Origin of the sequence: Streptomyces stoeckheimensis (assembly GCF_045822005.1) — a bacterium.
In the GTDB taxonomy this organism is placed as follows: Bacteria; Actinomycetota; Actinomycetes; order Streptomycetales; family Streptomycetaceae; genus Streptomyces; species Streptomyces stoeckheimensis.
Window position 1 is genome coordinate 8,879,516 of sequence record NZ_CP169550.1, and the last position, 57,671, is coordinate 8,937,186.

Sequence of the window (57,671 nt, forward strand, 5' to 3'; positions counted from 1 at the left end):
ATCTGCGTTGGAACGAGGTCGATCCCGCTCTACCGCTTCTCGGCGAGTTGGAGCAGCTCGGGTGCGTCGTCCTGACGTGACAGCGACGACTTCCTTGCTCCCTCGCTGCCTCGCGCCCCAGTGCGGCTGTTTCTCCCTACTCCCGCGGGAGTAATCCGCTCGCCCGGGCCACCCCCGGCAGTACCGGCGAATTCGGTCTCAGGCGCGACGATCCGGTCTTTGCCCGCCGGGAGTCTTGGAAGCACACAAGACACCCGGACCGGAGGGAGGCCCGAACATGGGGGCCGGACTTACACAGAGTCGGCGACGAGCATTGCCCTGGCTGGTGCTCGCGCTGTGGGTCGCCGTGCTCGCGGTCGCTGCGCCGTTCGCCGGGAAGCTCGCCGACGTCACGCGCGACGGCGTCACCGACTACCTGCCCGCGAACGCCAACTCCACCCAGGTGGCCAAGCTCCAGGAGCGGCTGCCCGGCGGCGAGAGCACCGAGCTCGTCCTCGTGTACCAGCGCGACGGGGCCCTCACGGCCACCGACCGAGCGACCGCCGAGCGGCAGATCGGGCAGATCGCCGCCGAGCACGAGCTGACCGACACCCCGAAGGGCGTGCCCTCCGAGGACGGCACGACGCTCATGTACCCGGTCAGCAGCAACGAACCCGGTGCCGACGAGGAACTGCGCAACGCGTTCGTCGACGACGTCCGCGAGACCGCCCGCTCCGCCGACGGCCTCACCGTCGAGGTCGGCGGCCCCGGCGCGGTCATCCGCGACTCCAAGAAGGTGTACGACTCCCTTGACGGCCCCCTGCTCTACACCACCGTCGCCGTCGTCGCCGTCCTGCTGATCCTCATCTACCGCAGTCCCGTGCTGTGGCTGATCCCGCTGATCGTGGCCGGCATCGCCGACTACCTGTCCATGGGCGTCGCCTACGGCCTCAACCAGGCCTTCGGTACCTCCATCTCGGGCGCGGGCACCGCCATCATGACCATCCTGGTCTTGGGTGCCGGCACCGACTACGCCCTGCTCATCGTCTCCCGCTACCGCGAGGAACTGCGCCGCATCGAGCATCCGTACGATGCCATGAAGGCCGCCCTGCGCGGCTGCGGGCCCGCCGTGATCGCCTCCTCCGGCACCGTCGCCGTCGGCCTGCTGTGTCTGCTCGCCGCAGACCTCAACTCCAACCGCGGCATGGGCCCCCTCGGCACCGTCGGCGTACTGTGCGCGCTGATCGCCATGCTCAGCCTGCTGCCCGCAATCCTGGTCCTGGTCGGCCGCCGCGTGTTCTGGCCGCTCATCCCGGCCTTCGGCAGCACCCCCAAGGAGCGCCGCTCGCTGTTCTCCGCGATGGGCAGCTCCGCCGGACGCCGCCCGGTGACCGTCCTCGTCGCCGGCGCCCTCGCACTGGGGGCGCTCGCCCTCGGCGCCCTGAACCTGCCCGGCGACCTCAAGCAGGAGGACGCCTTCGTCGACCGGCCGGAGTCCGTCTCCGCCATGGTGACCCTGGCCGACGCCTACCCGGACAGCTCCAGCCAGCCCATCACCGTCATGACTCCGGCCGACCGCGCCGCAGCCACCCTCGCGGCGGCCACCTCCACCGAGGGCGTCGCTTCCGCCCATGTCGGCCGGACGGGAGAGGGCTGGACCGAGGTGTCCGTGAACGCCTCCGCACTGCCGCAGACGGACGCCGAGACCCGCACGATCAAGAGCCTGCGCGACAAGCTGGACGGCTCCTTCGTCGGCGGACCCAGCGCCCAGCAGATCGACCTGGAGAAGACCAACGCCCGTGACCAGAAGGTCGTCGTACCGATCGTCCTCCTCGCCGTCCTGCTCATCCTGATCGGCTTGCTGCGCTCCCTGGTCGCCCCGCTGATGCTGGTCGCCGCCGTGGTCGCGGTCTGGGGTGCCTCCCTCGGCATCGGCGGGCTGGTGTTCGAGCCGCTGTTCGGCTTCCAGGGCACCGACCCCGCCCTCGGCCTGCTGTCCTTCGTGTTCCTGGTGGCACTCGGCGTCGACTACGGCATCTTCCTGATGCACCGCATGCGGGAGGAATCCCTGGGCGGCGCCGAACCGGCCGAGGCCGCGCTCACCGCCCTGCGCACCACCGGCGGTGTCATCGCCTCCGCGGGCCTCGTCCTCGCCGCCACGTTCGCGGTGCTGATGAACATGGGCCTCGTCTCGCTGGTCCAGCTCGGCTTCGTCATCGCGGTCGGCGTCCTCCTCGACACCTTCCTCGTGCGCACCTACCTCGTCACCAGCGCCAGCGTCGCCCTCGGCCGGAAGGTGTGGTGGCCCGGCCGCATGGCGAAGGCGCCGGAGCCCGAAGTCCTGCTCCGGGAGCCGGAGCGCGTCTGACACCTTTCCTACCCCGTGTGATGCCCGTGGGCGCCCCTCCGTTGCGAGAGGGGCGCCCATGTGACGGAGGATGAGCTCGTGCCCGAAGCAGAAAGCAAACCCCATCTCAGTGAGCGGATCATGGCGGTGATCAACCGCGACCCGCGCACCGCCCTGCACGCCACCCGCAAGGACGTCCTGCTCGCCCTGGCCGTCACGGCCCTAGCCGTGGTCATCGCCCTCACCACCGACCCGGCCCGGCGTCCGGACGCGCTGGGCTGGCTCCTGCTGCTCGCGGGACAGCTGCCGGTCGTGTGGCGGCGGCGCCACCCGCTGGCGGCGCTGGCCGCCGAAGGCGCACTGCTCCTGCCGTACCACGCCCTCGACAACAACCACACCGCCCCGCTCCCGGTCTCGGTCGTCGTGTTGTACAGCCTGGCCGTCACCTGTCGGCCCCTGTACACCCTGCTCACCACGAGCACGGCCTTGGCCGTGGCGCTGAGCGTCATGATGTTCGTCAACAGGAAGCAGGCCGCCGAGGCGCTGCGGATCTCCGGCTGGGTGCTCGCCGTGGTCTTCATCGGCATCGCCCTGCGCTTCTACCGGCAGTACGTCGCCGCCGTCGTCGAGCGTGCCGAACGCGCCGAACGCACGCGCGAGGAGGAGGTCCGCCGCCGGGTCGCCGAGGAACGGCTGCGCATAGCCCGAGACCTGCACGACCTGCTCGCGCACAGCATCACCTTGATCGGCGTGCAGACCTCCGTCGCCGCGCACATCCTGAACGCGGACCCCGAACGCCTGGACCGCCAGGCCGTGGCCAAGTCCCTCGACGACATAGCCGAGACCTGCCGCGCCGCCCGCGGCGAACTGCGCACCACCCTGGAGGTGCTGCGCGAGCACGGCGCCGGCGACGCCCGCGACCCCCTGCCCGACCTGCACGGGCTGGAAGGTCTGGTGGCGGCCGCCCGGGTCTCCGGGGCCGAGGTGGACCTGACGGTCACCACCGACGAGGTACCGCCCGCCGCCGTCGGCGCGGCCGCCTACCGGATCGTGCAGGAGGCCCTCACCAACGCCGTACGGCACGGGGGCCGGCAGGACCTCGGCATCCGGGTCGGTGTGCGCGCCGGGGACGGATCCTTGCGGGTCACCGTCACCGACGACGGGACCGGCACGGGCGGGGGCGCCCCCGGCTTCGGGCTCGTCGGCATGCGCGAGCGGGCGCGCAGTGTGGGCGGAACGCTGGACGCGGGGCCACTTCCAGGCAAGGGTTTCGAGGTCAGTGCCGTACTGCCGCTGGGAGGCAACCCGTGACGATCCGCGTTCTGCTCGCCGACGACCAGGCGCTCGTACGGGCCGCGTTCGCGATGCTCCTCGAGTCGTCCCAGGACATGACGGTCGTCGGACAGGCCGGCACTGGCCGGGAGGCCGTCGAACTGGCCCGCAAGGAACGCGCCGACCTGGTGGTCATGGACATCCGCATGCCCGACCTCGACGGCATCGAGGCCACCCGGCTGATCGCCGCGGACGAGGATCTGGCCGGGGTGAAGGTGCTCGTGCTCACCACCTACGACACCGACGAGAACATCGTCGAGGCCCTGCGCGCCGGGGCCTCCGGCTTCCTGGTCAAGGACACGCGCCCGGCCGAACTCCTCGAGGCGATCCGCACGGTGGCCGGCGGGGAGGCCCTCCTCTCGCCCGGACCGACCTCCCGGCTCATCGCCCGCTTCCTGCGCAGCCCCGCGGCGGCTCCGCCCGAGACCGGCCCCGAATGCCTCACCGACCGCGAGCGCGAGGTCCTCACCCTCGTCGCGTGCGGCCTCAACAACACCGAGATCGGTGAGGCCCTCGGCCTCAGCCCCCTGACCGCCAAGACCCACGTCAGCCGCATCATGGGCAAGCTGGGGGCCCGGGACAGGGCGCAACTGGTCATCGTGGCGTACGAGTCGGGGTTGGTCAGTCCAGGGGCGTGAACGGGAGCGTTGGGTGGCCCTGGCCCTGGCCCTGGCCCTAGCCCTAGCCCTCTAGCCCTGGCAGAGGCCGCGAGTGTGGTCGTACGTAGCGGTGGCCTGGGAGTAGCGCCACTGCGGGTCCAGCAGGTCGCTCTTCAGCTGTGCGGCCGCGGCCGGGCTCTCGATGACGTAGCCGAAGTCCTGCAGCCAGGAGGGGTAGAGGTTCTTGGAGCCGATGTAGAAGGCCGCGCCGTCGACCGAGACGAGCTTGTGGTGCTGGGCGTACGGCTTGCCGTCGGCCCAGGCCGGCCGATCGGAAGCCCGGAACGTGGCCAACTGGAGGTTCTCGCACAGGGCCGTCCGCGCCCGGGCGCCGTCACCGGTCAGCGCCGTCACCCGGCCGCGCAGGGCGTCGCTCACTTCGGAGAGCGACTTGATCTGCGAGTAGCCGCCGCTGCCGATCGTGCCGCGGTTCGCCGGATCGCTCACGACGATGCGGACCTTCACGCCCGAGACGAGCTTCGCGGCGAGGGCGTCGTAGAGGCGTACGTCGTAGCGGGGGAGTGGCGGGCAGGTGGCGTGCACGTCCTGCTGGGAGATCTCTATGTGCGAGTTCGCGCTGGAGACCAGGGCGCGCAGGGCGCTCTCTTCCGGGTTGACGGTGTCGTAGTCCCGGTCGGCGTTGGTGTAATCGTGCAGGCCGATCCCGCACTTGGTGTCGCCGGCGGTCGGCAGGACCGGGCGGAACGAGGAGGTGGGGTCGTTCTGGCGGATGCCCACGCCGAGTCCGCCGACGGCGAGCGCGGGCACGTCGCCCCCGCCCTGCGGCGAGGCGGGCCGGGGCAGGGAGGGCATGCAGTCCGCGCCGGGTGAAGCGGCGAACCAGACCGCGCTCCAACTCGCCTTGTTGCGGCAGGTCCAGTCCCACAGGGTGTCGAGGTAGCGGCCAGCCGAGCCCGCCGCGGGCCCGTTCAGTGCGAGGTCGACGTCGTTCACCGGGTGAGTGGTGTCCAGGTAGTCGTCCTTCCAGCTGTTGATGCCACCCGTGATGACCGAACTGCCGTCCACCACCACGAGCTTGGAGTGGTTCCAGGAGAAGGCGGTCTTCGACGTGGTCATCGAGGCCACGTTGAGGGTGATGCCGGCCGCGGCGGCAGGGCCCAGCCGCGCGAGCAGCTCGTCCCGGTAGGACGACGGGATCACCGTGGAGTGGTAGAGGGGTGCGGCGCCCACCAGGATGCGCACCTTCAGCCGGTTGCCCTTCTGCGTCGATTCCTTGAGGCCGGCGATGATCGCCTCCTGGTAGCCCCCGTTGGGGAAGGGCGCCAGCGTCGATATGTCCACCGTCTGCCGGGCGCCGGCGATGTCCTGGCGCATCTTCTCGAGAAGACGGCGCGATCCGGGCCGGTCGGCGCACGTGGCGTCGCCCCAGCAGCCGGGGGTCTGGAGCAGCCAGTCGGCACCCCCGGGCTCGGACGAGCCGAGCCGGTTGCCGGACGTACGTTCCCAGACCGAGCCCTCCAGACCGGGCGAGACCTGACGCAAGGCCTGCTCGACCGAGTCCAGGTGCGGCGTGGGCGTGTCCGCGGCGGATGCCGGGGCGGCGGCGGGGAGGGAAAGGGCGATGGCGAGGGCGGATGTGGAGACGAGGGACGTCGTCCGGGCGGTGCGTGCCAATGTGGTTCCTTGACCGAGGAGTGGGGCGGGGCGGCTCGAGCCGAAAGCATGTCCGGCCCGGCTGCGAGCATGATCAACTCGCGCAAGTTACCAGTTGGTACGCAGCGGTTCCCCAGCCTCGGGCGACTTCCGGCCACCCGGAGTCGGCTGTTTGCGGCTCGAGCCCGCACATGCTCTGGCGCATGTCGGAGGCCTGCCCAACACCCGGTCCAGCGCCTCCTTCCGTCCCTGCGGGGCCCGGTGACTACATGATCACCTACACGCTGAAGGCCGACGCCACCACCGCGGCGTGGAAGCTGCGTACCAGTGCGGTCTATCAGGTGTACACCTACGGAACGGGCAACCCGGAGAAGACCTCGGACTTCGCCGTCGCCAGGAAGACGCCGGTGAAGGCCGGCACCGGCTTCGAGAAGTACAACCCGCTGTTTTAGAAGGCCGGAGAGTCCGGCCCGATTTCGCGGACCGCTTTGCGGACAGCCGGAACGCCAGCGGGATGCCTTCCCGCTGGCGTCAGGGTGTGCTTCTGGCCTGGTCGAGAACTTCGACGCGCGCGACGTTCTCCCGGTCCTCGGTGTCCGTGCTCGCTTCTGCGGCGAACCAGGCGTCGAGGATCTCCCTGAGGAGCGGCTCGGAGGTCAGACGCAGGCTGAGCGCCAGCACATTGGCGTCGTTCCAGCGGCGCGCACCGTCCGCCGTGTACGCGTCCGTGCACAGTGCCGCGCGTACGCCGGGCACCTTGTTCGCGGCGATCGAGGCGCCCGTACCGGTCCAGCAGCACACGACGGCCTGGTCGGCGTTCCCGGCGGCGACCTCGCGCGCCGCCGCCTCGGAGCAGGCTGCCCACTGCGGATTGTCGCCGGGGCTCAGCGCCCCGTACGGCACTACGTCGTGACCGCGGTCGCGCAGTTGCCCGAGAAGTGCGCGAGCCACGGGTTCGTCCATGTCCGAGGAAACGGAGATCCGCATGCCCCGAGACTAACCGGCCGAGGTGCGGACGGTCGCCGCGAGCCGCGGAATGAGCGCGTTGGCGTTGGACGGCGCGGACGAGGGGATCCGAGTGCGAACGGGCGTTCCGTGGCGGGACGTGCCCGTCGAGTACGGGCCGTGGGGCCGGACCTAAGACTTGTTCCGCCGATGGCAGCGAAGCGGCACCTGGCACCGGATCTTCAGTCGGCTCCAGTTCCCTGGCCGATGCGAAGGGTGCGATCGCCCCGCATCGGGCCGGGCCGGCCGCGCGTCCGTCCCGATCGGGTGCGTGCTCACAAGGCGCACGCCTCCCTCAAGAACCGCACCTACCTGGGTCGCCGGGGGATCCGCTGCACCATCCCGGACGGTCCGCTATGAGGCGACCGCCCTCATGGCGGCCATCGGCGGATCGCTGTGACCTGCACACATCAAGCGCGTCCAAGCGAGCCCGCAGGCACGGATGTGCTCTCACTCCACGGCGGCATCGAGGAGAAGCTGTGCCAGTTCGCGCGGCTGGGAGAACATCGGCCAATGACCGGTGTCCATCCTGGCCAGCCGCCAGCGCTTGCTGTTCAGCAGCTCGGCCACATCGTCGTCGGGCTCGGCGTCGTCGGGCTCGGTCCCCGGCATCACGCACAGGACGTATGTCGCGGGAAGTTCACCGAGCGGCCCCGCCAGCACGGCGGGTTCGGTCAGCGTGGCACCTGGGTGCGGCGTCGAGCCACGCACGAGGCGTGCGATCTGCTCGTCGGTGAGACCTTCGCCGTCGTAGTGAGCAGCCGGCGCGAGCGGCCAGAACCCTCCGTTCTCGGCGATCGATGCCTCCACCGCCGCCCCGCCGTCCGGCCAGGCGGAGACGAACGACTCGCCGTCGGTCGGAACACTCGAGTCGACGAATACCACGCGGGCCAGTCGGTCACCGATCCGCTCCGCGGCCTGACCGACCGGGATGCCCGAGTAGCTGTGACCCACCAGGACCACGTCACGCAGACCCCGGAGTTCCACCTCGGCAACGATGTCCTGGACGTGAGTCGCTTGCCCCGCCGGTAAACCCTGCTTGTCAGCAAGTCCGGACAGGTTGAGTCGGGAGCGTTCTGCGGAGCGGTCAGGACCCAGGTGGCGAAGGCTTCGACGCCGTCCACGACGGCCTCGAAGCGCGGGGAGTGGAACAGGTCGAACGCGTGCTGTCCGCCGGACAGTTCGGCATGGACCACGGTGCTGTCCGAGACGGCACGCAGTCGGTCGACGAAGTGCCGGGCGCCTTCGACGGTTGCCGGCGCGTCTTTGGTGCCGTGTGCGATGAGGAACGGTGGCGCACCGGGGTTGAGGTACGCATACGGCTGGTACGGGGACGGCGCTGCGGCGAAGGGACGCAAAGCGCCGACTGATGGCGGCGGCAGCCGGCGAGAGCGGCGCACCGCAGCCCTCGCCGGAAGCAGAGAGTGATCATCACGTCGCTGTGCGTGGCAATGTCGCTCGGGATGCGTGACCGGGGGAGCATTCGACGGGGTTCAGCCCGTTGGGCCGGCGGCGGTGACGGTCTGGGGCTGGAGTATGTCCTCGCCGTAGAGGTCCTGCACCCAGCCGGTCTGGTAGACGGTGTCGAGGTAGCGCTCGCCGAGGTCGGGGGCGATGGCGACTGCGGTCACCGGCTGTTCCTGCTGGGCCAGCCATTGGGTGGCGCCCTTGACGACGGTGCCGGTCGAGCCGCCGAAGACGAACCCGTGGCGGGCCAGTTGGTGGCACGCGCGAATCGTCTCGGCTTCGTTGACGTGTACGACATCGTCGACGTACGAGGCGTCGAGGAGCGGTGGGCGGATGCTGGTGCCGAGGCCGGGGATCATCCGGCGTCCGGGCGCGTGTCCGAACGTGGCGGAGCCCTCTGGATCGATCGCGACGATGCGTACGGGGCGGTGCCAGGTGCGGAAGTAGCGGGCGCACCCCATGAGCGTCCCGGTGGTGCCGGCCCCGATGAAGAGGACATCGAGGTCGGGGAAGGCGCGGGCGATGGCCGGTGCGGTGGTCCGGTAGTGCGAGCTGTGGTTGTTCGGGTTGGTGTACTGGTTGAGCCATACGTAGCGGTCGTCGGAGGCGCACAGGGCGCGGACGCGGTCGATGCGGGCGCCGAGCAGTCCTCCGGTGGGGGAGGGCTCGGTGACGATCTGGACCTGGCTGCCGAGAGCCTCCAGGAGCAGTCGGGTCGCCAGGTTGCAGCGGGAGTCGGTCACGCATACGAACCGGTAGCCCTTGCTGGCTGCGATCATGCCCAGCGCCACGCCGAGGTTGCCGGAGGAGGATTCGACCAGAATGGAACCAGGAGTGAGCAGGCCGTCACGTTCGGCGGCCTCGACCATCGCGGTCGCGGCTTTGAGCTTGATGGACCCCGCGAAGTTGAATCCTTCACATTTGAGGAACAGCCGGTGCCCGGTGATGGCCTCGAGGTCGATGTAGAGGTCGTCCTGGTTGAATTCCTGGGGGGCGGAAATGACCGGCATGGTTACCTCCTCGCATGCGCTCACGGCGCCGTCGGGTGCCGCCGGCCCTTGTGGGGGCGGCTCGGGGAAGGTGTCGCCTGGTGCCACGTCTTCGGGACTCCTCCAGTACGCGGGCTGACCGCGGCTCTGTCATGCCACAGGATGTCGTGGCTTGACGTCGGCCGTGATCAGGCGTACGGGCCGGGTGGCGTGGTGGTGTGAATGCGCCCGGCATGCAGGAAAAGGCAAGGGCCGAAGACCGCCACCGCCGGTCGCTTACCGCTGCAGGTGCGTGGCGTCAAGTCACGACATTCAGCGGCATGACGGATATTTACCCCTCGGGCCTACTGGAGGGGCGGCATCGCGAGGCCGTTCTTGAGGGCCTGAGGCCTTTCGCGGACGGAAGAAGCGCATGCCCTCTTGGTGACAGCTGAGCGCTCGGGGCCTCGCGGCCTGAGGAGCGCCGACTCCCGCCACAGGTCGAGTGCGTGGCCGGCGGGTGCCGACCGCCGCGGTCCGCGGCGCCCGGAACATCGTCGAGGAGTGCACATGCTAGAAGAATCCACCGATGCCTGGACGACCGGCACATCCGGCAGCCCGGCGGCCGAGACCGCGCGGCTCCTTGCGGAGGTGCTCGCCGATGTCGTGGGTGTGGAGCAGGTGCCGGGCGACAGCAACTTCTTTGATGATCTTGGTGCTGATTCGCTGGTGATGGCCGGGTTCTGCGCCCGGGTCAGGAAGCGGGCCGACCTGCCGCCCGTATCGATGAAGGACGTCTACCGGCATCCCACAGCCAACGGCCTGGCCTCCGCGCTCACCCACGCCGCGCCCACGGCATCGACGCCCGTATCCGCTGGGCCCGTGACCACGGGACCGGCATCGGCTGCGCCCCTGCCTGCCCAGGCGTCCGTCCATCCAGCCGTCCCGGCATCAACACAGGCATCAACACAGGCGTCAACGTCGGAGACTTCCTCGGCGTCCCTGCCGGCGTCTCCTGCGACGCACAGAAGGGCGGCCCGGGCGGGCACAGGGCAGTACCTGCTGTGCGGAATGCTGCAGTTCCTGGTCTTCCTCGGCTATTCCTACCTCGCCGCCCTGGCCACGGTCCGAGGCTTCGAGTGGGTCGGCGCCGGCTCCGGTGTGCTCGATGTCTACATGCGATCCGTACTGGTGGGCAGCGCGGGCTTCGCCGGCCTGTGCGCGGTGCCGATCGTGGCGAAGTGGACCCTCATCGGTCGTTTCACGAGCCGCGAGATCCCCGTCTGGAGCCTCGGCTACGTACGCTGGTGGCTGGTCAAGACCTTGATCCGCACAAGTCCCGTCCGCCTGTTCGCCGGGTCGCCGTTGTACGCGGCGTATCTCAGGGCGCTGGGCGCGAAGATCGGGCGCGATGTCGCGATCTTCTCCACGCACGTCCCTGTCTGTACCGATCTGCTCGCGATCGGTGACGGAACGGTGGTCCGCAAGGACGCGTTGTTCTCCTGCTACCGGGCACACGACGGTCTCGTCCAGCCGGGTCCCGTCACCCTCGGCAGCAACGTCCACGTCAGTGAACAGACCGTCCTCGACATCAACACCTCGATGGGCGACCAGGCCCAGCTCGGGCACGCCTCCAGCCTGCACGCGGGTCAGACCGTTCCCCCAGGCGAGCGCTGGCACGGGTCACCGGCCGAGCCCACCGCCACGGACTTCCGTAGGGTCGGTGCCGTCGGCGGCTCCACAGCCAGGAAGCTCCGCTACACCGTCGGACAGCTCCTCGCCCTGATGCTGGTGTACCTGCCGCTGGCCGCCGGCTGCGTCACGGCGCTGCTGGCCCCCCTGTCACAGCTGAACGCAACGTCTCGGGACGGGTCTTCGACGTTCACCAGCGGGACGTTCTACCTGGGCGTGCTGGCCACATCCTTCGTCCTGTTCTTCGGATCCGCCCTCGCCGCGCTGGTCATCCAGGGCGTGGTACCGCGCCTGCTCAATCTGGCGCTCAAGCCGGACACGGTCTATCCGCTCTACGGCTTCCACTACGGTCTGCATCGGGCCATCGCGCGTCTGACCAACATGAAGTTCTTGACGGCGCTGTTCGGGGACAGCTCCGCGATCGTCCACTACCTGCGCTATCTCGGCTACGACCTGTTCCGTGTCACGCAGACCGGTTCGAACTTCGGCAGCGAAGTGAAGCACGACAACCCGTTCTTGACCTCGGTCGGCAGCAAGACGATGGTGGCCGACGGCCTGTCGGTCATCAACGCGGAGTTCTCCAACACGTCATTCAGGCTGTCCCGGGTCTCGATCGGAGCCCACAGTTTCCTCGGCAACCACATTGCCTACCCCTCGCAGGCCAGGACCGGTGACAACTGCCTGCTGGCCACGAAGGTGATGGTCCCGGTCGACGGAGAGGTACGGGAGAACGTGGGCCTGCTGGGCTCGCCCCCCTTCGCCATTCCGCGCACGGTGATGCGGGACACCCGGTTCCAGGACCTGGAGAGCGGTAGCGAGCTGCGTCGGCGCTTGGCCGCCAAGAACCGGCACAATGCCGTCACGGCGGGGCTGTTCCTGACGGCGCGGTGGATCCACGTCTTCGCCGTGGCCCTGGTCGCCCTGGGCGCCGCAGCCCTCTACCCCTCGCTGGGAGCGTCGGCGTTCGCGCTGGCCGGTGTCCTCACGCTGCTGTTCAGCGTCGTCTACTTCGCGCTGATCGAACGGGCCGTCACCGGATTCAAGGTGCAGCAGCCGCTGTACTGCTCGATCTACGATCCGTCGTTCTGGCGGCACGAGCGCTTCTGGAAGATGGCGTCGGTCGACTACGCGCAGGTCCTCAACGGGACTCCGTTCAAGAACGTCGTCTGGCGGTTGCTGGGTGCGCGGATCGGCAAGCGGGTCTTCGACGACGGCTGCTTCTTCCCGGAGCGGACCCTCGTCACCATCGGGGACGACTGCACGTTGAACGCGGGCACGGTGATCCAGTGCCACTCGCAGGAGGACGGCGCCTTCAAGTCCGACCGCACCACGATCGGCGACGGCTGCACCCTCGGTGTCGGCGCGTTCGTCCACTACGGCGTGACGTTGGCAGACCGTGTCCAGCTCGCCTCCGACTCCTTCCTCATGAAGGGAGAGCAGGTCCCACAAGGGGCCCGGTGGGCGGGAAACCCGGCCCGACAGCTGCCGGGCCACACCCCACCACCTGCAATGCCACCTGCAACGCTGCCGGAACAGCCGTCCGGCTCCGCGCCCTTGCAGCCCAACCCCCTCGGCGACGTCTGACACCCAAACCCCCATCGGAACCAGACAGGAGAGACCCCTCATGGAGCTGAACGCATCCACCAGGAGAGAGTTCTGGCACGGCGTCCTGGCCGCCGGCAGCGGCTTCGCGCCCCTTCCGCGCTGGAACCCGACGCCGGTCGCGGGCGTGGCCGAGTACGAGACGCGGGTCCCAGCCAGCCAAGCGACGGCATTGCGACGGCTGGCAGACGGCCTGGGGGTGTCGCTGGACTGTGTGCTGCTGACCGCCCACGCGAAGGTGCTGGCAGCGCTGAGCGGTGAACAGGAGATCAGCACCGGTTACGTCGCCGCCTCCGGTGGCCGACCCCTGCCCTGCAGACTGGCGACCGGCCCCGGCTCATGGCGGACCCTGCTGCGGCACACCCACCAGGCCATCGCGCACCTCCTGGCCGACCAGGACTTCCCCGTCGATGACCTCAGGAGCGAACTGGGCCTGACCGAAGCACCCTTCGAGACCGTACTCGACCCCACCGGCATCGGTGGCGACCTCCCTGAAGCAGAGGCTGACGCCAACTCGGCCCCGGACAGCAGCATTCTGGCCGCCGAGACGGCGCTGTGGACGGGCATCGCCCACCACGACGACGGACGGCTGACGCTGCGCCTGCGCTACCGCACCGACGTCCTGGACGCGGACTGCGCCGCCCGGATCGCCGGATACCACCTGACGGCGCTCGGCTTGATCGCCGCGGACCCGGATGCCGATCACACAGGTCAGAGCCTGATGTCGGCCGACGAGCTCCGCTTCCAGCTCCATGGCCTTGCCGGGCCGCGGCGGGATCTGCCCGAGCACCGAGTGCACGAGGTGTTCGAGCAGCGTGTACGGCAGCACCCGGACGCCGTCGCGGCCCAGCACGGCAACCGGAAGTGGACCTACCAGGAGCTGAACGCCCGTGCCAACCGGCTGGCCCGCGCCCTGCGGGCCCAAGGACTCCACCGTGAAGGGGTGGTTGCGGTGGCGATGGAGAGGAACCTGGACTGGCTGGCCGCCGCCCTGGCCGTCTTCAAAGCCGGCGGCGTGTACCTCCCCGTCGAGCCGCACCTGCCGCCCGAACGCATCAAAGCCATGCTGGCCCGTGCCGGATGCACGCTCGTGATCACAGAACCGGCCGCCACCGCCCTCCAGACGGCCGTAGCCTCCCAGCCCGCAGCGGTGCTGCTGTTCGCCGACACCGCCTACGGCCAGGAGCACGCCGGGACTGATCTCGGTATCCACGTCTCACCCGACCAGCTGGCCTACATCTACTTCACCTCCGGCTCGACGGGCGAGCCCAAGGGCGCGATGTGCGAACACCAGGGCATGCTCAACCACCTCTACGCCAAAATCGACGACCTCGACATCGGCGAAGGACAGGTGGTCGCCCAGACCGCGCCGCAGTGTTTCGACATCTCGCTGTGGCAGCTGCTCGCGCCCCTGCTGGCCGGCGGGCAGACCCTGCTGATCGAGCAGGAAACGATCCTCGACGCCGCACGGTTCGTCGACACCGTTGCCCGAGGCCAGGTCACCGTGCTGCAGGTCGTCCCCTCCTACCTCGACGTCGTCGTGTCCCATCTCGAGCAGCACCCCCGGACGCTGCCGCACCTGCGGTACGTGTCGGTCACCGGTGAAGCACTGAAGAAGGAGCTCGCCCAGCGCTGGTTCACCGCCCAGCCCCACATCAAACTCGTCAACGCCTACGGACTGACCGAGACCAGCGACGACACCAACCACGAGGTCATGGACCGTGCACCCGACGCCGACCGGGTCCCGCTGGGCCGGCCCGTCAGCAACGTGCACCTCTACGTCGTCGACGAGCACCTCAACCCGGTGCCGCTCGGCGCGCCCGGCCTGATCGCGTTCTCCGGGGTCTGCGTCGGCCGCGGCTACGTCAACGACCCCGAACGCACCCGGCCGACGTACCTTGCCGATCCACATCGTGCGGGCCAGCGCCTGTACCTCAGCGGCGACGTCGGACGCTGGCGGCCCGACGGCAAGCTGGAGTTCCTCGGCCGCCGCGACAACCAGGTCAAGATCCGCGGATTCCGCATAGAGACCGGCGAGATCGAAAGCACCCTGCTCCGAGCCCCCGGGGTCCGCGACAGCGCCGTGGTGGTCGCCGAACGGCCCGACCACAGCACCCACCTGGTGGCGTTCTACACCGCCCCGCACCCGCTCGAAACCAGCATCCTGCTGGACCGGCTGGGCACGTCACTGCCCGGGTACATGGTCCCCTCGGCCATCCACTGGCAGGAAAGCCTCCCGCTGACCCCCAACAGCAAGATCGACCGGAAGGCCTTGACGGCCCTGGCCGCGCGGCTTCACGCCACCGAGGACGACGTCCAGGCGCCCCGTACGCCCACCGAACAGCGGCTGGCGGCCGCGTGGGCGGGCGTGCTCGGCGTTCCGCAAGGCCGGATCGACCGGCGCGACAACTTCTTCGACCGAGGCGGTACCTCCCTGTCGGCCGTGAAACTCGCCATCACCCTGGACCGCGCCTTGTCCCCGGCGGACGTCATGCGCCACCCCGTCCTCACCGATTTGGCGGGGTTCCTGGACACCGCATCCCACCAGCGCCCCCTCGCACAGCCGGTCTCCCCTTGATCGCCGGCCTCCTCCTCACCACCACGACCGCCACCGAAAGGACAAAGACCATGTCATTGACCAGCTCCGCCCCGATGAGCCCCAGTCCCGTGCTCACCTCCGCATCCGTGCTCCGAGCGGACCTGCACCCGGGCAAGCCCCCGATACTGCATGTTCCGACCCCCGACCAGGCTGATCTGCCGGCCTGGGCAGCAGAGCACCGCCACACCCTGCAGGGCCTCGTGGCCGAGTACGGTGCCGTACTCGTCCGCGGGCTCGGCCTGTGCGACACAGGGCAGGTAGCCTCCGTCTTCGGCCAATTGGCCCCCGCCCTGATGGCCGACGCGGAAGCCTTCGCCCCCCGTCAGACGTACGCCCCCGGCGTGTACTCCTCCACGGCCTGGCCGGCCAACCAGCCCATGTGCATGCACCACGAGCTCAGCTACGCCCACAGCCCTCCCGGTCTGCTGCTGCTCGCCTGCCTGACGGCACCCACCGCGGGCGGAGCCACCGCCCTCGCGGATTCCGCCACCGTCCTGGACGCACTGCCGCCGGAACTCGTCCAGCGGTTCGAACAGCACGGCTGGCTGCTCACCCGCACCTACAACGACGACATCGGCGCCTCCTGGACCGAGGCGTTCGGCACCGACGACCGGGCGGCCGTCGAGAGCTACTGCCGCGCCAACGCCATCGAGTTCGCCTGGCAAGCCGACGGCAGCCTGCGCACCCGCCAGCACCGCCCCGCCGTGGTGCGCCATCCGGCCACCGGCAGGCGCTGCTGGTTCAACCAGATCGCGTTCCTCAACGAGTGGACGCTGGCACCCGAGGTACGCGAGTACCTCCTCGACGTCTACGGCCCCGAAGCCCTGCCGTTCAACACCCGCTTCGGAGACGGCGACCCGGTCGGAGAGGACATGGTCGAGCTGATCAACACGGCCTACGCCGAGCACACCATCCGCGAGCCGTGGCAGTCCGGCGACCTGATGCTCATCGACAACATCCGCACCGCGCACAGCAGGGAACCGTTCGAGCCGCCGCGCGAGGTCCTCGTCGCCATGGCCGCCCCGCAACCCCCGGCCACGTCGTCGGCCTCGGCCTCGGCCCCCGAGGGGAGCACCCGATGACCACGCCCCGTCCCACCGCAGCGCAGTCCCCGATCGCCGTGCCCCCGTTCGCCGTGATCTCTGGAGCCCAGGTCCAGCACACCCTCCAGGGCCAGGAACAGCAGATCATGGAGCTGATCGAGGCCACCTACCATCTCCACGCTGTCGGGGAGTCGGTGAACCCGCCGTCGTACTTCCTGCGCTTCCCCGACCGCCCGACCGCCCGCATCATCGCGCTGCCCGCATCGATCGGCGGACAAGCGCGGGTGGACGGCCTCAAGTGGATCTCCAGTTTCCCCGACAACGTGCAGGCCGGCATCCCCAGGGCATCAGCGGTGCTGATCCTCAACGACCACGACACCGGCTACCCGTTCGCCTGCCTGGAGAGCTCCATCATCAGCGCCACCCGAACGGCCGCGATGGCCGCATCGGCGGCCAACAGTCTCAGCCAAGGCCGCCGCACGCGACCGGCACGCGTCGGCTTCTTCGGAACAGGCCTCATCGCCCGCTACATCCACACCTTCCTGACCGCAACCGGCTGGTCCTTCGACGACATCGGCGTGTACGACGTCTCTGCCGACAGCGCAGCCGGCTTCCGCAGCTACCTGCAAGACACCCCTGCGGACACCCGGATCACCGTGCACGACAACCCCGAGCAGCTGATCCGCTCCAGCGACCTGCTCGTCTTCGCCACGGTCGCCGGCCGGCCGCACGTCACCGACCCGGCATGGTTCGACCACAACCCCCTGGTCCTGCACGTGTCACTGCGCGACCTCGCCCCCGAGATCCTGCTCGCCTCAGCCAACATCGTCGACGACATCGAGCACTGCCTGAAGGCCGACACCTCGCCCCACCTGGCCGAACAGCTCACCGGGAACCGAGACTTCCTCACCGGCACACTGCACGAGGTGACGACCGGCCGCGTGGTACTGCCGCACGACCGGCCGGTGGTGTTCTCACCTTTCGGCCTAGGCGTACTCGACCTCGCCGTCGGCAAACACGTCTACGACGAGGCAGCCCGCACCGGCCGACTGAACGTCATCGACGGCTTCTTCCACGAACTGCGCCGATACGGATAGGCGGGCGTCACGTCGGCTCCCACGGCAGGCTGCGCAGCGGCGAGCTTGATGGGGGCGATGCTGCTCGTGACCGGCTTGGACAGCTTGGCGAGCGCGATGCCACGGTCACCGTGCGGTACGACGTTGATCACATCGAATGTGGTCGTGCCCGCGCCGATCTCCGCGGTGGTCTTCAGCGCAGGCCTGCCCGAGCTCGGCGGTGTAGGTGTAATGCCCCGCGACGGCGGGGGTTGCGACGGCTGCCAGGGCGCCGCCGGCGGGCGCGAGCGCGGAGGCGCCTGCATGGGTCAGGGCCGTGGCCGTCCACCTAGTGCGCAGGCGCATATGAGACAAAGCCTTCCTAGGTAACGCGAGCAGTACGGTCACGGTGGCAGACCGCTGCGCCAGCGCACGCTGCCGGACCCGGGGAACTCTCCCGGGTCCGGCAGCGGAATGCTTCTGTGGCGGGGTGTGGGTCAGGTGAGCTGGAGCATGGTCTTCCAGCTGGTGCCGCCCATCATGGCGACGCCGTCCGTGATGCCGCCCTTGCCGTCGCCCTTGTAGAGGTGGAGGCTGCCGTCGTTCCAGATGGCCATGAGGTCGGCGATACCGTCGCCGCTGAAGTCGCCGGCGGTCATGTGCAGGACCGTGCCCCAGGTGCTGCCGCCGAGCGGGACCGTGACGCCGTCGCCGATCTGCCCGGTGCCGTCACCAGGGTAGAAGTGCAGGGTGCCGTCGTTCCAGACGGCCATGAGGTCGGCGATGCCGTCACCGTTGAAGTCGCCACCGGGCAGCAGCTTCACGGTGCTCCAAGTGTTGCCGCCGGTGTTCACCTTGGTCTCGGACGCGAGCTGGCCGTCGCCCTTGCCCTTGTACAGGTGCAGGGTGCCGTCGTTCCAGACGGCCATGAGGTCGGCGACCCCGTCTCCGGTGAAGTCGCCGGCCGTGAACTGCTTGACGGGTCCCCAACTGCTGGCGCCCTCGGTGACGGTGACTCCGTCGGTCACCTTGCCCTTCCCGTCACCCTTGTACAGGTGCAGGGTGCCGTCGTTCCAGACGGACATGAGGTCGGAGATCCCGTCACCGTTGAAGTCGCCGGCTGCGAGCTGCTTGGCGGTGGCCCAGGTGGTGCCGCCGAGCTGCGCGGTGCTGGTGCCGGCCAGGCCCTTGGCCTTGTCGCCGGGGTAGAGGTAGAGGTTGCCGTCGCCCCAGATCGCCGCGAGGTCGGCAATGCCGTCATTGGTCATGTCGCCCGGGGCGTGGAAGGCGGTCTTGCGGATCCAGTCCTGGAGGCCGTCCGCGCGTGAGGCGATGGCGCCGGTGCGGGTCTCCGTGGCGGGGGTGCCGAGGCAGCCGCCCTGCCAGGACCGGTTGTTGATTCCGGCCAGTTCGCCGTTGCCGTTGACCAGGGGGCCGCCGGTGTCGCCCTTGCAGATGGCGTCGGTGCCCTTGCCGGTGAGAGCCAGCGTCGTGGCGTCCGAAGAGGTGACACCGAACGCGGCGGTGTGCACCTTCGTCTGCACCCAGGCGGTCTTGGTACGGCCGAACCCGGCCGCCGTCACGGCCGCATTCACGGCCGGCTGTGCGGCGGCGACCTTGATGGGGGCGACGCCGGAGACGGGCTTGGACAGCCGGGCCAGCACCACGTCACGGTCGCTGCGCGGCACGATCTTGACCACGTCGAGCGTGGCCGTGCCGATCTTGGCCGTGGTCTTCAGCGCCGGCTTCCCCGCCGCGACCGCTGCGCCGGGGGTCTTCGCGAAGCAGCTCGTCGCGGTCAGGACCCAGTTCGCGTGGACGAGGACGGCGGAGCAGGCGCGGCTGTTGGCCTCGTCGCCGATGTTGAGCTTGGCGGTGTAGGTGTACTGCCCCGCGACGGCGGGGGTTCCGACGGCTGCCAGGGCGCCACCGGCGGGCGCGAGCGCGGAGGCGGCTGCGATGGTCAGGGCCGCGGCCATCCACTTGGTACGCGGAGGTATGTGGAACATGGGTCTTCCTGGTCTTCTGTGAGCTTCTAGGGAACGTGGGCGGCGGGCATCATGGGCCGTCGTGCCGCGGAGGGCCGCAGGGGCGGCCGGCCTTGCGGCTGGGCTCAGCTGGTGACGCGGAGCTCGACGAGGACCGAGGGGGTGCCGGAGTCGCCGGCTTCACCGAACGGCTTGTAGTCGTTGGCGGGCGCGTCGACGACCGTTTCCTGGCCGTCTGCGGTGATCTTGGCCTGGACGGGGTGGGCCTCGGTCCAGATGCCGAACGCGTCGGGAAGCTCGAGGGTGAGCCAGCCCTTGTTGCCGACGACGTCGAAGCAGAAGTTCTTCTGGGCGATGCGGGACTTGACCGTGATGTCGGGGGTCCCGGCGGCGCAGTCGACGAAGACGATGTTGCCGTCGCCGCGCTTGAGGGTGATCTTCTGGTCGGCCAGGATGCGGGCCGCGTCCGGGTAGGAGAAGTCCTCGAGGGCGATCGGCATGTCGGCTGCCGCGACCGCCGCGGGGGCCTGGGGGCCGGCGTGTGCGACGCCGAGGCTCGCGATCCCGGCGACGGCCGCCGCCGCGCCGACGAGACCGGTGAGGAGTGCCTTGCGGGCACGGGATATCGCCACGATTTTCCTTAGTACATGGAGGCGGGAGGTTGCGATACCCCCCGGTAAGTTCGCGTAAGTAAAGCACATGTAAGATCTCTGCAGATTCCCAAGACCTGGCCAGACCTGCCTCTTTGGGGTCATCTCGCTGATCAAAATCGGTCAGATCGGGACTTTTTCAGCAGTCGGCTCAGAGCGCTCCCTCGTCATGCGGGTCGGAGCGTGTCTTTACATGTCCACGCAAAAGCGAAGACATATTCAACGAGGGGGACCGCCGTATGCGACGGCGAACACACATATCGGGAGCCGTGGGCTCCACGGCACCGTCCGGGACGGTGCGGAGAGCGCTCGGCCGCCTCTGCGGCGTTGCCGTGACCGGAGCACTGACCGCGGGCCTGCTGGGTGCGTGGCCGGCTGCCGCCGCGGACGACCTCGACATCGACGGCGGCCTCAAGCCCGCCACCGACCGGGCCTATGTCCTCGCGCTCTGGAACGAGGGCGGCGCGGGCATCAAGCAAGCCGCCCAGCAAGCCCTGCTGGGGTCGGACGAGGACATCAAGAAGTTCCTCGAGGGCAAAGACGCGATCCAGTACGACGACGACTACATCGACGGAAGCCGGATCTTCGGCACGGGGGGACCGGCGGTACGGGCCGCCACGAAGACGGCCCTGAAGGGCACCCCGGAGGAACTGCGCACCTACATGCGCGGCGGCTGGCAGAAGCCTTTGGCCGAGGACCGTGAGGTCGAGGCGTCGCAGGTCATCAACTTCGGTGGCCCGGGGGTCAAGGAGGCGGGCAAGACCGCGCTGAAGGCCGGTCCCGATGCCGTTGCGAAGTTCCTGGAGTCGGGTCAGTACGAGGCGCGGGAGGTCGACAACGAGGTCGAGGTCTCGAAGCTGATCAATTCCGGTGGCGCGAACGTGAAGCTCGCGGGCAAGAACGCCCTGCGGGGGTCGGCGGACGACATCGCGGAGTTCTTGGAGGTGGGGCAGTTCGTCGCCCGCAACCGGGACCAGGAGCACGCGACGATCGCACAGCTGACCGAGCAGGCCAAGCAGGCCGGTATCCAGACGGAAGGGGCGACGAAGAAGGCCGAGGCGGCTGCCGACAAGGCCGTCAGTGCTGCCGAGAACGCCAAGAACGCCGCGCTGAAGGCGGCGAAGGAGACGGAGGCGGCCGGTAAGGACGCCGGCCGGGCCGCCTACAAGTCCAAGCAGGCCGCGCAGTCGGCGCGTGAGGCCGCGTCCGCGGCGCAGCTGGCGATCGGTTCGGCAAATGCCGCGAACCGTGCGGCGCGCACCGCCGCGCTGGCTGCCGCGCAGACCGCGAATGCCGCTTCTTTGGCGGCGACCGCGGCGAACAAGGCCTACAACTCGGCGATCGCCGCGGCCGGCGACGCGAGCAAGGCGGAGGCGGCGAACCGCGCTGCCAAGGATGCGCGCGATGCCGCGCTGCTGACGAGGACGTCGGCCGACGCCGCGCAGAAGGCGGGTGAGGCTTCGCTGGCCGCCGGTCTCGCCGCGGACGGCGCCCGTAATGCGGGTGCCCACGCGAACGCGGCCGCGACCTCGGCGGAGGAGGCCAACCGGCATGCCGAGGCTGCCGGTGTGTTCTCCGCCGAGACCCGCAACGCGGCCGCTGAGGCCCGCCGTCACGCGAACGCTGCGAACCGCGCCGCGAACAACGCCGGGGCACTGGCCCGACGTGCGGCCCAGCAGGCCTTCGACGCCCGGGACGCGGCGCGCTCCGCCGCGAACCACGCGGAGAAGGCGGCCGCGGCCGCCGAGCTCGCCGCGAAGTACGCGGGGAACGCGGCGCAGGCCGCCGCGGATGCCCGCACCTGGGCCGATGCGGCCCGCGTGGCCGCCGAGGCCGCCACGAGGGCGGTGAACACGGCCAAGCAGGTCCACCAGGTCGCTCTCGACGCCGAGAAGGAAGAGCTGGCCTCGCGCGCCGATGCCGCTCTGGAGCGGGCCCGCTCGGAGAAGGAGCAGAGCCAGCGACTGATCACGGCTTCCGCCGAAGTCGCCCGCGACGCCCGCGCCCTGGACACCACGGCCCAGAGTCTGGCCGCCGAAGCGGCCAAGCCGGACGTGAACGTCGCGGCCACCGCCGCCAAGGGCCGCAAGTTCGCCCTGGACGCCTACAACCTCCGCGGCCCGTGGAACCAGGAAGCCGCGGCACGTGCCCTGGGCGGTACGGACACCGAGGTACTCGAATACCTGCGCACCGGGTGGAAGAAGTCCGGGTTGGAGGAGATCCGGGACCGCGTCGTCCAGCTGAGCGTGAGCAGCCCGCACGCATCCGTTCGTGCGGGCGCCACGACGGCTCTGAAGGGTGCCCCCGAGCAGATCGCCGGCTTCTACACCACCGGCCAGTACGCGGTGGGCGCCGACGACCTCGCGGTCGCCGTTTCCAAGGTGAACAACGATGGCGGCACCAGCGTCAAGATGGACGCCAAGGCCGCCCTTGCCGACGGCTCCGGCAAAGCGCTGGCCACCTTCCTGGAGGTCGGCCAGTACGGTGCACGCCTCAGTGACGAAGAAGTCATCGTCTCCGCCCTGGCCAACAAGAAGGACGCGGACGACGGCAGCGAGACCAATGCCGAACTCAGGGCCGCCGCCAAGGCAGCCCTGGCAGGCACACCGGCCAAGCTCCACGAGTTCGTCATCTCGGGCCAGTACGCTGCCGCGCGCAAGGATGATCTGACCGATCACCACCGCTTCCAGATCAGCCGGATGCTCTCCGAGGGAGAGATCATCGCGGCCAACGCCCAGGCGTCCCGCTGGCGTGCCGCCGAAGCCGCAGCCCGCGCCAACCAGGCCGAGGCCGACGCGAAGAAGTGGGCCGCCGAGGCCGACAAGTCCGTCGTCCTCGCCAACGGCTACGCGGCCGACGCCCAGAAGTCCGCCGCCGCGGCCACCAAGAGCGCGGACCGGGCCAAGGCCTCCGCCGTCACCGCACGCAACGCGGCCAACAACGCCAACAACGCCGCCGACGCCGCCGAGGCATCCGCCGCCCAGGCCGCCTTCTCCGCGAACTACGCCCGGCAGTCGGCCAGGCAGGCCGACGAGTCCGCTGCTCGCGCGCGCGACTCCGCGGTCGCGGCCGGCAAGAGCAAGGGCGAGGCAGAGACCGCCGCGGCCCAGGCATGGACCGACGTCAAGGTGAAGCGCGAGGCGGAGCTCGCCGAAGCGCAGCGCAAGGCCGAGGAGCTGCGCAAGCAGCAGGCAGAGGCGGAGAAGAACAAGAAGAAGCCCTGCATCATCCCGTACAACCGGGACCACCTGCCGCCGTGCGCGCTGAACCGGGACGACTTCGAGATCGTGATCGGCAAGCCCGACGCGGAACTCGCCAAGCTCCTGGGCAAGGTCGCGTGGGAGCTGTCCGGCGCCGCCGACATCGAGAAGTGCATCAAGGACCCGTCCCTCGGCGGCTGCGTCATGGCCGCGGCCGGAGTCCTGCCGGTCGGCAAGATCAAGATCGCCGGAAAGATCTACGACGGCATCGAGAGCGTCGCCAAGGCGTCCAAGTACGCCAAGCTCCCTCCGTGTGTGAAGCACAGCTTCCCGGCCGGAACCCGCGTGCTCATGGGCGACCGGACCACGCGGCCGATCGAGCAGCTCAGGATCGGTGACCAGGTCCTCGCCACCGACCCCGAGACCGGGGTCACCGGCCCGCGCCGGGTCGACGCCACGATCTACACCCCGGACGACCGCGAATTCACCGACATCACCCTCAGCGGGAACAGCGGCGGCGGTCGGCTCACCACGACAGACCACCACCCCTTCTGGTCCCAGAGTGGCCGGACGTGGAAAAATGCGGCCGACCTCACCCCGCAGGACACCCTCCGCACCCCCGATGCCGGTGCGGCGCAGATCGGCAAGGTGCGGCACTGGACGGGTCTCCAGCCCGCCTACAACCTCACCGTCAACGACCTCCACACGTACTATGTGATGGCGGGCAGGGCAGCCGTCCTCGTTCACAACACCCCGTGTGATGTGATCATCGACGAAGGCAAGTGGGATTACTTCTTCGGGCGGGTCAACTCCAGCCTGAAGAACGCGGAGCGGTCAGCTCAGAATGCGTACCAGTTGGAGTCGATCGGTATCCGCGACAACGAAGCAGGGCGTCAGATTCTGACCGAGCTCTTCGACGAAGCGAAGCGAAGCGGTGTCGTCGAAGGCTACGTGAACCCGAAGAATGGTCTGACGAACCTTCGAACTGAATCGCTCCTCTACGGGCCGAAGGGAGCTCTCCTGGTGCGCGCCAATTTCGAAGTAACCGATGCCGGTATCCGGCTCACCACGATGATCCCCATCGGGGGCAGGGGCTATGGGAAGTAGGGTCATGGACATTCCAGACGATGCGGAGTTCATTGAAATCCTGGGGTCCGCCCCCGCACCGATGGAGCATGACCCGGACATCTGGCGGGTCGACACCCCCATCGGTGACGAACAGTTCGTCACTTTGACCTTCGATATCGGAGCCGGATCGGTCCGGCTGGTTAAAGGGTCGGAAACAAAGTACGAAATCGAGATCTACCGGGAAGAGGTGGATCGGATCATGCTGTACTCGGGGAACGGGGAGCGTGGAATTATCGTAGAATCCCGTGTTCCCGGCTTCAGGTGTGAGCTTCGTGCGGTGGTCTACCCGGAATTCCAGCTGACGGACCCCATGCTGTACGTGGGCTGACACAGCTGGTCCAGAAATAAGGGGACGCCCTGTCCGCGCCGTGCGGACAGGGCGTCCCCTGGGTCTTTCCTGCGGTATGTGGTGGACGCCGCGGGCATCGCGCGGCACGGCGACGAGCGGGCCTGCCGGCCCCGATGTGTGCCGGAGACCGGACCGCGCGCCAGGCCGCGTCCCGCGCACTGCCCGGGGCGTGACCCCATGATCGCCTGACAGGTTCTTCAAAGGTTCTTCATCACCCCGCCCTACGGTCGTGTCCGACCCGAGGTGAGGAGTGGAAGAACCCATGAGGACGAACCGGTTGCTGATGGCGACGCTCGCGGCGCCGGTCCTGGCGTTCGCGCTGGCCGGCTGCGGAAGTGGGAACGACGCGAAGGAAATCCCGACGGCCGGCGACAGCACCTCGTCGCACGCCGCCTCGCAGGCCGGCGAGGCGAACACCGGCGGGAGCGGCGGGCAGGGCGGCGCGCAGGGCGAGGTCGCCGCGTACGTGGACGCCCAGCGCAAGTGGGTCGGGTGCATGCGTCAGAACGGTGTCGACCTGCAGGACCCCGATGCCAAGGGCCAGGTCGAGATGGGCGACGTCGGCGCGCTGAAGAAGGACCCGAAGTTCCTGACCGCCTCCGAGAAGTGCGCCGACCTCAGGGTGACCGTGCCCAAGGCGGTGGAGCGGCTGCTGCGCCCCAAGCTCACCCCCGAGCAGGTCAAGACCCAGCGCGACTACGCCGACTGCATGCAGAAGAACGGCGCCCCCGACTTCCCCGACCCGGGCCCGGACGGCTATGCCGAGGACGACAACTCGGGCAAGGCGATGTGGGACCAGAACTCGGCCGGCGCCAAGCAGGCCACCCGCGCCTGCGCCTCGATCATCGGCGACCCGGTCGGCACCGGCCCGGGCAAGGGTTGAGACCAGGGGCTCGAGCGGGGGGTGAGGGTCGGGAGTGAGGAGGGGCGGAGTATGGACAGGACTTCGGACATGACGGATCTGGACCCGGCGGAGCCGGAGCTGACAGAGCCGGAGCTGACAGAGCCCGAGCCGAGAGAGCCGGAAGATGCGGTCGAGGCGGTGGCGGAGGGGATCGCCGCCCCGGCCGTCGGCGCCGGCCGCGGTCGCACCGTCCTCGTGGCGGGCGCAGTCGTACTCGTCGCGGCGGTGGCGGTCGTCGGCGCCCTCGGCCTCGGCGGCGGGGCCGAGAGCCCCGGCGCCCCGGCCCGCTCGGGATCCACTGTCCAGGTGACCAAGGAGAACCTGGTCGAACGGACCCAGGTGGAAGGCCAGTTGGGTTACGGAGCCGAGATACCGCTGCCGGTCAAGGCGACCGGCACGGTCACCTGGCTCCCGGAGCCCGGTACGACCGTCGAGCGCGGCGGCGACCTGCTCCGCGTGGACGACCGTCCCGTGGTGCTGCTGTACGGTGCGCTGCCGATGTTCCGCGAACTGGGCCTGGGCCAGGAGACGCCGACGACGGTGACGCCGACGCCGACGACAACGCAGGGGAGCGGTCGGGGAGGGGACGGCTCGGGCGGCAGTACGGCATCGAGCGGAGGCTCGGGCAAGGGCGGAGGCACGGGTACGGGCACGGGTACGACTACGGGCACTGGTACGGGCTCGGCCGCCGGCCCCGCCTCCGCTTCCGGCGCCCCCACCCGCCCCCTCCGCGGCATGGACGTCATGCAGTTCGAGCGGAACCTCGCCGCGCTCGGCTACACCGGCTTCACCGTGGACGAGGAGTTCACCACCGGCACCGCCACGGCGGTCAAGCGCTGGCAGAAGTCACTGGGCCTGCCCCAGACCGGCCGGGTCGGCATCGGTGACGTCATCTACTCCACCGGCCAGGTCCGGATCGGCCACGCCGCCGTCCGGCTCGGCTCCGCGGTCGGCGAGAACGCGCTCACGCACACCGGCACGGCCCGGAAGATCGTGATCAACGCCTCCGCGCAGGAGGCGTCCTGGGCGGTCCGCGGAACCGCGGTCACGGTCACGCTGCCCGACGGGCGCGAAGCCCCGGGCGAGGTGGCGTCAGTGGGCACCAGCGCGACCGCGGGTTCCGACAGCGGCGGTGGAGGCGGCGGGGAAGAGGGCGGGGGACAGGGCGCCGGCTCCGATGCGGCGCGCGCGACCGTCCCGGTGACCGTCGTCATCGCCGACCAAGAGGCCCTGGGCCGCCTGGAGAGCGGCCCGGTGGGCGTCTCGTACGTGGGGAAGGAGCGCCGAGGCGTCCTCGCCGTCCCGGTCGCCGCGCTCGTTGCGCTCGCCGAGGGCGGCCACGGTCTGGAGACCACCGACGGCGCGTTCGTAGCGGTGCAGACGGGTCTGTTCGCCAACGGCAAGGTGGAGGTCTCCGGGCCCGCCGTGCGCGAGGGCCTGAAGGTGAGGGTCCCCGAGTGAGCGCGGTACACCCCGAGGACCGCCCGGAGACCCGTAAGGAGATCCGTAAGGAGATCAGTCCCGGGGTCCTCCCCGAAGTTGTGCGCTTCGACGCGGTTTCCAAGACGTACCCGGGCGGGGTCGCGGCGGTTCGGGACGTCAGCCTGACCATCGGACGCGGCGAATTCATCGCGATCGTCGGCCCGTCGGGCTCCGGCAAGTCCAGCGTGCTCAACCTGATGGGCAGCCTGGACCGGCCCACCGCCGGCCGGGTCCTGGTCGACGGCCACGACGTCGCGGCGCTGTCGGACCGCGAGGTCTCGGCGCTGCGGGCGACCCGGATCGGCTTCGTCTTCCAGCAGTTCCACCTGGCGGTCGGCGTGCCCGTCCTGGAAGCGGTGGCCGACGGCCTGCTGTACACGGGCGTCCCGGCGCGCCGCCGCAGGGTGATCGCGGCGGCGGCCCTCGACCGGGTGGGCCTCAGCCACCGCGTCCGCCACCTTCCTCACCAGTTGTCCGGCGGCGAACGCCAGCGGGTGGCCGTGGCGCGGGCGGTGGTCGGCGAGCCGGCGGTCCTGCTCGCCGACGAACCGACCGGAAACCTCGACTCGGCCTCCGGCGCCGCCGTACTCGCCCTGCTGCGCGAACTGCACACGGCCGGCACGACCGTAGTGATCATCACCCATGACCGTGAGATCGCCGCCGCGCTCCCGCGCCGCATCGAGATGCGCGACGGCCGCGTGGTCGCGGACTCGGGGCGGGCCCACTCGGCCACCGCTCCCGCCCCGGATCCGGTTCCGGCGCCCACCCCGCACGTCCCGCCCGCCCGGCCCACCCCGCATGTCCCGCCCGCCCCCTACCGCCCGGACGCCGACCTCCGTACCGACACCCACACGCCCTCAGAGGCGCACGCGCCCTCCGGCCCGCTCGCGCCCCTCAGCCCCGAGGCGACCCCATGACCCTCCTCCCCCCTCCGGCCCGGCGCAGTGGCCCGCGGCTGCGGGCCGCACGCCTCCACCCCGCCGACGTCGTGCGGCTCGGCAGCACCGGGCTGCGGACCCGCCCGCTGCGGGTGTTCCTGTCCGCGCTCGGGATCGCCATCGGGGTCGCCGCCATGATCGCCGTGGTCGGGATCTCCGGGTCCGGGCAGGCCGAGGTGGACCGGCGGCTCGACGCGCTCGGGACCAATCTCCTGCGGGTCACACCGGGCAGCCGGCTCGGGGGCGGCACGACGCGGCTGCCGCAGGAGGCGACCGCCATGATGGGGCGGATCCCGCCCGTGCAGCGTGTCGCCGCCACCGGCTCGACCGATGCCCACGTCTACCGCAACGAGCGGATCGCCGTCGGCCGCACCGGCTCGCTCACCGTGCTCGCCGCCGGGCGCGAGCTGCTCCCCGTGGTCGGCGGGCGGCTCGGCCGGGGCCGCTGGCTGGATGCCACGACCGAGCAGTACCCGGCCGTGGTCCTCGGCGCGACCGCCGCCCAGCGCCTCGACGTGCACACCCCGGGTACCCGGGTGTGGCTGGGCGGCCACTGGTTCTCGCTGGTCGGCGTCCTCGACCCGGTCCCGCTGGCCCCCGAGCTGGACGGGGCCGCACTCGTCGGCTGGCCGGCCGCACGCACGTACCTGCGCTTCGACGGCCACCCGTCCACCGTCTACGTAAGGGCCGAGGACCGGCAGGTCGCGGCCGTACGGTCGGTGCTCGCGGCCACCGCCAACCCCGCGGCCTCGGGAGAGGTGCAGGTCTCCCGCCCCTCCGACGCGCTCGCGGCCCGCGAGGCCACCGAGTCCGCGCTGACCGGACTGCTGCTCGGCCTCGGCGGGGTGGCGCTCCTCGTCGGCGGGGTCGGGGTCGGCAACACCATGGTCATCTCCGTCCTGGAGCGCCGTCCCGAGATCGGCCTGCGTCGCGCGCTCGGCGCGACCAAGGGCCAGATCCGGATCCAGTTCGTGACCGAGTCCCTGCTGCTCTCGCTGCTCGGCGGCCTCGGCGGCACGGTCCTCGGAACGCTGATCACGGCCGCGTACGCGCTCTCGCGGGGCTGGCCGACGGTGGTGCCGGTGTGGGCGACGGGCACGGGCGTCGCCGCGACGCTGGTGATCGGGATGATCGCGGGGCTCTATCCGGCGGTACGGGCCAGCAGGCTCGCCCCGACAGAGGCTCTGTCCGGCACCTGACCTCTGTTCCAGGACCGCCCGACCCGCCCCGCCCGGCCACGGAAGCCGCCCGTCGCGACCCCGCCCTCGTACGAATCCCGCCCCACCGTCACGCGGAACGTCCCGCCCTGGTGCGGAATCCGCCCCACCTCGGTCCGGAAGCGGCCAACATGCCCCGGGAACCGTCTGTCGTCCCGACTCCGCCCTCGGCCGCCCGGAATGGACGGGTCCTGCGAAGCGGATGGTTCCCTTCTCGCCCCGGGGTGCCGGGCATTGCCCCAACCGGAATTCCGCAGAGAATTGGCCACTATGGCCGGACTACTTCTGTGGAGTCCGGAATGGTGCGTACCGGCCATTTCTGAAAAGTGACCGGGCTCGTCGGAGGGCATTGAACAAAGCGCGCCTCACGGCAACTCTTCTTCCTGTACCCGAACGAACTGTCCCGCCCGGCGCTCAAGCTCGGCGGGAAATCCACGAGTTCAGGGAGACCAAATGAATCTTCGGACAAAGGTCGCCGCGGCGGCCATCGGCGTCATCGCAGCCACCGGTGGCCTGGTCCTGCCCGCCACGGCCGTTGCCGCGCCCACCGGCGCGACCGCGTGCAGCTCTCCTGGCTGGAGCATCAAGGACGGCAGGACCGGCAACACCACGTCCAACGCGGTGAACATCCGCTCCGGTTCTTCCACCGGCTGCACCGCCCTCGGCCAGGCCCAGATCGGCCATGCCCTGCGCTACGACTGCTACGTGAGCGGCGAGAACGGCACCTGGTCGCACATCTACGACTACGCGACCGGGTACCAGGGCTGGATCAAGGACAGCCTGCTGAGCGGCAACGGGGCCAGCGTCTACTGCTGAGCCCGTTCCCCGGCCCACCGGTGACCGGTCCACGGACCACGTGACCCGGTCCCCTGGTCACGTGGTCCGTCGCGTGACCGGGGGACCGATCGGGTTACGGGGTCGTACCGCCCCGCACGGGCAGCGCGACCGTGAAGACCGTTCCCGCCCCCACCTCGCTCTCGACCTCGATCCCGCCCTGGTGGTCCGCCACGATCTGACGGGCGATCGAGAGGCCGAGCCCGCTGCCGCCGGTGGCCCGGCCGCGCGCCGCGTCCGCCCGCCAGAACCGGTCGAACAGGTGGGGCAGATCGGTCGCCGGGATTCCGCTGCCGGTGTCCCGCACCGCGATGTGTGCCAGCCCGTCCCGTTCGGTCACCTCGATCCGTACGCTGCCTCCCGGAGCCGTATGCCGCACCGCGTTGCCCACAAGGTTGCTGAGCGCCTGCCGCAGCCGCCCCGGATCGCCGTACAGCCGTACCGGCACCGGCGGGACCGCCGCCGAGAGCTCCACCCCGGCCGCCGCGGCCATGGCGCCGTGCGCCGTACGGCACGCCTCGGCCAGCACGCGCGCGTCGACGCTCGCGCGGTGGTACGTGAGGACGCCGGCCTCCGCGAGTGCCAAGTCCTGCAGGTCGTCCACGATCCGCTGTTGGAGCAGCACCTCCTCGTGGAGCGAGTCGAGCAGTTCGGGGTCGGCCGTCAGGACCTCGTCGCGAAGGGCCTCCAGATAGCCGCGCAGATTGGCCAGCGGCGTGCGCAGTTCGTGCGCGATGTCGCCGACCATGCGCCGCTGCCGCTCCTCGCTGGCCTGGAGCGAGCCCGCCATGCGATTGAAGGAGCGCCCGAGCTCGGCGATCTCGTCCTTTCCGGCCTCCGGTACCCGGCGTGCCAGATCACCCTCGCCGAGTCCGCGGGAGGCGGCGGTCAGCGCCCGGACCGGCCGGAGCACCGTCCGGCTCAGCAGCAGCGCCCCCAGGGCGGCCGCGGCGGCCACGGCGACGGCGACGGCGACGGTAGGGCCGACGGCCAGCGAGCGCCCGGTGCCGTCGAGCGCGCCGAGCCGGACGGTGAGCGGCTGTGGGGCGACCTTCGCGGTCCGCTCGGCGAACAGCCGGCGCAGGCAGTCCGTGCGCGCGGCTCCCTCCTGACGGCCGCAGGCGGCGTCGATGGCGGCGCCGCTCTCGCGCAGCTCGGCGGGGTCGCCGGCGGCAGCCGGCGGGGTGCAGGCCCCGCTGCTCTCGGCCGGGCCCGTGCCCGCGTCCGCGTAGTCGGGTACGCCGAGGGCGCCGACACTCATGGTGACGGCCCGGCCGGCCCGGGTCAGACAGCCCGCGTACGTCACGCTCCGCGTGTACCGGTCGATGGCCGCCGCCGTCATCTTGGGCTGCGAGGGGACGAATCCGCCGCCGGGGAAGACCGGTTCGGGGCGCGGATCGACGAACAGCGGGGCCGCAGTGCCGCCGGCCCTGGGCTCGCGGCCGAGCAGCACGTCGGAGTCGGCGAGCTGGGCGCCGCTCGCGTCGGTGATCCGGATCCGCTGCCCGGTGTCCCGCGCGAGTGCCTGCACGGTCCCGCCGACCCCGTCCCAGGTCCCGTGCCCCAGCGCGTACTGCCTCAGCGCCTCGGTGATCCCCGCGACGACCTGCCGATCGGCTGCGGCCGACTCCCTCACCTGCCGGGTGACCTGTGCGAGCGTCAGCCAGGCGGTCGCTGCGGTCGCGGTGACCACGACGAGGAGGAAGAGCGCGAACACGCGGACCCGGAAGCTCACGCGCCCGCCCCCGTGCCGTCGGCGAGCCGGTACCCCCGCCCGTACACCGTCTCGAGCAGCCGCGGCCGCGCAGGGTCCGTCTCCAACTTCCGCCGCAGGTTCATCACATGGGCGTCGACCGTCCGTTCCAGGACGCCCCGGTCCAGGCTGAAGACGTGGTCGATGAGCTGGGCCCGGGTGAAGACCCGTCCCGGTTCGCGGGCGAGGACCTCCAGGAGGGCGAACTCCTTGGCGGTGAGCATCACCGGCCGCCCGGCGACATGCACTTCGAAGCGTACGGGGTCCAGTTCGAGGGCGCCGACCCGCAACGGGCCCGGCCTGGCGGCGCCCGCGCCACCGGTGTGGGACCGGCGGAGGAGCGCCCGGACCCGGGCGGTGAGCTCGCGCGGGCTGTAGGGCTTGGTGAGGTAGTCGTCGGCGCCGAGGTCGAGGCCGAGGAGCAGGTCCTCCTCGGTGCTCCGGGCGGTGAGCAGCAGGATGGGGACCTCGGAGCCCTCGGACCGCAGAATGCGGCACACGTCGAGCCCGTCGACGTACGGCAGCATCACGTCCAGGACGATGAGATCCGGCCGGTTGGCCCGCGCGTTTTCCAGCGCACTCCGTCCGTCGGCCACGACCTGGACCGCGTTTCCCTCCCGCTCCAGATAGATCCGGACGAGCCGTGACTGCTTTTCGTCGTCCTCGGCGACCAGAATGCGTGCACTCACCGATTTCCCCCACCCCGGACCAGGAATTCACTCAGAAGGCGACGGGGCAACGTTATTACACGGCGTCGGCAGCGGTAACACCGACGGCTCACCGAAAGCCTGGAGTTGATCCGGGCCAGTGGACATCGGGTTTCACGCGATGAGTGACAGCGTACGCGTCGTGTTCAGTTGCTGTTCGAACTGCGCCGGTGTGAGGCAGCCGAGCGCGGAGCGGCGACAGCGCCGCTCGTAGTGCGACAGCCGGCTGCCCGAACTCGGTGTACTCATCGCCGAGGACCCGCACCACGAGATCGGCGAGCGCACGTACCCAGCTCCGCGGGAAAGATGCTGGTCCGGGCATGACTCGATGCCCAAGCGGTCTGGGTGAAGGCTTCAGATCCCACGATCAGAGCGTTACGTTCCGTCCCTCCGTGAGGAAGGAACCCCCGTCGTGCGATCACTCTTCCGTGCCCTCAGCGTGTCCGCTGTCGCCCTGGCCCTCGCCGTCCCGCTGGCCCCCGTGGCCGCGCAGGCCGCGCCCCGGGCCTCCGTACGGGCCGTCCACAGCTCCAGCACCCCCAGCCGCGTCCTCGCCATACCGGGCACGGTCAACTTCCGTGACACCGGCGGGTACATCACGTACGACGGCGAGAGAACGCGGTGGGGGGTGATGTACCGCTCGGAGACCCTGTCGAAGCTCCCGCCGGAGGGCGTGACCGCGCTCGGCCAGCTCGGGCTCGGCAGCGTCATCGACCTGCGCACCGGCCTCGAGGTCCAGGCAGACGGCCTCGACCGCCTCCCGGCCGGCGTCACCTCCGTCGCCCAGCCGGTCGACGACACCAACCTGTTCGCGTTCATCGGGCAGATCGTCCGCAGCAAGGACCCCGCCTACCAGCAGGCCCAACTCGGCAACGGCGCGGCGGAAGCCCGGATGGCAGCGCTGTACCGGGGCTTCGTCACGAACCCGGCGAACCGTTCCGCGCTCGGCGCCGCGATCCGATCCGTCGCAAACTCCACCAAGCCGATCACGTTCCACTGCTCCGCGGGCAAGGACCGCACCGGCGTCCTCGCGGATACGATCCTGCGCGCGGTCGGCGTCCCGGCGACCATCTCCGAACAGGACTACCTGCTCTCCAACCAGCTGCGTGCCGCCTCTGACAAGGCCCTTCGGGATCAAGTGAAGGCCGGCGGGTACATGCAGAACCCGGACCTGCTCATCCCGCTCCAGGAGGTCCGCAGCCCGTACCTCGCCGCGTTCCGGGACCAGGCCGTCGCCGACTACGGCAGCTTCGGCAACTTCCTGACCAACGGCCTCGGCCTCGACGTCCTCACCCTGATCAAGCTGCGCGAGCGAATGGTCGACTGACCCGGAAAGCACTGCGCCCCCGCTGTCCGGAGCTCTCCGGACAGCGGGGGCTGCGGTCGGCGCTTGGCGCGGATGAAAACCATTGGTGCGTCCCGCCGTGCCCCAGGACCATGAGCTGCCGCCGTGCCGCACCGGGACGGCGGTCACTCATGTGCCGCCCTGGGAGGAACCCTGTATGACCCGTGTGCCGACAGTCCGACGCGTGCTTGGCGGCGGCCCGTTCGCCGAGATCGGAGAACCCGCTCTGGCCGTCGTCGACGAGCGCTCGCGGACGGTCGCCGTGGGCGGGGACCTCGGACATGTCCAGTGGATGGGCAGTGGAACCGCGGACTCCCGGTGGACGGGGCACCGAATCGGTGTCTACGAGCAGGACGGGCTGCGGTGCCGGAACCTCGTGCGGTCCTGGTACCCCGTTCGCTCCCTCGCCTACCACCCCGTGCTTCCCCTGCTGGCCGTTGGCACGGGGCGCTACGACGGCGGCTACTCGTTCGAAGGTGAGCTGCTGCTGATCCACCTGGACTCCGGCGACGTGGTGTCTGCCCTGCCGTACCCGCGGGAGGTGCTCGGCGTGGAATGGCGCAGCGAGACGGCACTTCGGCTGGTCTTGGCGCCGTGTGACGACTGGGAGAACCCGCAGGCACACGAGCAGGGTCATGCGGTCGTCGTGGCTCGCTCGGACTGGAGCGCCGTCGGGCGGGGAACGATCTGTGCCGAGGAGCTGGCCGCCCCTGCGGAACCGGTCGTCCAGCCGGATCACGGCGCGGAGGCCCGCCGCATCCTCACGGATCTCGCGGCCTCGGCCGATCGGCGGTGGTCCGTACGCCGCCGTGTGTGGGCTGTCGAAGGAACCGAGGACGGCCGCGTGCTGGCCGCTCTGGATGGGGTCCTGGCGGAGTCGTGGCTGCCATCGGGAGACCTGCAATGGGCGGTCGAGGACGAGGAAGGCGGCCGGCAGTTGGTGCCGGCCTCCGACGGCAGTTCGGTCTGGACCAATGCCGAACGTCGCGGTCACCGCAGTCGCAGTCACCGCAAGGGAAGTGGTGGGGAGACGGCCGTCCCCCGGGTCGCCCGGATCGCCGTCGACACGGGGCAGGTGCTGGAGACCTTGAGTCCGGGGGTGTTCACGGTTCTCGTCGCAGGCGGCCAGAGGACGGTCCTCAGGCCGTTGGACGGCCACCGCAAGCATCCCGAACGGCTGATGATGTTCGACCTCGACGGTCCGGTCAACGGTCCGGAGGTCGGCCACTTCGACCTGTTCAATCACCCCTTCGCCGTCCGTCGTGCGAGCCGTCCGTACGTCTTGGTGGGCACTGATCCGGACAAGCCACACAGGGGCAAGTGGGTCACCGCGGTGGGCGCCGATGGGACATTGCGGTGGCTCTTCCCACACTCCTGGGTACCGGAGGAGCACCACTTCGGGGGTCCCGCCGTCGAACTCGGGCAGTCCCTGATCCATGCCGGCGCCGTCCACCACGGTCAGGGACTCCAACCCGGTGGCGCCTACGTTGTGCGGCGATCCCTCAACGGTTCGGTGCAGTGGCAGCACCGAACCGATCACCCTGCCACTGCCCTCGACACCGACGGGGACACCGTCTACGTGGCCTACAACTCCGGCGCCCTGACGGCGCTGGACGCCGACGACGGCTCGGTGCGCTGGCACACCGAGCTCGAAGTCGAAGGAACACCGACCACCGGACTGTCCCTCGCCGTCACGCCCCGAGGACACCTGCTCATCGGGACCATCGACGGCCGGATCCTCGAGTTCCCACCTCGGCCATGACCTCGAGAAGTCCGCACCGCGACGCAGCAGCTGAGGGCGGCATGGTGGATGGATCACCGGAAGCCGAAGAACCGTGTCCACCAAGTGGGCCGCCTTGCGAAGGGCTCCAGCGCGCTGGGGCCTTCGTAGTCGCTCTCCAGGAGCTCTTCGGGGACGCTCACGTAGCCGAGTTCGGCCAGTGCCCGCTCCACGGTGGCGAGGTCGGCGGGGTCCAGTGCACCTTCCTCCATGGCTTCGCCCGTGCCGAGGAAGGCCCCTGGGTTGTCGGCGCAGACTTCGGCGAGGGAGCCGAACTTGCTCACGCAGACCACGATCCGCGTACCGCAGACCGTCGCCCCGGCCGGCACGTGGACGCGTCCGTACTCGCTGGAGTCCTGGGTGTCCCGCTCGGACTCACACGGGGCCCCGAAGTCCGCCTCGAGACGGCGCACCAGCCCGCCGAACCTGACAAGATCCGAGGGAGACGGCTGCGGGTGTTTCGGCGGTGCGGGTGTTGATGCCGTAGCGGGTGGCGAGGGAGTCCGGGGTGACGGCCGGCCCGTGTCCGCTCTGGGCAGCGGCGGGCGGCGACGCCCGATTTCCGGTGGCGGTACCGCCGGGCAGCCGGTGGCTTGATCCTCTGCTCGAGCCCTTCTCCCGGGACGAGGATCAGGCCGGCCAGGCACCGCGAGCCCGGCAGGATCCGCCGGACACACCCGGACCCCCGCACGTGTGATCCGCCCTCGCGGTGGTGCTGCCGGAAGCATTGTCCGAGCCTGCCCCTAGAGTCGCCCCAACGTGATCGCGGCGGCGCTGCGACCGAGGGTGTGCCATGCCTTGCCATGCCCCGGACCAGGCCGTCTTACCGAGGAGACAGCACATGGGGTGGGTTCCGGCCGGCGACTACGAAGTCGCCCTCGACGACGGGAAAGTGGTCTGCCGCAACGCGGCGGGTCGCCGGCTGAAGTCGGTCCCGGGGAAACTCGCGGACGACCCGGCCGTGGTCGGACTGCGCCAGCTGGTGGAGTGGCTGGATCGGCACGAACGCCAGTGCGTCGCCGACGTCGAGCGGTGGATGGTGCGCTCGCTGCCCGTCCCCGTCGCGGTCATCGCCCAGGTGTGGCAGGACACGGCCTGGCGCTCCGCGCTGCGCGACCTCGTCGTCACGGGTGAGGACGGCGAGGTCGCGGGATTCCTGCGCGACGCCGACCCCGTCCGGGGCCTCGGCCTGGTCGACCTCGACGGCGACACGGTGCGCATCAGCCCCGAACTGGTCCGCATCCCGCACCCGGTGCTGCTGGCGGACCTGGAAGAACTCCGCGAGTTCGCGGTCGAACTCACCGTGGACCAGCGGGTGCAGCAGCTCTTCCGCGAGGTCTGGCACCGCCCGGCGGACCTGGACCCGGAGACCGCCTCGGTCGACGACTACGCGGGCGGCGCCTTCAAGGAACTGCGGTTCCTGCACGGGCGCACCACCCAGCTCGGCTACCGGGCCCGCGGCGGCCAGGCGGTCTGCCCGGTCGTCGAGGACGGCGCGACGGTCGAGGCGCGCATCTGGATCGGCGACTACGAGAACTACGAGCGGACCGAGACCGGCTCACTGACCTGGACCGACGCCGCGGGCCGGGCCCTGACCGCAGGACAGGTCGGCCCGGTCGCCTGGTCGGAAGGCATGCGCATGGCGGCGGCCCTGTACGCGGGACGCGACATCGAAGACGAGGAGCAGGCGGCATGAACACCGACATGAACACCGGCACGAACACCGACGACATCACCCGGGCCGCGGCCCTGCTGGACGCCGGGGCGATCCTGCGCGCCGGCTCCGTCGCCCGCGACGACGCCGACACCCTCACCGCCCGGACCTACACCCACCCGGCCCTGGACGACCGGCGCGTGGTGCGCCTGGTTGCGGGCACCCTGGGCGAAGCCGAGGACCTGGCCCTGGACTTCCTCGGGCTCGCCCGCGAGCCCGAGGCACCCGAGGTGGGGCAGGTGCGCCGCGAGACGCTGGGCTTCCCCGCCTGGGCCCTGGTCAACGATCCGGCCAACGGCCATCACGCGCTGGCCCTGGTCAAGGACATGGAACGGCTGGCCCGTCAGGCCAAGTCCCGGGCCGGCGCCGCCAAGGACGGCTTCGAGGCACTCGCCACCCGGCTCGGCCGCGCCGTACCGCACTTCCTGCCGACGTTCTACGAGCAGGCCGCGCGCGTCTTCCTCCAGCACGACAACAGCACCTACGCCGCGACGCTCTTCGGCAAGGCGCGCGCCGCCGAGCGCGTCCACGGCCTGCCGGTCGACGAGGAGCGGCAGCGGGCGGTCTTCCTGGAGTTCGCCTTCGCCGGAGCCCTGACCGTCAAGGCGCTCAAGGACCACGCGCAGGACCTGTCGCGCCGCCTCGCCCCGGCCGAGGCCTGGGCGCAGTTCCGGCAGCTCGCCGTCGAACGCTGCGGTGCGGGCATGGCACCGTACGCCGCCCTGCCGCAGGACGCCCGTGCGCTCATCAAGGCCGCGGGCCTGGACCGGGAGACCGCCGAGAGCGCCTTCGTCGGCGACCTGATCGGCTCGCCGAGCATCGTGCGGGCCCCCGCGTCCTTCTGGACCGCCTACCGCCCGACCCTGGTGGCGCTCGCCGCCGCACGACCGGAGATCCGCATCCGGCTGCTGGAGATCATGCCGACCGGCCTCGGCGACGACCGGAAGGCCGACGAGGCCTGGCTGTCGCTGCTCGCCGAAACGGGCGCGGACGCCCTGCTCACCGACATGCGGAGCACGGACGGCGTCGACCCGGCGGACTGGCTCAGCCGCTGGGCCCTGCACCGCAAGCACGGATCGGCCAGCTCGCAGCGGTGCGCGCACACCCTGGCCCTCGTCGAGCGGATGGCCCCCCGGCTGCGCTCCGACGGCCGTCCCGCCGACCTCTTCCAGGGACGCTGGCACGCGGGCGCCGACCTGGACCTGCTCGACGCCTGCGTCGCCTGGGGCGTCCCCGTCGCCGAACCGGCGGCGGGTGCCAAGGTCCACCTCCCGCTGGAGCGCTGGATCGGTGACGACACCCCGGGCCGCCGCGACCTGACGGCCGTCGCCGGCCGTCCCCGCTTCCGCGGACTGCTGTACGACGCGCTGAACGGCCTGAACGGCCATCGCACGGGGGACTCCGCACTCACCGCGATCGCCGCCCACCCGGTGCTCGGCGCCGTGCTCCGCGACTGGCTGCGCGATCGTGCCGCGGAACTCACCGGTGCGGCAGGACTGCCCGGTTCGCGAGCGGCGCTGCGGCGCCTGTCGTCCTTCCGCGCGGTCGCCGGCCAGGTCAACCCGGAGGCCGTCGCCGAGATAGCCGCGTACGACCTGGCACCGGTCCTCGGCGCCACCCTGCGCGCCGGTGTCCTGGACGAACTGGGCTGGCCCGCCCTGGAGGAGACCTACCGGCGCCTCGACACCGACCACGCCGACAAGAACCACTGGATGGTGGTCGCCGAGGCCTGGCCCGCCCTGGTCCTCGCCAACCGCCACACGGCCGTCGTGGTCGGCCCCGAAGGGGTGCTCCTCGAACACGAGCTGCGCCTGCCCGCCGACCTGGACCACTGGCGCCGCCCCCACTTCCGGTACAGCGACGGCGAACTGCTGGTCATCTGGACGCAGGACGGCAAGCAGCGAGCGTACTGGTCGACCCGCCCCGCCGAACCCTTCACCCTCGGCGGCGAGCAGCTGCCGCAGTGGTGGAACGGGCAGGACGTCGGCTCCCCGTCGCTGCCGCTGCCCGGCGGCGGCCGCGCCACCGGCGGCCGCACCCTGCACGCGGGCGACACCACCCTGCCGTCCACCCGCCCCGTGCTGGGCGACGGCACCGGACACTGGCGCCAGGGCAAGCAGGGCCGAGACCACTGCTGGGTCGAGTACGACCCGGCGGGCGGCACCCACGGGCGCGCTTCGCTGCCCGCCTTCCTGCAATCGGGAATCCGCGACGGTGCCCGCCTCGTGACCGAGGAATGCGAGGTCCTGCCGCTGCTCCCGGGCCTGGAGACCACGCCGTTCGGTACCGACGGCACCGTCCTGGGCCGCTGGGTGCGCACCGAGGGCCAGGACCCCGACCGCCGCGTCACCTCCGGGACCCCCGACGGGCGGACCTTCACCCTGCCCGCCGAGCCGGTCCGCCGCGACCCCGTACCGCTGGGCGCCCTGCGGCTGCCGGGCGGAGCAGCGCCGCTGGCAGCCCTCGTCGGCGGCGCCGTCGAGCTGTATCCGGCGGGCGCCACCACCACCGACGCCCTTGGGTCGGTCCCCCTCGGCGAACGGGGCGGCGAGTACGCCGCCGGCACCCGGTACGTCCCGCCGCCCGCGTTCTGGCACGCCCTGCGCCCGCGCGACGAGCGGGGCTCGGCCGCCCTGCGCACCGTCACCGACGCGCAGATCGCGACCCTCCTCGACGCCGTCGCCACCGCACTGGCCGGGCGGAAGGCCGCGGTCGCCGCCGACAAGGCGTACGACGGCCCCACGGCGGACCAGCTCACCGAGGCCGCCGTCGCCGCGGCGCTCCCCGCACTGACCGACGCCCGGCTGCTCACCGGCGTGAGCGCGCTGGTGCGGACGGCCGCCCACCACCGCGCCGCCACCGCCGCGTACGCCACACCCCCGCAGGACGAGCCGCACGGCAAGAAGCGGCACGGCGACGGGATGTACGCAGACCACCGGCCCGTCCACGGGGACGACGCCGCCCTGACCGCCGCCGTGGACGGGATCGCCGCACCCGGCGGATACCGCTACTGGGGGCGCGACGAGAAGTGGAGCGGCCTCCAGCAGATCCTCTCCGTCAACCAGGTCCTGTCCGGCACGCCCGCCGACGGCAAGCCGCTGCCCGACCCCACCGCGTTGCCGGCCCTCGGCGACGGCTGGACGACAGAGACCCGCACCGTCCCCGGCATCGACCTGGCCTGGCTGCCGTTCCTGGACGCCCTCGGCCCCCTCGCCTACCGCGCAGCCGCCCCCACCACCACCGACGAACACCGGGAGGCGCTGCTGCTCCTCCTGGAGGCGGTCGCCACCGGCCCGCTCGCCCACCCCGTCGGCGCCCTGCGGCAGGTCCAGCTGTGCGAGGAGGACAGCGAGGACCAGGCCGGCAAGAAGCAGCGGCTCGGCCAGGTGCTGCGCCGCGGCGACCGCACGGTGGTGATCCTCGGCCGGGAGCACACCCACCGCAACGACCGCGTCCACTGGCTCGCCCTCGACCACGACCCGGAAGGGGAGTTCGGCCAGATCGCCGACTTCACCCACCACGAGGACCAGCGGTACACCCCCGCCCTCCCGCACGAGCGCCTGCTCCCGCTGATCCGCCTCGTCCGCGAGCGCGGCGCCGCGCCGTGGCGGCCCGAGGCGCCCGCCACCCTCGACGCCGCCACCGGCATCGGGCCCGCACAGGCGACCCTGCTGGTCGCGGCGGGCACTGGCGAACCGCACGCGGCCGCACTGGCGCTGACGGGCCTCAAGGCCCGGCAGGCCGAACGGGCCCACGACCGGCTGACCGCGCTCGGCGCCGCCAACCGGCTGGCACTGCTGGACGCGCTGCTGCCCGCCGACCCCGCCGACCTGTGGGAGACCGGCCCCGACACCGCGGCGGCCGCCAAGACCTGGGCGGAGCGCCTGGCATCCCTGGTCCGGCTCCCGGAGGACCTGGGAGACGTCCTGGCCGGCGTGTCCATCGCGTCGGCGGAAGCCGTCCTCAACCCCGAGCGCACCGCGTGGCTCAGCCGTACCACCGCCATGCGGCTCGACAAGGACGGCAACCTCGTCGCGGAGGACCCGGCCGCCGTCCCCGGCCGCGGCCACCTCACGAGCGCGGTGGCCGCGCTGAGCGGGCTCGCCTACAGGCTGCCGTACGGCCATCCGCTGCGCGCCCACCTGCCGGCCGGGCTCGCCGCGCTGCGCCGGCGCCTGGCCGACCCCGGCCTCATCCTCGACCTGGACGTGGAGTGGACGGAGAAGGGCACTGCCACCGCGGCTCCCCTGCGCACCGCCTACGGCATGCCCGCGACGGGAGGGGCCGGATCCGACGGCCTCACGCGCCTCGGGGACGCCCTCGTGCTGCGCCCGTGGTACGGCGACACCGAGATGACCCTGGTGCGTACGGCCGGGCTCACCGGCGCCGACGATCCCGTCTTCGGGCTGCTCGAAGGGCTGGTCGGTACGGGCCGCGCCCACAGCCTGGCGGCGGTGCGGACCCTGCTCGGCGACGACCTCGAACAGGCCGTCCTGGCCGGTTCGGTTCCCGGCGGCTTCACCGGCTACGCCCAGGACCCCGCCCGCTCGGTACCGGAGCTGGTCGCCGAGGTCGCCGCGACCCACGGACTGGGCGACGACGCGGCCGTGCTCTACCTGCAACTCCTCGCACTGCCCGACCCGACCGACCGCGACCGCGCCCGCTGGACCGGGTGGACGCCGGGCCGGTCGAAGAAGGCCAGGACCGAACTGGCCGCCACAGGCCTGGTCCTGGAGGCCAAGCGGTCCCGCGCGGGCCGGACCCTGTTCCTGCCCTGCGGCTGGCACGAATTCAAGGCCCCCGCCTTGCCGGTGGAGACCTGGAAGGAGCCGCTCTACCCGCTCCGCGACCGCACCCGGGCCGTGCCGCACCTGCCGGTGCCCGCCCTGTTCGCCCGCGTATGGGGCCGCGTCAAGGACGGCGACGCCCCCGCCTTCGAAGAACTCACCACCCGTGCCACCCGGAAGGGCCGCCGCCGATGACCACCGACACCACCGTTTCCGCACCCCGATCCGAAACCCCGGCCGCCCGGCAGGTCAGCCCGCCCGAGGACCGCCACGCCACCGAACTGGCCTTCCTCGCCGCCTACGACAACGGCCCCCGGCCGCCCGCCTGGCTGCTGACCCCGCGCGCCGTCGTCACCTTCGTGATGGGCAGCGCGGGCGAGGCCCTGCGCTTGCCCGAGGACGCCGCGGCCCCCGACGGCGTCCCGCGCAAGCTGGTCGTCGAGCAGAAGTTCGTAGGCGACCGCGCCCTGGTGGAACGCTGCGTCGTCACCCTCGCCGGAGAACGGGGACTGCTACTGGTCGGCGAGCCCGGCACCGCCAAGTCGATGCTCTCCGAGCTGCTGTCCGCCGCCGTGTGCGGCACCAGCGGCCTGGTGGTGCAGGGCACCGCGGGCACCACCGAGGACCAGCTCAAGTACGGCTGGAACTACGCGCTGCTCCTGGCCCAGGGCCCCACCCGGCAGGCCCTGGTGCCCTCCCCGGTCCTCACCGCCATGACCCGTGGCGCGGTGGCCCGGGTCGAGGAGATCACCCGATGCCTGCCCGAGGTCCAGGACGCCCTGGTCTCACTCCTGTCCGAACGGCGCATCGCCGTCCCGGAACTGGCCGGCAGCGCCGACGCCCTCGCCCACGCCGCCCCCGGCTTCACCCTCATCGCGACCGCCAACCTCCGCGACAAGGGCGTCTCCGAGATGTCCGCGGCCCTCAAGCGCCGCTTCAACTTCGAGACCGTCGGCCCCATCGGCGACCTGGACGCCGAGACCGCCCTGGTACGCCGCCAGGCCCACGCGGCCGTCACCCGGGCCGGTGCCCCCTTCCAGGTGGACGACGCGATCCTCGAAGCCCTCGTGACGGCCTTCCGCGACCTGCGGGACGGAAGGTCGGCCGAAGGCTGGGAGGTCGAGCGCCCGTCCACGGTGATGAGCACCGCGGAGGCGGTGTCCGTAGCCGGGTCGCTGGCCCTGGCCGCCGCGTACTTCCCCGGCGACCGGGACGTACTGTCCCTGCTCCCCGGCCACCTGCTGGGCGTGGTCCGCAAGGACGACCCGGCCGATGCCGCCCGGCTGCTGGGCTACTGGGACGGCGCGGTGCGCCGCCGCGCCGAGCAGGGTTCGGCAACCTGGCGCACCCTGTGGGACCTGCGCCCGGCCCTGGAGGGCTGACACCATGACCGCTCCGCCCCCGGCTCCCGCCACCGCTGCGGCTCCCGCCACCCCTGCGGATACCGCCGCCATGGCGGAGGCCTCCACCGTTGTGGGAGCCTCCACCGCCCCGTCCGACTCCACCGGCCCGTTCGACTTCACCACCCCGGCCATGACTCCGGACGAGGCGGTGGAGGCCCTGACCGATCCCACCGCCCCGTACCTCATCGGCGTACGCCACCACGCGCCGTCGCTCGCCGCCGTCATGCCGGAACTCCTGGACGCGGCGAAGCCCGAGGTGCTGCTCGTCGAGCTGCCCGCGGATCTGCAGGAGTGGCTGCCCTGGCTCGCCCACGCCGACACCCGGGCCCCCGTCGCCCTGGCAGCCGTCCCCGCCGCCGCCACCTCCGGCGGGGACGGGCGCGGGCCCGCCTTCTACCCGTTCGCCGATTTCTCTCCCGAACTCGTCGCCCTGCGCTGGGCCGCCCGCCACGGCATCCCCGTGATCGCCTGCGACCTGCCGCTGTCCGACCAGGCCCGCCACGAACCCCGGCACCCGGCCGCCGCGGGCCACGACGGCCCCGGACTGCGCGAGGCGCTCACCGCCCGTCTCACCGGCCGTCCCGGCGAGGACCTGTGGGACCGCCTCGTGGAGACCGCCGCCCCCGGCTCCCCGCCCGAGGCACTGCGCCGCGCCGCCCTGCTCACGGGCTGGGCGCTGCGGCACGACGCCGAACGGGCCGGGGCGGTGGCCGCGTCGGACCTCGCCCGCGAGCGCTGGATGCGCGCCCGGATCCACGAGGCCACGGCCGCCGGGCGCCGGGCGGCCGTGGTCGTGGGCGCCTTCCACACCCCGGCCCTGCTGGGCCCCGGGAGTGGCCCGGTGCCGCCCGCGGACGCGTTTTCCAGCGGTCCGGCCTGGACGGTCTCCCTCATCCCGTACACCTATCCGCTGCTGGACGAGCGGTCCGGCTACCCGGCCGGCATCCGCGACCCCGAATGGCAGCACCTCGTCCTGGAGGCGGCGGGCCGTCCGGCCGCCATCGACGAGGCACTGCTCACCACGGCCGTACGGATCTGCGGCGAACTGCGAGCGCAGGACCACCCCTCGGGTCCCGCGGACGCCCGCGAGATCGTCCGGCTGGCGGGCGACCTCGCCCGGCTGCGCGGCCTGCCCGCGCCCGGCCGCGGCGAACTGATCGAGGCCGTGCAGACCGTACTGGCCCAGGGCGAGCCGCTCGGCCGCGGGCGCGCCGTCGCCCGCTCGCTGGAACGGGTCCTGGTCGGCACCCGCTCCGGTCGGCCCGCACCCGCCGCCCCGCGCAGCGGTCTGGCACCGGCCGTGGAGGACGAGGTCGCGGCCCTCGGCCTGCCCGGCCCCGCCGACACCGGCCCCGCCGCCCGCGACCTGCGGCTCGACCCCCTGCGCTCGGACCTCGACCGCCGTCGCGAACTCCTGCTGCGCCGGCTGACGGTCTGCGACATCCCCTACGCCACGTCGACGCCCGTGACGGGCGCGGGCGCCGGCGAGGCCGTGACCACCCGCTGGGAAGTGCGGTGGACTCCGGCAACGGCCGCCATGCTCACCGCCGCCGGAGTACGCGGCGTCACCCCGGCCCAGGCCGCCGAAGGCCTGCTGCGCGAACGGCGCCGCGCCGAACAGGACGACGGCGGGCCCACCGCCGCCCAGAGCATCGACGGCCTCGCCCAGGCAGCCGCCTGCGGACTGCCCGCGCTGGCCGACGAACGACTCACCGAACTGGGCGAGGGCGTCCCCGCCACCGGCACACTGCCCCAACTGCTGGCCGCCCTCGGCCTGCTGGACCGCATCCGGGCCGGCCACATCGCCGGACTCGGCGCGGACCCGGACCGCGCCGCGCGATCGACGGCCGTCGGCGAACTGCTCACCTCGGCCGCCGTCCGCCAGGTCGACGGCCTCACCGGCTCCGACGACCCCGACGACGCCCGCGCACTGCTCGAACTCGCCCACCGCGCGGACGTCTTCGGCGGGATCCGGCTCACCGACGCCCTCACCCGGCTGGCCGCCGACGGCTCGCCGCTGATGTCCGCCGCGGCCGGAGCCGTCCGCGTCCTGCTCGGCCACGAGGACGCCCACGCCTTCGGGACCCGTACCGCGTCCTGGGTGGACGCGGCCACCGACGCCGCGACCCGGACCGTGCTGACCGCCCGCCTCACCGGCCTGCTCACCGCAGCCGGCCCACTCCTGGAGACCATGGCGCCCGTCCTCGACCCGGTGCTGGACCGGGTCACCGACCTCGGCGACACCGCCTTCCTGGACCGTCTGCCCGCACTGCGCGGCGGCTTCGACACCCTCAGCCCCGCCTCCCGCGACCGCTTGCTCACGGCGGTGGAGGACCGGCTCGGCGACGCCGCGGGCCGGGTCACCGACACGGACGGCATCGACCCGGCCGCGCTGGCGCTGTGGACCCGCACCGACCTCGCCGCCCGCGCGACGCTGGACCGACTGGGCCTGCTGCCCCCCGCCCTCCCGGCGGGCCCCGACGGCTCCGGACCGTCCGCGAAGCCGCACGACCGCGACCACCACCCCGGCCAACCGTCACCCGCCCTCGCGGCGGAGCCCGCGACCCCCGACCCGACCGGTACGCCACCGCACACCCCCGGCCGGACACCGGCCCCGGACGCAGCTGCACCCGCCGCCACCGCGGGCCCCGCGGCCGCGCAGCGGCCCGGCCCGCCGCCGGCAGACTCCCCGGCAGCGCCCGCCGCATCCGGGGGAGCGGCCGGGCAGGCCGCACCCACGCCGGACCGCGTCCTGGCCCCCGCGGACCGCTGGCGGCTGGTACTCGGACGCCGCACCGACCAACTGCCGCCATCGGCAGCACCGCTGGCCACCGCGCTGGACGAGCTGTACGGCACCGGCCGCGGCGAGGGCTCCCGCGGCGATCTCGGCGCGGGCAACCGCGGCGGCCGCCAGGCGCCCTACCCCGGCGTCCGAGAATGGTCCGAGGAACTGTCCGCCCTGTTCGGCCCCGGCATCCGCGAGGAGGTCCTCGCCGCGGCCGCCGCGTCCGGCCGCCGCGACGTCCTGGGCGAACTCGACCCCGACAGCGTCCGCCCCTCCGTCGACCTGCTGCGTACGGTCCTCCAGCACGCTGGCGGCCTCCCCGAGGCCCGGCTCGGCGCACTCCGCCCCCTGGTCCGCCGGCTCGTCGACGAACTCACCCGGCAGCTGGCCACCCGGCTGCGCCCCGCCCTGACCGGCATGACGCTGCCCCGCCCGAGCCGGCGCCCCGGCGGCCGGCTCGACCTGGCCCGCACCCTGCGCGCCAACCTCGCCACCGCACGCCGGGCCCCCGACGGCAGCGTCCAGGTCATCCCCGAGCACCCGGTGTTCCGCTCCCGCGCCCGGCGCGCCGCCGACTGGCGGCTGGTCCTGGTCACCGACGTCTCCGGCTCCATGGAGGCCTCCACCATCTGGTCGGCCCTCACCGCCGCCGTCCTGGCCGGGGTGCCCACCGTCTCCACCCACTTCCTCGCCTTCTCCACCGAGGTCATCGACCTGACCGACCACGTGCACGACCCGCTGTCCCTGCTGCTGGAGGTACGGGTCGGCGGCGGCACCCACATCGCCGCCGGGCTGCGCCACGCCCGCACCCTGGTGACCGTGCCGTCCCGCACCCTGATCGTCGTGATCAGCGACTTCGAGGAAGGCCACCCGGTCGGCGGGCTCCTCTCCGAGGTACGCACCCTCGTCGGAGCCGGGTGCCACGTACTCGGCTGCGCGAGCCTGGACGACTCCGGGCGTCCCCGGTACTCGACCGGCGTCGCCGGGCAGCTCGTCGCCGCCGGGATGCCGGTGGCCGCCCTCAGCCCGCTCGAACTCGCCCGCTGGGTAGGGGAGAAGATCGCATGAGCCAGCACCTGCCCGCTGTCGCGCCCGCGGTGACCGCCGAGATCGTCGGCGCGCTCTCGCCCAGGCTGCGCAAGCGGCTCGACGCCGCCATCACCAAGATCGCCGACCGGCCCGTCACCCGCGACGGCGACACCGTACGGATCACGGTCGACGACGAGACCGGCCTGGAACTCCACGCCCCCGCCGGGGTGGTGACCACGGCGGACGCCATCCGCTGCGGCTGCCTGCTCGCCCCGGGCTGCCTGCACCGGGCAGCGATCGCGTCCGCCGCGCCGGTGGCCGACCCCGTGGCCCACCCGTCCTGCGACCCGGACGCCGGGCAACCGTCCCCCGACGAGGACGCCGGACCCCCTCAGCCGCCGGAGGCCGAAGAGAGCACGGCCACCCCCGAGCAGCGTGCCGCGGCCGGCCAGCTGTGGACAGCGGGCGCCGCCCTGCTCGACACGGGCATCGAAGGCGCCGGAGCCGTCCTGCAGTCCGAACTGCTGCGGGCCGCCCACACCGCCAAGCTCGCCGGCCTGCCCCGCCCGGCCGCGGCCGCAGTCTCCGTCGTCACCGCGCTGCGCTCGGCGCGCTCCGCCGACCCCGCCCACCGCCTCGCCGACCTCACGGCAGCCGTCCTCGAACTGCTCGGCACCGCCCACCGGCTGCCCGACGCCACCGGACCCGAACTGGCCGCCCTACGCGGCACCGCCCGGCAGACCTACGTACCGGACGGATCCCTGCGCCTGTACGGCCTGTTCACCGAACCCCTGATCACCGCCGGTGGCTACGCGGGCGCCATCACCTGGACCGCCGCCGCCGACGGCCGCCTCTACACCGTCTCGGACATCGCCCCGGGCGGCCCCGGCCGAGCCACGGCGGCAGCCGGGCGTACCGTACGCCTGGGCGACACCGCCCTCACCCACCGGCAGTTGTCCCACGCGGGGCTCGCCCTGTCGGGGGCCACCGTCTCGCCCACCGGCCGCCTCGGCGCGGGCGCCGGGGTCAAGGCGGTCCAGGCGGCGGGCGCGGCCTGGACGGACGAACCCCTCGCCGCCCTGTGGGCACCGCCTGCCGCCGAACAGGTCGCGCGGGCCCTGAACTCCCAGGCACCGGGCGCCGATCTGCTCTTCCTCGACGTGACGATCCTGGGCCCCGCCCGCGAGACCGGCGGTGACTGCCTCCTCGCCACGTGCGGCGACCTGACGCTCCGCCTCACCGCGGCCCACGACCATCCCGCGCTGGCGTACCGCGACAACCTCCGGATGCTGGCCGCCCTGCCCGGCACGCGCCTGCGCGTCGTCGGCCGCCTCCTCCCGGATTCCCGGCCCGGCCTCCGACTCCTGGCGGCCGCCCACCCGGCGGATCCCGCACGGCGCGTCGACCTGGGCCTGGACCGGCTGCAACGTGCCGACCTCCCCTCCGCCGCGCCGCCGGTCGCACAGGTTCCGACCGGCGGGGAGGCGGGCCAGGCCCCGCTCCACCTCATGCGCCGCCGCCTCGAACAGGCCGTCGCCGCCGGACGCCCTTTCCTGGCCGTCCCCGGATCGTCGCCGGCCGACGCAGGGCAGCTGCGCCGATCGGCCCTCCCCACCGCCGCCGATCTCCTGGCCGAACTCCAACGCACCGCCACCCGGCGCGCCCGCGACCCCTTCGGCCGCCTGCTCCCCGCCGACCCGACCGACTTCGCCCGCGCTTGGCTGGGCGCGGCCCTGTACACGGAGGCGGCCGAGGCATCGCTGTGTGCGGCGGCATGGCAACAGGAACGGTGAGTGCCGGGGCACCGGGGCGCCTTCAGCAGGCTGCTCGGGGCCGCTTCGGACGCCGGGCGGTGGCGAGGCCGAGCGAGGTGACGGCGAGGGCGAGCAGGGTCACCGCGGCGAGGGCGACCAGGGTGTGCTGGTCCGGGTGGGCCACGGACTGGCCGCGTCGCGCCTGCCAGGTGAGTACCGCGAACAGCCCCGTGTACCAGAGGGCGAAGCCGCCGACGAGCCGCGTCCGGACGCGGTTGCCGAGCGGTCGGCCGAGGCGGGTGCCGGACAGGTGCATGAGGACGATGAGCAGCAGCAGGACGTGGATGGCGTGCATGCCGACGAGGTGCGGTACGCGGAGGTCTCCGCCGGTGAGGCTCCAGCCGGTGAGCGGCATGCCGTGGCCGTCGGGATCGCCGATGCCGTGGCCGCCGCTCAGGACGACGGGGTTCCCGGCCGCGTCCGCAACGGTGCGCGGTTCGGCGGCAAGGGTGTTGAGCCAGGCCGCCACGGCCATGCCGGCCGCGGCCAGCGCGAGCCCCGCGCCGAGGGCGATGCGCAGTGCCCGGTCCTCGTCCGACTGGAACAGGACCAGTGTCGCGATGACCAGGGTGGCCGCGAGGAGCGGCATCACGCCGATGGAGAACGCGGTGCCGACCTTGCGGGCCACGGCGTCGGTGTTCTCGTTGAAGTGGCTGTACGTGCCGTGGGCTGCGGCGTAGGCGACGGCGCAGACGTCGATCACCCCGGCCGCCGCGATGACGCTGCCCGTCCACCAGCCCAGCCGCCTGCCCTTGGCCAGTCGGCTCAACAGCCAGGCCAGCGTGACCCCGTACACGCCGAAGGCGAATGCGAACTTCATCGGCTTGAACCAGACGGACTCGCCCATGAGTTGCCGGTCGTCGACGAGGATGCCGACGGCGGCGACCAGCGAAATGGCAAACATCAGTGCGGCGTTGAGCATCAGTGGGCGATGCCAGGTGCGTAGTCGTGCCGATGCGTGGTTCACAGGTCCTCCGGAGGCCGGCGCTGGTGAGTGGCCGCCAGGCTAGGAAGGGCGGCGCCTCGGCTGCGTCCTCTGCCGGGGGCATCCGCAGGACCCCCGGCGGGGTGCCCGACCGGGGCGAAGTACCCCACTGGGACGATGCGCACCCCGCGGTCCCCGGCTAGCGTGCGGGCGACAGGGCAGTCGGCTTCCCGCGCCCGCACGCCCTCTGCTGGAAGGACCTCGGCCGCGATGCACCGACACGTGACCCGCCCGACCGCCTGGTGGCCGTCCCGCGCCCGGCCGCTGCCGGCAGGCCGGCCCCCGTTCACGCGCACCGTGGTCACGGACGCCGTCCTCGCGGCGGTCTTCTTCGCCGTGATGCTCGTCGAACTGCTGGGGCCGGACGGACCTGCGGACAGCGGGACGACCACGCGGGCCGTCCTGATCTGCGCTGCGGTCGCCGGACCGCTGGCCTCCCGCAGGACGGCTCCCCTGGCCTCGTACCTGGTGGGCACCGCAGCCCTGTCGGTCGAAGCCCTGTGGGGTCTGGAGAACACGGTCTCCCCGTACGCGAACCTGATCGGGCTGTACTCCCTCGGCCTGCACGCGAGCCGGATCCGCGCCTGGTGCGGTCCGTTCGCGGCATTCCTGGGCATGATCGCCTACTTCACCGGGCAGGAGCAGCGCCCCTCCTGGTCCGCGGTGCCCGCCGGGGTGCTCTTCCTGTGGCTGCTCGTGTGGGCGATCGGCTTCGGCTCCGCCCGGCGGCTGGAGGAGCGCGACGCCACCCAGCTGCGACTGCGGTCGGAGGTGGTCGCGGGCGAACGAGCCCGCATGGCACGCGAGGTGCACGACCTCATCGGCCACACCGTCAACGTGATGCTGGTCCAGGCCGGCGCCACCAGGCGGCTCCTCAGCCGTGACCCGGAACGGGCGCGCGAGGTGCTCGCACAGCTGGAGGACTCCGGCCGCGAGGCGCTGGAGGAACTGGACCGGGTCCTCGGCCTGCTGCGCCACACCGCCACCTCCCCGTCCGTGCAGCCCGGGCTCGGCGACCTGAGCCGGCTCACGTCGCGCATGGAGCAGGCCGGGATCACCGTGGCGACGCGGGTGGAGCCGGGCGGGGCCGAGCTTCCCGGCAGCATCGACATGTCCGCGTACCGGATCGTGCAGGAGGCGCTCACCAACACGGTCAAGCACGCCCGCGCCGAGACCGCCGACGTGACGGTCCGTCGCGTGGGCGACCTTCTCGACATCGAGGTCAGCGACGACGGCCACGGCGCCGGGAACGGCTACGCGCCCGGACGCGGGCTGCTCGGCATCGCGGAACGGGTCTCGATCCTCGGCGGCCGACTCGAACACGGGCAGGGCGAGCACGGCGGGTTCCGCCTGCGCGTCCGGCTCCCGCTCCGATGACGGGGCCCGCCATCGGACCGGCGGCATCCCCGGCCCCGGACTCCTGCCGGCGCCGGATCAAGGTCGTCGTCGCCGACGACGACACCCTGCTGCAAGCGGGCCTCGCCCTGATCCTCGGGACCGACGACGACCTGGAGGTCGTCGGGCAGGCGACGGACGGCCTCCAAGCGGTCCGCCTGTGTCACGAACTCGCGCCCGACGTCGTCCTGATGGACGTACGGATGCCCGGCATCGACGGGGTCGAGGCAACGCGGCGGATCGCGGCCGCCGGTCTGCCGACCCGGGTGCTGATCCTGACGACGTTCCACCACGACGCGTACGTATGGAGTGCGATTCGGGCCGGGGCGAGCGGCTTCCTCCTCAAACGCGCCTCGCCCGAACGCCTCATCGAAGCCGTACGGACCGTCGCGGCCGGTCAGGCCGTGCTGGACCCGGCCGTCGCCCGCGACGTCTTCACCCGCCTCGCGGCCCAGCCCGCCCCTGGTACGCACCCTCCGTCCGATGCCCGCCTGGAGAGACTCACCGCCCGGGAGCGCGAGGTGCTGCGGCAGGTCGCGCACGGCCTGTCCAACACGGAGATCGCCGAGCTGCTCTCCCTCGCCGAGTCCACCGTCAAGACCCACGTCAAGCGGATCCTGGCCAAGCTCGACGCCCGTGACCGGGCCCAAGCGGTGGCCATCTCCTACCAGACCGGCCTGATGCCGACCTGACGCCCGGCCCGCCCGCCCGGGGCAAACGGCACCGCCGCCGGTCGGGGCAAGGGTTCAGCGGGCGATCGTAGGGCCGTGACCCGATCGCTCCGTGGGTTGCTACCGCTTGCGTGGATGCCGCCAGCACACCCGCGGTGATCAGGAGCAGCAACGCTCCGGCGATCTCGCGGCATTGGGCGATCGTCGCCCACCTGCGGACCGGGCGGCGCTGGCGATTCGGTCGCGGCTGGACCAAGCTGCCGCTGCGCTGAGACGCAAGGGGGACTCCCACGGGTGCGGGCCGGGGACGTGTGGCGGCGTGCCGGGTGGCGGGCGGGGGCCACATCGTGCCCCGCCTGATCTACGACGCTTCGACGAGACGGCGACCGAGGGGTTCTCACGGGCCGCGAGGGCCCGTATCCCGAGTCGGCGTCCGTCCCGTCAGGTCACCGCTCCGCCTGGTCGGGCGTGATCTTCACGTCTCCGTGGGCTCCTGATCGTTGTGTTCTTGCTCCTGCGCCCAGGCGATCGCCCATTCGTCGAGCGGATGGAGGGCATCGCGGAGTGCTGTTCCCAGCCGGGTCAGCTCGTAGCCATCGGCCGAGGGGGCGATGATCCCGCTCGATGTGAGCTCGCGGAGCCGCTGGTAGAGGACGCTGGACGACAGCCCTTCGCACCGTGCCAGCAGCGCGCGGGCGCCGAGCGGACCCGCACGCAGTTCCCAGAGAATGCGCAGCGCCCACCGACGGCCGAACAGGTCCATCGCGGCCATGAGCGGACGGCCGGTCGTCGATCCACGAACCGGTGTTCCTGGGCGCGGTGTCGACATGACCCTCCTTGCGTTTCGTTATTCGAAACACTGGCATCCATCCCGGCGTTTCTGATTTCGAAACGAACCCGACGGGAGAGCCGATGCTGCGGACGGCCCTGCCTGAACCGCCGTGCACCGACCGGGACGGTGCACGGCTCACGCCGACGTCTCTGGACGGAGGTCGTCATGCACAAGCTCGTCGTCCTGTACTCGGAGCCCGCCGACCCTGACCACTTCCGCGACTACTACGTGACCAAGCACCTCCCGCTGGTCACGAATTGGCCCGGCCCGCCTGCGTGGCGCTACAGCTTCGACGTGGCGGCGCTCGAGGGAGAGGCGCCGTACTTCGCGGTCTTCGAAGCCGACTTCGCCGACGCCGCCGCCATGGACGCGGCGCTGGCCTCGCCGCACGGCCGGCGGCTGTCCGCCGATGTCGCCAACTACGCCAGCGGCGGTGTGGTCATCGTCCACTATCCGCTCCAGGACGGCACCGGCTGAGACAGGCCGGCACGCTCCTGGACGCGTTCGGTCGGCCGATGTCCCGGCCTGATGTCACGGTGGTTGATGCGTGCGTGCGGCGCGACGGCCGGGGCGGCAGCCCCACGGCCGTCACTGACGACGACCCGGCGGGCATCACGACCCGGGTCGGCGGGTTGGGTGAGTTTTTGATGTTGGTCCGCTGAGTGGGGCAACCATCCCTGTGCTTCGGGTGTCGAACGGGTGTTGATAAGCCACTTCTCGTTCGCGGAGGCATTCTTTTGAAGAGAATCACGGCCAAACGGTCCGTTGCTGTGCTGGGCGCTGCCGTTGCCATGGTTGTGTCCTCGTTGGTTGTCGCACCGTCAGCGCAGGCTGGCAGCAGCCCGCTGAGCGGGGAGGTCTTCGGCTCCGTGGATTCCGGTGGGGTGGTCCACGTCGACCTGTTCACCGGGGACACCCCGGCAGAGGTCGGGAATCTCACGGTCCGGGTGCGGGAGAGGAATGGTGGTCCTGTGGTGGGCCGGGTCGGTGGGTTCACCGGCGGCCAGTGTCAGGACGAGATGTGCTACATGCGCACGTACAGATCGGCACCCGGTCGGCTCGACGTGAAGATGGGCGTCTACGACATGGAGCTGGTGCGCAACGAGGGCAAGAGCGATGAGCAGGTCGGCGTGCTGCCGGGAACCCTGAACTTCGCCGTCAACACGCGGTTCACGAGCCTGACCTCCTCCGTGTCCACGGTGTCATACGACCGCCGGTCCGGCGTTGCCTCGGGAACGCTGGTTGCGGAGGACCCGAACACCCACGAGGTCAAGCCGCTCGCCGGCGCCGGTGTCGCCCTGTACCCGACCGCGATCGAGCCGTCGAGGCTGACCACCGATGGGGAGGGACGTTTCACCGGCCCCTTCGGGTTCTACGGCAATGAGCCGAAGGCCGCTCTGTCGGCCAGGCTCGTCGGCGACTGGGGGGTTTCCAAGGAGGTCGTCCTCCAGGTCCGCAAGCAGAAGGCGAAGCTGACGGTGACGTCGCCCGGCCCGGTGGCGACCGGACGGTACGGAGCTATGCTCCGCGCGAGCGGCACCCTCACCCGCACGGCCGAGGACGGCACGGAGCAGCCGGTGTCGACGACGCGCGTCTCGGTCACGAGGGACGGCTGTGTCGTCGTCGAGGACGGTGGGGACTGCGGCAACGGGCACGACAACACCCGCACCGACGGCTCCTTCGACATCGGCTACGGGGTCGCACCCGGCGCGAAGATGACGGTGCAGGTCTCCAGCCCGTGGTTCGAGCCCGTGGCTCCGTACCACTTCTCGGTGAACGCCACGCACCTGAGCGCCTTCTCAGGGCTGAAGGGAAGCGTCGACAAGTTCCAGAAGGTCACCTTCACCGGAAAGCTGGTGGTGAACGCGGGCACCGTGCCGGCCGGTACTTCCGCGACGATCCAGTTCCAGTACTCGGCCGACAAGGGCAAGACCTGGCAGTACGCCGGGAAGTTCATGACGACGTACGGCGAGACGTTCACCCATGCGACACGGTGGCCGGCCGGAGAGTCCACGCTGTGGCGACTGGTCCACGGGGGCCGTTCGGACGTGGCCCCGACGGAGAGCCGGCCCGTCAGCCTCGGCCGTCGGCTGACGAGGATCACGAGTGACGATGTCACGCCCGAGGGCGTGCGCCGTGGCACGTCCATCACCGCGAAGGGTCTGCTGACCCAGAAGATCGGCACCGACTGGAAGCCGCAAGCCGGGCAGACGGTCCGGATCTACTTCAAGCCGGCCGCGCCCGGCGGTGCCTGGAAGCAGGTGGGCACGGCGACAACGCTGGCCAACGGCACCTTCAGCAGGAAGGTCACCGCGCAGCAGGACGGGACCTGGCAGATGCGCTACGTCGACGCTCCGGCGACGCACTACGCGTCCAACGGGCGCGAGGACTACGTAGACGTGCTCTGACTGATCTCCCTGGCTCGACTCTCCCAGGGCGTTTCCTGTGGATCACCTTCCCCGGGCTTGTGCCCGCGTAGGTACGGTGGCGGCATGGCGACGGTCCTGCGGCACCCCCGACCTGGATTGACCTGGGACTGGTGGGCCGTCGACACCGAGGGCTTCCTCGTGCAGTTCAGCGGCGGGCCCGCCCCCGAGTACCTGCTGGCGCAAGTGAACCGCGTCGACGCCGCAGCCGCGTGGGCGGAGGAACATCGCCCCGCATGGTTCAACCCTGATCCCCAGCCGCTCCACGCCTTCAGCTGTGACGGCGAGTTGCCGACCTACACCCGGAACGGTGTCCCGGACTCCCCGCTGCGGCTGTCCGCCGCACCAGCAGTCATCACGGACGTTGCGGCCATGGTCGAACTGAAGAGAGCAGTGGGAGAAACCTGGACGATCCACCTCGACGACGGATGGGTCTAGCCAGCCGCGTGCGGGTCACCTCGCCGACCAGATAACGACCTCGGACCCAAGGTGACCCTGGTCGGGGTACCGCGCGCTCGAGCCGGCAGAAGTCCGGGGTGCGTCGTGCCTCGGCGGGGGCTATGTGCTGATGCCGACTTGTTCGACGGTGCCGGCGTGCCGGGCGCGTTCGGCGGCGAGAACTGCGAGGTGGCTGAGGAGGGATTCGTGGGGTCCGGAACGGACCAGGGAGGCGTCGCCGGTCGCGACGGCCGTGACGAAAGCGTCCATCAGCCCGGCGTCGCCTCCTCCGTGGCCACCACCGGCGGACATGTCGCCCTCGGGGGTGGTGTCGATGGTCTCGTCCTGACCCGTGAGGAAGTCGTGGATGCGCAACATGGTGCCGTCGCCGTGCAGTTCGCCCCGGGTGGCGAAGACCGTGGTGCGCCGGTTGGCCATCTGACTGAGGCCGGTCATGGTGAAGGTGGCCGTCGCGCCGTCGGCGAACTCCATCGACACGACCTGGTGGTCCACCACGTCGTTGTCGCAGGCATAGACGCAGCGGCCGTACGGGCCGGACCGCAGAGCCGTGTCGAGCGCTTCCTCGGTCGGCTCCTCCACGACCACGGACAGCGGCCAGCCGTGATCGCCCCCGGCCAGCCGCTCACCGTAGATGCGCTTGGCCGAGAAGGCGCACTGCGCTTCGACGGAGCAGTCCAGACACCGGTCGGCAGCGCCGGCGGGGCGGTTGGCGGGGGTGAAGTGGGAGAGGCGGCCGAAGCTGGAAACGCGGGTGGGTGGTTGTCCGACGATGTACTGGAGCCAGTCCAGGTCGTGGCAGGACTTGGCCATCAGCATGGAGGTGGCCTCGTCCGCGCGGCGCCAGTTGCCGCGTACGAAGGAGTGCGCCTGGTGCCAGTGGCCGACCGGTTCGGTGTGCTGGACACTGACGATGTCACCGAGCCGCCCGGAATCGAGAACGCCCTTGAGTGCCTCGGTGTAGGGGGTGTAGCGCAGGACGTGGCCGACGGCCAGGATCACCCCGGCCCGCTCGACCGCGGCGACGATGGCGCGACATGACGGCTCGTCCAGCGCCATCGGCTTCTCCAGCATGATGTGGTAGCCGAGTTCGGCGAAGGCCAGGGCGGGTTCCAGGTGCAGCCGGTCCTGCGTGCAGATCAGCACGGCATCGGCGATCCGGCCGCGCGCCGCCAGCTCCCGCCAGTCCTCGACTGCCCCGAGGGCGGCGATACCGTGCTCTGCAGCGAACCGCTGACGCCGCGTCGGGCGAGGCTCGGCTACGGCGACGACCCGCGCCCGGTCGGGATGACGCAGCGCCCAACGGGCGTGCCCGGAACCGCGGTCGCCCGCGCCGACGACGATCAGAGACAAAGGTGCCATGGCCCCGGAGGCTACCGGTCGAGTGCCGGCATAGATTCGCTTTCACTGCTCTGCTCTAGGGGCTTTCCCGTGCCCACTTGAGGGCACAGCCCCCGATAGGAGACGACGGAGGCACAGGCGCCGCGACGTCGTCGTGATCGACACACTGTCGTCGGCCCTTCACCAGCGGCGTCAATGCTCAGGTTGACCGCTTCCCGCCAACGGCGGGTGCGATGTGTCGGACCGTCGTCCGGCGCTGTCAGTCGTGCCTTCTACCCTCTTCCCATGTCAGTCAACATTGATCTAGCCTTCACCGTTACCGGTGTCACGGGTGAGTTGCAGGCCCGGGAGATCGTCCGCGCTCTGGAGGAGCTGCTGCGTGAGGAGTCGCTCATC

General features: G+C 71.5%; 42 protein-coding genes (2 of these 42 running past the window's edge). 30 read left to right on the plus strand and 12 right to left on the minus strand.

The features are described from left to right. From ACE1OC_RS40265 to ACE1OC_RS40280, 4 genes are all read left to right on the plus strand, one after another. Positions 1-80: the 3' end of a leucine-rich repeat domain-containing protein gene (locus ACE1OC_RS40265; RefSeq protein WP_407841232.1), read on the plus strand. Its footprint begins 646 nt before the window's first position; the window shows 80 of its 726 coding nt (coding positions 647-726); its start codon lies beyond the left edge, outside the window; the stop codon is at positions 78-80. A gap of 197 nt (positions 81-277) precedes the next feature. Continuing rightward, a complete protein-coding gene (locus ACE1OC_RS40270) occupies positions 278-2,347 on the plus strand; it encodes an MMPL family transporter (protein WP_407841233.1) in 2,070 nt (689 codons plus the stop codon). A gap of 120 nt (positions 2,348-2,467) precedes the next feature. Further along, positions 2,468-3,637: a sensor histidine kinase gene (locus tag ACE1OC_RS40275; protein WP_407841836.1), complete on the plus strand. Its 1,170-nt coding sequence runs from the start codon at positions 2,468-2,470 to the stop codon at positions 3,635-3,637. Continuing rightward, complete coding sequence (locus ACE1OC_RS40280; protein WP_407841234.1) at positions 3,634-4,296, plus strand: response regulator; 663 nt, start codon at positions 3,634-3,636, stop codon at positions 4,294-4,296. Before ACE1OC_RS40275 ends, ACE1OC_RS40280 begins: the two co-directional genes overlap by 4 nt. 51 nt (positions 4,297-4,347) lie before the next feature. Here the strand turns inward: ACE1OC_RS40280 and ACE1OC_RS40285 are convergent, their stop codons facing one another. Further along, entirely contained in the window at positions 4,348-5,952 is a 1,605-nt protein-coding gene (locus ACE1OC_RS40285; RefSeq protein WP_407841235.1) for a phospholipase, read from the minus strand. Positions 5,953-6,200: 248 nt separating this feature from the next. Between ACE1OC_RS40285 and ACE1OC_RS40290 the strand changes: the two genes are divergently transcribed. Further along, entirely contained in the window at positions 6,201-6,383 is a 183-nt protein-coding gene (locus tag ACE1OC_RS40290) for a hypothetical protein (RefSeq protein ID WP_407841236.1), read from the plus strand. 79 nt (positions 6,384-6,462) lie between these two features. Here ACE1OC_RS40290 and ACE1OC_RS40295 read toward each other — a convergent pair whose 3' ends face one another. Further along, entirely contained in the window at positions 6,463-6,918 is a 456-nt protein-coding gene (locus ACE1OC_RS40295; protein WP_407841237.1) for an RpiB/LacA/LacB family sugar-phosphate isomerase, read from the minus strand. A 468-nt stretch (positions 6,919-7,386) separates the two neighbouring features. Next, positions 7,387-8,034, minus strand: a complete 648-nt coding sequence (locus tag ACE1OC_RS40300; protein WP_407841837.1) for an alpha/beta fold hydrolase — start codon at positions 8,032-8,034, stop codon at positions 7,387-7,389. 47 nt (positions 8,035-8,081) lie between these two features. Between ACE1OC_RS40300 and ACE1OC_RS40305 the strand changes: the two genes are divergently transcribed. Further along, positions 8,082-8,306 carry a hypothetical protein gene (locus ACE1OC_RS40305; RefSeq protein WP_407841238.1) on the plus strand — a complete coding sequence of 75 codons (225 nt, stop codon included), beginning with the start codon at positions 8,082-8,084 and terminating at the stop codon, positions 8,304-8,306. A 123-nt stretch (positions 8,307-8,429) separates the two neighbouring features. On the opposite strand, the gene sbnA is transcribed toward ACE1OC_RS40305, so the two are convergent. Then, positions 8,430-9,413 (minus strand): 2,3-diaminopropionate biosynthesis protein SbnA, encoded by a 984-nt coding sequence (gene sbnA / locus ACE1OC_RS40310; RefSeq protein ID WP_407841239.1) that lies wholly within the window; start codon positions 9,411-9,413, stop codon positions 8,430-8,432. Between the two features lie 528 nt (positions 9,414-9,941). On the opposite strand from sbnA, the gene ACE1OC_RS40315 reads away from it, so the two are divergent. From ACE1OC_RS40315 to sbnB, 4 genes are all read left to right on the plus strand, one after another. Beyond that, positions 9,942-12,647: a Pls/PosA family non-ribosomal peptide synthetase gene (locus ACE1OC_RS40315; protein WP_407841240.1), complete on the plus strand. Its 2,706-nt coding sequence runs from the start codon at positions 9,942-9,944 to the stop codon at positions 12,645-12,647. 40 nt (positions 12,648-12,687) lie between these two features. Next, positions 12,688-15,243 carry a non-ribosomal peptide synthetase gene (locus ACE1OC_RS40320; protein ID WP_407841241.1) on the plus strand — a complete coding sequence of 852 codons (2,556 nt, stop codon included), beginning with the start codon at positions 12,688-12,690 and terminating at the stop codon, positions 15,241-15,243. Between the two features lie 74 nt (positions 15,244-15,317). Beyond that, the gene (locus tag ACE1OC_RS40325) at positions 15,318-16,346 is read left to right on the plus strand and encodes a TauD/TfdA family dioxygenase (protein WP_407841838.1); all 1,029 of its coding nucleotides are present in this window, start codon (positions 15,318-15,320) and stop codon (positions 16,344-16,346) included. Continuing rightward, positions 16,343-17,404, plus strand: a complete 1,062-nt coding sequence (sbnB, locus tag ACE1OC_RS40330) for a 2,3-diaminopropionate biosynthesis protein SbnB (RefSeq protein WP_407841242.1) — start codon at positions 16,343-16,345, stop codon at positions 17,402-17,404. The genes ACE1OC_RS40325 and sbnB overlap by 4 nt, the downstream gene beginning before the upstream one ends. 455 nt (positions 17,405-17,859) lie before the next feature. Here sbnB and ACE1OC_RS40335 read toward each other — a convergent pair whose 3' ends face one another. Then, positions 17,860-19,371, minus strand: a complete 1,512-nt coding sequence (locus ACE1OC_RS40335; RefSeq protein ID WP_407841243.1) for an FG-GAP-like repeat-containing protein — start codon at positions 19,369-19,371, stop codon at positions 17,860-17,862. A gap of 104 nt (positions 19,372-19,475) precedes the next feature. Then, positions 19,476-19,982, minus strand: coding sequence for a hypothetical protein (locus tag ACE1OC_RS40340; protein ID WP_407841244.1), 507 nt, complete (start codon positions 19,980-19,982; stop codon positions 19,476-19,478). Positions 19,983-20,332: 350 nt separating this feature from the next. Here ACE1OC_RS40340 and ACE1OC_RS40345 point away from each other — a divergent pair, with 350 nt between their 5' ends. The 7 genes from ACE1OC_RS40345 (at position 20,333) to ACE1OC_RS40375 (ending at position 30,034) form a co-directional block, all read left to right on the plus strand. Continuing rightward, complete coding sequence (locus ACE1OC_RS40345) at positions 20,333-24,307, plus strand: polymorphic toxin-type HINT domain-containing protein (RefSeq protein ID WP_407841245.1); 3,975 nt, start codon at positions 20,333-20,335, stop codon at positions 24,305-24,307. A gap of 4 nt (positions 24,308-24,311) precedes the next feature. Further along, complete coding sequence (locus ACE1OC_RS40350; RefSeq protein WP_407841246.1) at positions 24,312-24,656, plus strand: hypothetical protein; 345 nt, start codon at positions 24,312-24,314, stop codon at positions 24,654-24,656. A gap of 283 nt (positions 24,657-24,939) precedes the next feature. Then, positions 24,940-25,560, plus strand: a complete 621-nt coding sequence (locus ACE1OC_RS40355; protein WP_407841247.1) for a hypothetical protein — start codon at positions 24,940-24,942, stop codon at positions 25,558-25,560. 51 nt (positions 25,561-25,611) lie between these two features. Then, positions 25,612-27,042, plus strand: a complete 1,431-nt coding sequence (locus tag ACE1OC_RS40360; protein ID WP_407841248.1) for a peptidoglycan-binding protein — start codon at positions 25,612-25,614, stop codon at positions 27,040-27,042. Between the two features lie 53 nt (positions 27,043-27,095). Further along, a complete protein-coding gene (locus ACE1OC_RS40365) occupies positions 27,096-27,980 on the plus strand; it encodes an ABC transporter ATP-binding protein (protein ID WP_407841839.1) in 885 nt (294 codons plus the stop codon). Continuing rightward, the gene (locus tag ACE1OC_RS40370) at positions 27,977-29,200 is read left to right on the plus strand and encodes an ABC transporter permease (protein WP_407841249.1); all 1,224 of its coding nucleotides are present in this window, start codon (positions 27,977-27,979) and stop codon (positions 29,198-29,200) included. Before ACE1OC_RS40365 ends, ACE1OC_RS40370 begins: the two co-directional genes overlap by 4 nt. A gap of 471 nt (positions 29,201-29,671) precedes the next feature. Beyond that, positions 29,672-30,034, plus strand: a complete 363-nt coding sequence (locus ACE1OC_RS40375) for an SH3 domain-containing protein (RefSeq protein WP_407841250.1) — start codon at positions 29,672-29,674, stop codon at positions 30,032-30,034. A 94-nt stretch (positions 30,035-30,128) separates the two neighbouring features. On the opposite strand, the gene ACE1OC_RS40380 is transcribed toward ACE1OC_RS40375, so the two are convergent. Together ACE1OC_RS40380 and ACE1OC_RS40385 are read right to left on the minus strand one after the other, a co-directional pair. Then, complete coding sequence (locus ACE1OC_RS40380) at positions 30,129-31,787, minus strand: sensor histidine kinase (RefSeq protein ID WP_407841251.1); 1,659 nt, start codon at positions 31,785-31,787, stop codon at positions 30,129-30,131. Continuing rightward, a complete protein-coding gene (locus ACE1OC_RS40385) occupies positions 31,784-32,494 on the minus strand; it encodes a response regulator transcription factor (RefSeq protein WP_407841252.1) in 711 nt (236 codons plus the stop codon). Before ACE1OC_RS40385 ends, ACE1OC_RS40380 begins: the two co-directional genes overlap by 4 nt. A gap of 430 nt (positions 32,495-32,924) precedes the next feature. Between ACE1OC_RS40385 and ACE1OC_RS40390 the strand changes: the two genes are divergently transcribed. After that, entirely contained in the window at positions 32,925-33,839 is a 915-nt protein-coding gene (locus ACE1OC_RS40390; protein ID WP_407841253.1) for a tyrosine-protein phosphatase, read from the plus strand. 202 nt (positions 33,840-34,041) lie between these two features. After that, positions 34,042-35,619, plus strand: coding sequence for a PQQ-binding-like beta-propeller repeat protein (locus ACE1OC_RS40395; RefSeq protein WP_407841254.1), 1,578 nt, complete (start codon positions 34,042-34,044; stop codon positions 35,617-35,619). 53 nt (positions 35,620-35,672) lie between these two features. Here the strand turns inward: ACE1OC_RS40395 and ACE1OC_RS40400 are convergent, their stop codons facing one another. Beyond that, a complete protein-coding gene (locus ACE1OC_RS40400; RefSeq protein ID WP_407841255.1) occupies positions 35,673-36,050 on the minus strand; it encodes a hypothetical protein in 378 nt (125 codons plus the stop codon). A 428-nt stretch (positions 36,051-36,478) separates the two neighbouring features. Between ACE1OC_RS40400 and ACE1OC_RS40405 the strand changes: the two genes are divergently transcribed. The 5 genes from ACE1OC_RS40405 (at position 36,479) to ACE1OC_RS40425 (ending at position 49,148) form a co-directional block, all read left to right on the plus strand. Continuing rightward, positions 36,479-37,333, plus strand: coding sequence for a DUF4132 domain-containing protein (locus ACE1OC_RS40405; protein WP_407841256.1), 855 nt, complete (start codon positions 36,479-36,481; stop codon positions 37,331-37,333). Then, positions 37,330-42,333 (plus strand): hypothetical protein, encoded by a 5,004-nt coding sequence (locus tag ACE1OC_RS40410; RefSeq protein WP_407841257.1) that lies wholly within the window; start codon positions 37,330-37,332, stop codon positions 42,331-42,333. Before ACE1OC_RS40405 ends, ACE1OC_RS40410 begins: the two co-directional genes overlap by 4 nt. After that, complete coding sequence (locus ACE1OC_RS40415) at positions 42,330-43,520, plus strand: ATP-binding protein (RefSeq protein ID WP_407841258.1); 1,191 nt, start codon at positions 42,330-42,332, stop codon at positions 43,518-43,520. The genes ACE1OC_RS40410 and ACE1OC_RS40415 overlap by 4 nt, the downstream gene beginning before the upstream one ends. Positions 43,521-43,590: 70 nt before the next feature. After that, positions 43,591-47,394: a vWA domain-containing protein gene (locus tag ACE1OC_RS40420; protein ID WP_407841840.1), complete on the plus strand. Its 3,804-nt coding sequence runs from the start codon at positions 43,591-43,593 to the stop codon at positions 47,392-47,394. Then, complete coding sequence (locus ACE1OC_RS40425; RefSeq protein WP_407841259.1) at positions 47,391-49,148, plus strand: hypothetical protein; 1,758 nt, start codon at positions 47,391-47,393, stop codon at positions 49,146-49,148. Before ACE1OC_RS40420 ends, ACE1OC_RS40425 begins: the two co-directional genes overlap by 4 nt. A gap of 22 nt (positions 49,149-49,170) precedes the next feature. Here the strand turns inward: ACE1OC_RS40425 and ACE1OC_RS40430 are convergent, their stop codons facing one another. Further along, on the minus strand, positions 49,171-50,091 hold the full coding sequence (locus tag ACE1OC_RS40430) for a hypothetical protein (protein ID WP_407841260.1): 921 nt from the start codon (positions 50,089-50,091) through the stop codon (positions 49,171-49,173). A 273-nt stretch (positions 50,092-50,364) separates the two neighbouring features. On the opposite strand from ACE1OC_RS40430, the gene ACE1OC_RS40435 reads away from it, so the two are divergent. Next, on the plus strand, positions 50,365-51,531 hold the full coding sequence (locus ACE1OC_RS40435) for a sensor histidine kinase (protein WP_407841261.1): 1,167 nt from the start codon (positions 50,365-50,367) through the stop codon (positions 51,529-51,531). After that, on the plus strand, positions 51,528-52,241 hold the full coding sequence (locus tag ACE1OC_RS40440) for a response regulator (RefSeq protein ID WP_407841262.1): 714 nt from the start codon (positions 51,528-51,530) through the stop codon (positions 52,239-52,241). The genes ACE1OC_RS40435 and ACE1OC_RS40440 overlap by 4 nt, the downstream gene beginning before the upstream one ends. Positions 52,242-52,695: 454 nt before the next feature. Here the strand turns inward: ACE1OC_RS40440 and ACE1OC_RS40445 are convergent, their stop codons facing one another. Continuing rightward, positions 52,696-52,992 (minus strand): winged helix-turn-helix transcriptional regulator, encoded by a 297-nt coding sequence (locus ACE1OC_RS40445; RefSeq protein WP_407841263.1) that lies wholly within the window; start codon positions 52,990-52,992, stop codon positions 52,696-52,698. A 225-nt stretch (positions 52,993-53,217) separates the two neighbouring features. Between ACE1OC_RS40445 and ACE1OC_RS40450 the strand changes: the two genes are divergently transcribed. The 3 genes from ACE1OC_RS40450 to ACE1OC_RS40460 all read left to right on the plus strand — a co-directional run bounded on the left by ACE1OC_RS40450 (position 53,218) and on the right by ACE1OC_RS40460 (position 55,916). Next, entirely contained in the window at positions 53,218-53,529 is a 312-nt protein-coding gene (locus tag ACE1OC_RS40450) for an EthD family reductase (RefSeq protein WP_407841264.1), read from the plus strand. A 551-nt stretch (positions 53,530-54,080) separates the two neighbouring features. Beyond that, positions 54,081-55,460, plus strand: coding sequence for a hypothetical protein (locus tag ACE1OC_RS40455; protein ID WP_407841265.1), 1,380 nt, complete (start codon positions 54,081-54,083; stop codon positions 55,458-55,460). A gap of 84 nt (positions 55,461-55,544) precedes the next feature. Then, on the plus strand, positions 55,545-55,916 hold the full coding sequence (locus ACE1OC_RS40460; RefSeq protein ID WP_407841266.1) for a hypothetical protein: 372 nt from the start codon (positions 55,545-55,547) through the stop codon (positions 55,914-55,916). 120 nt (positions 55,917-56,036) lie between these two features. Here ACE1OC_RS40460 and ACE1OC_RS40465 read toward each other — a convergent pair whose 3' ends face one another. Then, positions 56,037-57,296, minus strand: coding sequence for a Gfo/Idh/MocA family protein (locus tag ACE1OC_RS40465; protein WP_407841267.1), 1,260 nt, complete (start codon positions 57,294-57,296; stop codon positions 56,037-56,039). Positions 57,297-57,560: 264 nt separating this feature from the next. Here ACE1OC_RS40465 and ACE1OC_RS40470 point away from each other — a divergent pair, with 264 nt between their 5' ends. Next, on the plus strand, positions 57,561-57,671 hold the start of the coding sequence (locus tag ACE1OC_RS40470; RefSeq protein ID WP_407841268.1) for a hypothetical protein. The gene runs 198 nt beyond the window's last position; 111 of the gene's 309 nt are visible here — the first part of the coding sequence; its start codon is at positions 57,561-57,563; its stop codon lies off the right edge, out of view.

Excerpts from the sequence above, each read along its gene's own strand:
- ACE1OC_RS40270 (WP_407841233.1), top strand. The coding sequence starts at position 278 with ATGGGGGCCGGACTTACACAGAGTCGGCGACGAGCATTGCCCTGGCTG.
- ACE1OC_RS40275 (WP_407841836.1), top strand. The coding sequence starts at position 2,468 with ATGGCGGTGATCAACCGCGACCCGCGCACCGCCCTGCACGCCACCCGC.
- ACE1OC_RS40290 (WP_407841236.1), top strand. The coding sequence starts at position 6,201 with ATGATCACCTACACGCTGAAGGCCGACGCCACCACCGCGGCGTGGAAG.
- ACE1OC_RS40295 (WP_407841237.1), bottom strand. The coding sequence starts at position 6,918 with ATGCGGATCTCCGTTTCCTCGGACATGGACGAACCCGTGGCTCGCGCA.
- sbnA (WP_407841239.1), bottom strand. The coding sequence starts at position 9,413 with ATGCCGGTCATTTCCGCCCCCCAGGAATTCAACCAGGACGACCTCTAC.
- ACE1OC_RS40315 (WP_407841240.1), top strand. The coding sequence starts at position 9,942 with ATGCTAGAAGAATCCACCGATGCCTGGACGACCGGCACATCCGGCAGC.
- ACE1OC_RS40320 (WP_407841241.1), top strand. The coding sequence starts at position 12,688 with ATGGAGCTGAACGCATCCACCAGGAGAGAGTTCTGGCACGGCGTCCTG.
- ACE1OC_RS40325 (WP_407841838.1), top strand. The coding sequence starts at position 15,318 with ATGAGCCCCAGTCCCGTGCTCACCTCCGCATCCGTGCTCCGAGCGGAC.
- sbnB (WP_407841242.1), top strand. The coding sequence starts at position 16,343 with ATGACCACGCCCCGTCCCACCGCAGCGCAGTCCCCGATCGCCGTGCCC.
- ACE1OC_RS40335 (WP_407841243.1), bottom strand. The coding sequence starts at position 19,371 with ATGTTCCACATACCTCCGCGTACCAAGTGGATGGCCGCGGCCCTGACC.
- ACE1OC_RS40350 (WP_407841246.1), top strand. The coding sequence starts at position 24,312 with ATGGACATTCCAGACGATGCGGAGTTCATTGAAATCCTGGGGTCCGCC.
- ACE1OC_RS40355 (WP_407841247.1), top strand. The coding sequence starts at position 24,940 with ATGAGGACGAACCGGTTGCTGATGGCGACGCTCGCGGCGCCGGTCCTG.
- ACE1OC_RS40360 (WP_407841248.1), top strand. The coding sequence starts at position 25,612 with ATGGACAGGACTTCGGACATGACGGATCTGGACCCGGCGGAGCCGGAG.
- ACE1OC_RS40370 (WP_407841249.1), top strand. The coding sequence starts at position 27,977 with ATGACCCTCCTCCCCCCTCCGGCCCGGCGCAGTGGCCCGCGGCTGCGG.
- ACE1OC_RS40375 (WP_407841250.1), top strand. The coding sequence starts at position 29,672 with ATGAATCTTCGGACAAAGGTCGCCGCGGCGGCCATCGGCGTCATCGCA.
- ACE1OC_RS40405 (WP_407841256.1), top strand. The coding sequence starts at position 36,479 with ATGGGGTGGGTTCCGGCCGGCGACTACGAAGTCGCCCTCGACGACGGG.
- ACE1OC_RS40410 (WP_407841257.1), top strand. The coding sequence starts at position 37,330 with ATGAACACCGACATGAACACCGGCACGAACACCGACGACATCACCCGG.
- ACE1OC_RS40415 (WP_407841258.1), top strand. The coding sequence starts at position 42,330 with ATGACCACCGACACCACCGTTTCCGCACCCCGATCCGAAACCCCGGCC.
- ACE1OC_RS40420 (WP_407841840.1), top strand. The coding sequence starts at position 43,591 with ATGGCGGAGGCCTCCACCGTTGTGGGAGCCTCCACCGCCCCGTCCGAC.
- ACE1OC_RS40425 (WP_407841259.1), top strand. The coding sequence starts at position 47,391 with ATGAGCCAGCACCTGCCCGCTGTCGCGCCCGCGGTGACCGCCGAGATC.
- ACE1OC_RS40430 (WP_407841260.1), bottom strand. The coding sequence starts at position 50,091 with ATGCTCAACGCCGCACTGATGTTTGCCATTTCGCTGGTCGCCGCCGTC.
- ACE1OC_RS40435 (WP_407841261.1), top strand. The coding sequence starts at position 50,365 with ATGCACCGACACGTGACCCGCCCGACCGCCTGGTGGCCGTCCCGCGCC.
- ACE1OC_RS40440 (WP_407841262.1), top strand. The coding sequence starts at position 51,528 with ATGACGGGGCCCGCCATCGGACCGGCGGCATCCCCGGCCCCGGACTCC.
- ACE1OC_RS40445 (WP_407841263.1), bottom strand. The coding sequence starts at position 52,992 with ATGGCCGCGATGGACCTGTTCGGCCGTCGGTGGGCGCTGCGCATTCTC.
- ACE1OC_RS40450 (WP_407841264.1), top strand. The coding sequence starts at position 53,218 with ATGCACAAGCTCGTCGTCCTGTACTCGGAGCCCGCCGACCCTGACCAC.
- ACE1OC_RS40455 (WP_407841265.1), top strand. The coding sequence starts at position 54,081 with ATGCGCACGTACAGATCGGCACCCGGTCGGCTCGACGTGAAGATGGGC.
- ACE1OC_RS40460 (WP_407841266.1), top strand. The coding sequence starts at position 55,545 with ATGGCGACGGTCCTGCGGCACCCCCGACCTGGATTGACCTGGGACTGG.
- ACE1OC_RS40465 (WP_407841267.1), bottom strand. The coding sequence starts at position 57,296 with ATGGCACCTTTGTCTCTGATCGTCGTCGGCGCGGGCGACCGCGGTTCC.